The organism is Synechococcus sp. CB0101, from assembly GCF_000179235.2.
In the GTDB taxonomy this organism is placed as follows: domain Bacteria; phylum Cyanobacteriota; class Cyanobacteriia; order PCC-6307; family Cyanobiaceae; genus Vulcanococcus.
The window spans coordinates 2,690,822-2,744,084 of the sequence record NZ_CP039373.1 but is presented as its reverse complement, the minus strand read 5'-3'; the positions used below and the strand labels follow the sequence as shown (position 1 = coordinate 2,744,084).

At 66.3% G+C, this 53,263-nt stretch carries 61 protein-coding genes and 1 tRNA gene (2 of these 62 cut by a window edge); 33 read left to right on the top strand and 29 right to left on the bottom strand.

What is annotated here, in order from left to right; genetic code table 11:
- Together rsmH and CB0101_RS14900 are read left to right on the top strand one after the other, a co-directional pair.
- Positions 1–96, top strand: partial view of a 16S rRNA (cytosine(1402)-N(4))-methyltransferase RsmH gene (rsmH, locus tag CB0101_RS14905; RefSeq protein ID WP_010305192.1) — the 3' end only. Its footprint begins 834 nt before the window's first position; only the last 96 of its 930 coding nucleotides appear in the window; its start codon lies beyond the left edge, outside the window; the stop codon is at positions 94–96.
- Positions 93–1,430: a hypothetical protein gene (locus CB0101_RS14900; protein WP_010305189.1), complete on the top strand. Its 1,338-nt coding sequence runs from the start codon at positions 93–95 to the stop codon at positions 1,428–1,430. The genes rsmH and CB0101_RS14900 overlap by 4 nt, the downstream gene beginning before the upstream one ends.
- Here CB0101_RS14900 and CB0101_RS14895 read toward each other — a convergent pair.
- Together CB0101_RS14895 and CB0101_RS14890 are read right to left on the bottom strand one after the other, a co-directional pair.
- Positions 1,417–2,187 carry a hypothetical protein gene (locus CB0101_RS14895; protein ID WP_029552797.1) on the bottom strand — a complete coding sequence of 257 codons (771 nt, stop codon included), beginning with the start codon at positions 2,185–2,187 and terminating at the stop codon, positions 1,417–1,419. The two genes, CB0101_RS14900 and CB0101_RS14895, sit on opposite strands and share 14 nt — an antisense overlap.
- A gap of 98 nt (positions 2,188–2,285) precedes the next feature.
- Entirely contained in the window at positions 2,286–3,434 is a 1,149-nt protein-coding gene (locus CB0101_RS14890; RefSeq protein WP_010305183.1) for a cysteine desulfurase family protein, read from the bottom strand.
- On the opposite strand from CB0101_RS14890, the gene CB0101_RS14885 reads away from it, so the two are divergent.
- From CB0101_RS14885 to CB0101_RS14870, 4 genes are all read left to right on the top strand, one after another.
- Positions 3,418–4,023, top strand: a complete 606-nt coding sequence (locus CB0101_RS14885) for a hypothetical protein (protein WP_210409959.1) — start codon at positions 3,418–3,420, stop codon at positions 4,021–4,023. The two genes, CB0101_RS14890 and CB0101_RS14885, sit on opposite strands and share 17 nt — an antisense overlap.
- A gap of 9 nt (positions 4,024–4,032) precedes the next feature.
- A complete protein-coding gene (locus CB0101_RS14880) occupies positions 4,033–4,779 on the top strand; it encodes a response regulator transcription factor (RefSeq protein WP_010305175.1) in 747 nt (248 codons plus the stop codon).
- A complete protein-coding gene (locus CB0101_RS14875) occupies positions 4,772–5,821 on the top strand; it encodes an RluA family pseudouridine synthase (protein ID WP_010305171.1) in 1,050 nt (349 codons plus the stop codon). The genes CB0101_RS14880 and CB0101_RS14875 overlap by 8 nt, the downstream gene beginning before the upstream one ends.
- Before the next feature lie 146 nt (positions 5,822–5,967).
- Positions 5,968–6,441 carry a dockerin gene (locus tag CB0101_RS14870; protein WP_136644192.1) on the top strand — a complete coding sequence of 158 codons (474 nt, stop codon included), beginning with the start codon at positions 5,968–5,970 and terminating at the stop codon, positions 6,439–6,441.
- A 68-nt stretch (positions 6,442–6,509) separates the two neighbouring features.
- Here the strand turns inward: CB0101_RS14870 and bchM are convergent, their stop codons facing one another.
- Both bchM and CB0101_RS14860 read right to left on the bottom strand, forming a co-directional pair.
- Positions 6,510–7,235 carry a magnesium protoporphyrin IX methyltransferase gene (gene bchM, locus CB0101_RS14865; RefSeq protein ID WP_010305164.1) on the bottom strand — a complete coding sequence of 242 codons (726 nt, stop codon included), beginning with the start codon at positions 7,233–7,235 and terminating at the stop codon, positions 6,510–6,512.
- 43 nt (positions 7,236–7,278) lie between these two features.
- Positions 7,279–8,412, bottom strand: coding sequence for an N-acetylglucosamine-6-phosphate deacetylase (locus tag CB0101_RS14860; RefSeq protein WP_010305161.1), 1,134 nt, complete (start codon positions 8,410–8,412; stop codon positions 7,279–7,281).
- A gap of 44 nt (positions 8,413–8,456) precedes the next feature.
- On the opposite strand from CB0101_RS14860, the gene purE reads away from it, so the two are divergent.
- Genes purE through CB0101_RS14845 form a run of 3 tightly spaced genes read left to right on the top strand, consistent with a single transcriptional unit; the run spans position 8,457 to position 10,743 of the window.
- On the top strand, positions 8,457–8,987 hold the full coding sequence (purE, locus tag CB0101_RS14855) for a 5-(carboxyamino)imidazole ribonucleotide mutase (protein ID WP_010305158.1): 531 nt from the start codon (positions 8,457–8,459) through the stop codon (positions 8,985–8,987).
- Between the two features lie 58 nt (positions 8,988–9,045).
- Positions 9,046–9,654 carry a hypothetical protein gene (locus CB0101_RS14850; protein WP_029552796.1) on the top strand — a complete coding sequence of 203 codons (609 nt, stop codon included), beginning with the start codon at positions 9,046–9,048 and terminating at the stop codon, positions 9,652–9,654.
- A 12-nt stretch (positions 9,655–9,666) separates the two neighbouring features.
- Positions 9,667–10,743: an AI-2E family transporter gene (locus CB0101_RS14845; protein ID WP_010305152.1), complete on the top strand. Its 1,077-nt coding sequence runs from the start codon at positions 9,667–9,669 to the stop codon at positions 10,741–10,743.
- Here CB0101_RS14845 and cysC read toward each other — a convergent pair.
- Genes cysC through CB0101_RS14830 form a run of 3 tightly spaced genes read right to left on the bottom strand, consistent with a single transcriptional unit; the run spans position 10,724 to position 12,842 of the window.
- A complete protein-coding gene (cysC, locus tag CB0101_RS14840; protein WP_010305150.1) occupies positions 10,724–11,371 on the bottom strand; it encodes an adenylyl-sulfate kinase in 648 nt (215 codons plus the stop codon). The genes CB0101_RS14845 and cysC overlap by 20 nt on opposite strands.
- A gap of 6 nt (positions 11,372–11,377) precedes the next feature.
- The gene (locus tag CB0101_RS14835) at positions 11,378–12,511 is read right to left on the bottom strand and encodes a ChaN family lipoprotein (RefSeq protein WP_010305146.1); all 1,134 of its coding nucleotides are present in this window, start codon (positions 12,509–12,511) and stop codon (positions 11,378–11,380) included.
- A gap of 7 nt (positions 12,512–12,518) precedes the next feature.
- Positions 12,519–12,842, bottom strand: coding sequence for a translation initiation factor (locus CB0101_RS14830; RefSeq protein WP_010305142.1), 324 nt, complete (start codon positions 12,840–12,842; stop codon positions 12,519–12,521).
- Positions 12,843–12,901: 59 nt separating this feature from the next.
- Here CB0101_RS14830 and CB0101_RS14825 point away from each other — a divergent pair, with 59 nt between their 5' ends.
- Positions 12,902–13,123, top strand: a complete 222-nt coding sequence (locus CB0101_RS14825; RefSeq protein ID WP_136644191.1) for a hypothetical protein — start codon at positions 12,902–12,904, stop codon at positions 13,121–13,123.
- 16 nt (positions 13,124–13,139) lie between these two features.
- Complete coding sequence (gene trpB, locus CB0101_RS14820; protein WP_010305139.1) at positions 13,140–14,393, top strand: tryptophan synthase subunit beta; 1,254 nt, start codon at positions 13,140–13,142, stop codon at positions 14,391–14,393.
- 6 nt (positions 14,394–14,399) lie between these two features.
- Here trpB and CB0101_RS14815 read toward each other — a convergent pair whose 3' ends face one another.
- Both CB0101_RS14815 and CB0101_RS14810 read right to left on the bottom strand, forming a co-directional pair.
- The gene (locus tag CB0101_RS14815) at positions 14,400–15,449 is read right to left on the bottom strand and encodes an HrcA family transcriptional regulator (protein WP_050778742.1); all 1,050 of its coding nucleotides are present in this window, start codon (positions 15,447–15,449) and stop codon (positions 14,400–14,402) included.
- A 5-nt stretch (positions 15,450–15,454) separates the two neighbouring features.
- A complete protein-coding gene (locus CB0101_RS14810; protein ID WP_010305129.1) occupies positions 15,455–15,799 on the bottom strand; it encodes a rhodanese-like domain-containing protein in 345 nt (114 codons plus the stop codon).
- A 77-nt stretch (positions 15,800–15,876) separates the two neighbouring features.
- On the opposite strand from CB0101_RS14810, the gene CB0101_RS14805 reads away from it, so the two are divergent.
- From CB0101_RS14805 to CB0101_RS15520, 10 genes are all read left to right on the top strand, one after another.
- Positions 15,877–17,475 (top strand): DUF3352 domain-containing protein, encoded by a 1,599-nt coding sequence (locus CB0101_RS14805; RefSeq protein WP_010305126.1) that lies wholly within the window; start codon positions 15,877–15,879, stop codon positions 17,473–17,475.
- A 3-nt stretch (positions 17,476–17,478) separates the two neighbouring features.
- Entirely contained in the window at positions 17,479–18,036 is a 558-nt protein-coding gene (sixA, locus tag CB0101_RS14800) for a phosphohistidine phosphatase SixA (protein ID WP_010305123.1), read from the top strand.
- Between the two features lie 62 nt (positions 18,037–18,098).
- The gene (locus tag CB0101_RS14795; RefSeq protein WP_050778737.1) at positions 18,099–19,271 is read left to right on the top strand and encodes a citrate synthase; all 1,173 of its coding nucleotides are present in this window, start codon (positions 18,099–18,101) and stop codon (positions 19,269–19,271) included.
- Positions 19,272–19,344: 73 nt separating this feature from the next.
- A complete protein-coding gene (nuoH, locus tag CB0101_RS14790) occupies positions 19,345–20,463 on the top strand; it encodes an NADH-quinone oxidoreductase subunit NuoH (protein ID WP_010305115.1) in 1,119 nt (372 codons plus the stop codon).
- Between the two features lie 64 nt (positions 20,464–20,527).
- The gene (ndhI, locus tag CB0101_RS14785; protein WP_010305110.1) at positions 20,528–21,130 is read left to right on the top strand and encodes an NAD(P)H-quinone oxidoreductase subunit I; all 603 of its coding nucleotides are present in this window, start codon (positions 20,528–20,530) and stop codon (positions 21,128–21,130) included.
- A complete protein-coding gene (locus tag CB0101_RS14780; RefSeq protein WP_010305106.1) occupies positions 21,130–21,729 on the top strand; it encodes an NADH-quinone oxidoreductase subunit J in 600 nt (199 codons plus the stop codon). Before ndhI ends, CB0101_RS14780 begins: the two co-directional genes overlap by 1 nt.
- The gene (gene nuoK / locus CB0101_RS14775; protein ID WP_010305104.1) at positions 21,729–22,058 is read left to right on the top strand and encodes an NADH-quinone oxidoreductase subunit NuoK; all 330 of its coding nucleotides are present in this window, start codon (positions 21,729–21,731) and stop codon (positions 22,056–22,058) included. The genes CB0101_RS14780 and nuoK overlap by 1 nt, the downstream gene beginning before the upstream one ends.
- A gap of 27 nt (positions 22,059–22,085) precedes the next feature.
- A complete protein-coding gene (locus CB0101_RS14770) occupies positions 22,086–22,997 on the top strand; it encodes an NAD(+) kinase (protein WP_010305102.1) in 912 nt (303 codons plus the stop codon).
- Between the two features lie 8 nt (positions 22,998–23,005).
- Positions 23,006–23,524 carry a CYTH domain-containing protein gene (locus tag CB0101_RS14765; protein WP_010305100.1) on the top strand — a complete coding sequence of 173 codons (519 nt, stop codon included), beginning with the start codon at positions 23,006–23,008 and terminating at the stop codon, positions 23,522–23,524.
- 28 nt (positions 23,525–23,552) lie between these two features.
- On the top strand, positions 23,553–23,723 hold the full coding sequence (locus CB0101_RS15520) for a hypothetical protein (protein ID WP_010305098.1): 171 nt from the start codon (positions 23,553–23,555) through the stop codon (positions 23,721–23,723).
- On the opposite strand, the gene CB0101_RS14760 is transcribed toward CB0101_RS15520, so the two are convergent.
- Positions 23,705–23,944: a response regulator transcription factor gene (locus tag CB0101_RS14760; RefSeq protein ID WP_010305096.1), complete on the bottom strand. Its 240-nt coding sequence runs from the start codon at positions 23,942–23,944 to the stop codon at positions 23,705–23,707. The genes CB0101_RS15520 and CB0101_RS14760 overlap by 19 nt on opposite strands.
- Before the next feature lie 63 nt (positions 23,945–24,007).
- Between CB0101_RS14760 and CB0101_RS14755 the strand changes: the two genes are divergently transcribed.
- Entirely contained in the window at positions 24,008–24,922 is a 915-nt protein-coding gene (locus CB0101_RS14755) for a methylenetetrahydrofolate reductase (RefSeq protein WP_010305094.1), read from the top strand.
- Here the strand turns inward: CB0101_RS14755 and CB0101_RS14750 are convergent.
- The 6 genes from CB0101_RS14750 to CB0101_RS14720 all read right to left on the bottom strand — a co-directional run bounded on the left by CB0101_RS14750 (position 24,906) and on the right by CB0101_RS14720 (position 32,240).
- On the bottom strand, positions 24,906–26,087 hold the full coding sequence (locus CB0101_RS14750; protein ID WP_010305091.1) for an NDP-sugar synthase: 1,182 nt from the start codon (positions 26,085–26,087) through the stop codon (positions 24,906–24,908). The two genes, CB0101_RS14755 and CB0101_RS14750, sit on opposite strands and share 17 nt — an antisense overlap.
- Positions 26,088–26,133: 46 nt before the next feature.
- Complete coding sequence (locus CB0101_RS14745) at positions 26,134–27,015, bottom strand: segregation/condensation protein A (protein WP_010305088.1); 882 nt, start codon at positions 27,013–27,015, stop codon at positions 26,134–26,136.
- Positions 27,016–27,079: 64 nt separating this feature from the next.
- Complete coding sequence (locus CB0101_RS14740) at positions 27,080–27,439, bottom strand: lipopolysaccharide assembly protein LapA domain-containing protein (RefSeq protein ID WP_010305085.1); 360 nt, start codon at positions 27,437–27,439, stop codon at positions 27,080–27,082.
- An 89-nt stretch (positions 27,440–27,528) separates the two neighbouring features.
- Positions 27,529–29,160 (bottom strand): NAD(P)H-quinone oxidoreductase subunit 4, encoded by a 1,632-nt coding sequence (locus CB0101_RS14735; RefSeq protein WP_010305082.1) that lies wholly within the window; start codon positions 29,158–29,160, stop codon positions 27,529–27,531.
- A 319-nt stretch (positions 29,161–29,479) separates the two neighbouring features.
- On the bottom strand, positions 29,480–31,492 hold the full coding sequence (locus CB0101_RS14725; protein ID WP_010305080.1) for an NAD(P)H-quinone oxidoreductase subunit 5: 2,013 nt from the start codon (positions 31,490–31,492) through the stop codon (positions 29,480–29,482).
- A gap of 46 nt (positions 31,493–31,538) precedes the next feature.
- Entirely contained in the window at positions 31,539–32,240 is a 702-nt protein-coding gene (locus tag CB0101_RS14720; protein ID WP_043717125.1) for an NnrU family protein, read from the bottom strand.
- Between the two features lie 141 nt (positions 32,241–32,381).
- Between CB0101_RS14720 and CB0101_RS14715 the strand changes: the two genes are divergently transcribed.
- A complete protein-coding gene (locus tag CB0101_RS14715) occupies positions 32,382–33,377 on the top strand; it encodes a LysR family transcriptional regulator (protein ID WP_010305074.1) in 996 nt (331 codons plus the stop codon).
- Here the strand turns inward: CB0101_RS14715 and CB0101_RS14710 are convergent.
- Positions 33,368–34,012: a DUF3172 domain-containing protein gene (locus CB0101_RS14710; protein ID WP_010305071.1), complete on the bottom strand. Its 645-nt coding sequence runs from the start codon at positions 34,010–34,012 to the stop codon at positions 33,368–33,370. The genes CB0101_RS14715 and CB0101_RS14710 overlap by 10 nt on opposite strands.
- Positions 34,009–34,356, bottom strand: a complete 348-nt coding sequence (ndhM, locus tag CB0101_RS14705; protein WP_010305067.1) for an NAD(P)H-quinone oxidoreductase subunit M — start codon at positions 34,354–34,356, stop codon at positions 34,009–34,011. The genes CB0101_RS14710 and ndhM overlap by 4 nt, the downstream gene beginning before the upstream one ends.
- 128 nt (positions 34,357–34,484) lie before the next feature.
- On the opposite strand from ndhM, the gene pds reads away from it, so the two are divergent.
- Both pds and CB0101_RS14695 read left to right on the top strand, forming a co-directional pair.
- On the top strand, positions 34,485–35,873 hold the full coding sequence (gene pds / locus CB0101_RS14700; RefSeq protein WP_010305063.1) for a 15-cis-phytoene desaturase: 1,389 nt from the start codon (positions 34,485–34,487) through the stop codon (positions 35,871–35,873).
- A 4-nt stretch (positions 35,874–35,877) separates the two neighbouring features.
- Positions 35,878–36,801 (top strand): phytoene synthase, encoded by a 924-nt coding sequence (locus CB0101_RS14695; protein WP_010305060.1) that lies wholly within the window; start codon positions 35,878–35,880, stop codon positions 36,799–36,801.
- Here CB0101_RS14695 and CB0101_RS14690 read toward each other — a convergent pair.
- The 3 genes from CB0101_RS14690 to CB0101_RS14680 form a co-directional block, all read right to left on the bottom strand.
- Complete coding sequence (locus CB0101_RS14690) at positions 36,798–37,733, bottom strand: alpha/beta fold hydrolase (RefSeq protein WP_010305056.1); 936 nt, start codon at positions 37,731–37,733, stop codon at positions 36,798–36,800. The genes CB0101_RS14695 and CB0101_RS14690 overlap by 4 nt on opposite strands.
- An 8-nt stretch (positions 37,734–37,741) precedes the next feature.
- Complete coding sequence (locus tag CB0101_RS14685) at positions 37,742–38,170, bottom strand: RNA-binding protein (protein WP_029552791.1); 429 nt, start codon at positions 38,168–38,170, stop codon at positions 37,742–37,744.
- A gap of 204 nt (positions 38,171–38,374) precedes the next feature.
- Positions 38,375–39,658 carry a CCA tRNA nucleotidyltransferase gene (locus tag CB0101_RS14680; RefSeq protein ID WP_010305049.1) on the bottom strand — a complete coding sequence of 428 codons (1,284 nt, stop codon included), beginning with the start codon at positions 39,656–39,658 and terminating at the stop codon, positions 38,375–38,377.
- Between CB0101_RS14680 and CB0101_RS14675 the strand changes: the two genes are divergently transcribed.
- From CB0101_RS14675 to CB0101_RS14665, 3 genes are all read left to right on the top strand, one after another.
- Positions 39,657–39,908 carry a Ycf34 family protein gene (locus tag CB0101_RS14675; RefSeq protein WP_010305045.1) on the top strand — a complete coding sequence of 84 codons (252 nt, stop codon included), beginning with the start codon at positions 39,657–39,659 and terminating at the stop codon, positions 39,906–39,908. The genes CB0101_RS14680 and CB0101_RS14675 overlap by 2 nt on opposite strands.
- Positions 39,905–40,546, top strand: coding sequence for a tRNA (adenosine(37)-N6)-threonylcarbamoyltransferase complex dimerization subunit type 1 TsaB (tsaB, locus tag CB0101_RS14670; protein ID WP_010305043.1), 642 nt, complete (start codon positions 39,905–39,907; stop codon positions 40,544–40,546). Before CB0101_RS14675 ends, tsaB begins: the two co-directional genes overlap by 4 nt.
- A gap of 118 nt (positions 40,547–40,664) precedes the next feature.
- The gene (locus CB0101_RS14665; RefSeq protein ID WP_010305039.1) at positions 40,665–41,195 is read left to right on the top strand and encodes a YdcF family protein; all 531 of its coding nucleotides are present in this window, start codon (positions 40,665–40,667) and stop codon (positions 41,193–41,195) included.
- Here the strand turns inward: CB0101_RS14665 and CB0101_RS14660 are convergent.
- The 5 genes from CB0101_RS14660 to rpaB are packed head-to-tail and all read right to left on the bottom strand — an operon-like array spanning position 41,137 to position 45,994.
- Positions 41,137–41,880, bottom strand: a complete 744-nt coding sequence (locus CB0101_RS14660; RefSeq protein ID WP_210409983.1) for a 1-acyl-sn-glycerol-3-phosphate acyltransferase — start codon at positions 41,878–41,880, stop codon at positions 41,137–41,139. The genes CB0101_RS14665 and CB0101_RS14660 overlap by 59 nt on opposite strands.
- 32 nt (positions 41,881–41,912) lie before the next feature.
- A complete protein-coding gene (gene fabD / locus CB0101_RS14655) occupies positions 41,913–42,803 on the bottom strand; it encodes an ACP S-malonyltransferase (protein WP_010305032.1) in 891 nt (296 codons plus the stop codon).
- Positions 42,804–42,863: 60 nt separating this feature from the next.
- On the bottom strand, positions 42,864–43,856 hold the full coding sequence (locus CB0101_RS14650; RefSeq protein WP_043717121.1) for a beta-ketoacyl-ACP synthase III: 993 nt from the start codon (positions 43,854–43,856) through the stop codon (positions 42,864–42,866).
- A gap of 55 nt (positions 43,857–43,911) precedes the next feature.
- Positions 43,912–45,252: a phosphate acyltransferase PlsX gene (plsX, locus tag CB0101_RS14645; RefSeq protein WP_010305025.1), complete on the bottom strand. Its 1,341-nt coding sequence runs from the start codon at positions 45,250–45,252 to the stop codon at positions 43,912–43,914.
- The gene (gene rpaB / locus CB0101_RS14640; RefSeq protein WP_010305022.1) at positions 45,233–45,994 is read right to left on the bottom strand and encodes a response regulator transcription factor RpaB; all 762 of its coding nucleotides are present in this window, start codon (positions 45,992–45,994) and stop codon (positions 45,233–45,235) included. The genes plsX and rpaB overlap by 20 nt, the downstream gene beginning before the upstream one ends.
- A gap of 98 nt (positions 45,995–46,092) precedes the next feature.
- On the opposite strand from rpaB, the gene radA reads away from it, so the two are divergent.
- Entirely contained in the window at positions 46,093–47,532 is a 1,440-nt protein-coding gene (radA, locus tag CB0101_RS14635; protein ID WP_010305017.1) for a DNA repair protein RadA, read from the top strand.
- Between the two features lie 10 nt (positions 47,533–47,542).
- Here the strand turns inward: radA and CB0101_RS14630 are convergent, their stop codons facing one another.
- Positions 47,543–48,064 carry a photosystem I assembly protein Ycf3 gene (locus CB0101_RS14630; protein ID WP_010305014.1) on the bottom strand — a complete coding sequence of 174 codons (522 nt, stop codon included), beginning with the start codon at positions 48,062–48,064 and terminating at the stop codon, positions 47,543–47,545.
- Positions 48,065–48,165: 101 nt separating this feature from the next.
- On the opposite strand from CB0101_RS14630, the gene CB0101_RS14625 reads away from it, so the two are divergent.
- Genes CB0101_RS14625 through CB0101_RS14615 form a run of 3 tightly spaced genes read left to right on the top strand, consistent with a single transcriptional unit; the run spans position 48,166 to position 52,145 of the window.
- On the top strand, positions 48,166–50,517 hold the full coding sequence (locus tag CB0101_RS14625) for a heavy metal translocating P-type ATPase (protein ID WP_371413602.1): 2,352 nt from the start codon (positions 48,166–48,168) through the stop codon (positions 50,515–50,517).
- Entirely contained in the window at positions 50,510–51,169 is a 660-nt protein-coding gene (tmk, locus tag CB0101_RS14620; RefSeq protein WP_010305006.1) for a dTMP kinase, read from the top strand. The genes CB0101_RS14625 and tmk overlap by 8 nt, the downstream gene beginning before the upstream one ends.
- Positions 51,162–52,145 (top strand): DNA polymerase III subunit delta', encoded by a 984-nt coding sequence (locus tag CB0101_RS14615; protein WP_010305002.1) that lies wholly within the window; start codon positions 51,162–51,164, stop codon positions 52,143–52,145. The genes tmk and CB0101_RS14615 overlap by 8 nt, the downstream gene beginning before the upstream one ends.
- A 10-nt stretch (positions 52,146–52,155) precedes the next feature.
- Here CB0101_RS14615 and CB0101_RS14610 read toward each other — a convergent pair whose 3' ends face one another.
- Positions 52,156–52,926: a response regulator transcription factor gene (locus CB0101_RS14610; RefSeq protein WP_010304997.1), complete on the bottom strand. Its 771-nt coding sequence runs from the start codon at positions 52,924–52,926 to the stop codon at positions 52,156–52,158.
- Positions 52,927–53,095: 169 nt separating this feature from the next.
- Here CB0101_RS14610 and CB0101_RS15780 point away from each other — a divergent pair, with 169 nt between their 5' ends.
- A complete protein-coding gene (locus CB0101_RS15780; protein WP_256360104.1) occupies positions 53,096–53,227 on the top strand; it encodes a hypothetical protein in 132 nt (43 codons plus the stop codon).
- 16 nt (positions 53,228–53,243) lie between these two features.
- Here the strand turns inward: CB0101_RS15780 and CB0101_RS14605 are convergent.
- Positions 53,244–53,263, bottom strand: a tRNA-Asn gene (locus CB0101_RS14605); it runs 52 nt beyond the window's last position.

The following is a 53,263-nucleotide window of genomic DNA, read 5'->3' as shown; positions in this document are numbered from 1 at the left end:
GCGGTGATGGCCACGACTGAGGAGGAGGAACGCAACCCCCGCAGCCGGAGTGCGCGCTTGCGCCTGGCCCACCGCCGCTGCACGATCGAGGGGTGACCCAGGCTCTCCTGCTGTCGCCGGATTTTCTTGAACCCCTGTCCTCCGAACAGCGGAAGCAGGCGGAGGCCGTGGCTGCCGCCTGGATGGGATATCTGCCGGGGATGGAGCTGGCCACTGCTGCCGCCTCTGCGGCGCCCGAGTGGCCGCAGCTCAGATTGCTGGCTGCTCTTGTGGCGCTCACAGGGCAGACGCCCGAAGCCAGGGCAGAGGCCGCCTCACAGCTACAGGCCGCCGGCGACGGGCTGCAGCAGCTGGATCGCTGGGGGCAGGGTCTGCTGGAGGCTGCTCAGCTTTGGTACCGCGGGGAGCTGGGTTGGGCGCTGCGTCGGTTGGAGCTGCTGCTGCTGGAGGCTCCGCAGGCCGTGTTTCCGCTCAAGGTTGCCGAGTGGGTCTGTTACTTGCGCGGGCAGGAGAGCCATGGCCCACGGCTTCTCGAATTGGCGAGTTGGTGTCGTGAGCACCATCCGGAACAGCCTGATGTTTTGGCGATTGAGGCCTTTGCTCTGGAGCTTTGTGGGTGCTTGCCTCAGGCGGAGCGGTGTGCTCATGAAGCGGTTGAGCAGCGTTCTCTTAATCCCTGGGCTGATCACGCTTTGATGCATAGCCTCCAGCGTCGGGGAGCGCTGGATCAGGCGTTGCAATGGGCTGAGCAGCGCCATGGCAGTTGGCAGGCTGCGGCGTGGCCCATGGCCCTGCATAACCACTGGCACCGTTCACTTCTATGGCTGGAAGCCGCGGAGGATCGCTTGGCTTGGCGTCAGTGGCTGGCCGTGGCAGGCCATGTCACCCCGACGCTGGGCACCGGCGAAGCGCTCGATTGGATCGCGTTGGCATGCCGACTCGAGCTCGCCGGCCCAGAGCGCTGGCCGGTGGTGCTGAATCCAATCTGGCGGCAGTTGGCTGATGGCATCGCCGATCGATGCCATCAGCCGGAGGCACCGTTGATCGCTGTGCAGTACGCCTGGTGTCTAGCCCGCGCCGAGCCAAGGGCCAACCAGGCAGAAGCCCTAGCTGCCCTGCGCCGCGGGGTGGCGATGCAGGCTCAGTCCGTTGGCTGGTGCTGGCGGCCAGCCGCTGTTGATTTGGTGGAGGCTGCGATCGCCCTGGCCCGAGGCCAGCATCAACAGGCTTTGGATCGATTGGAGCCCCTGCAGGGTTGGTTCGCGCTGGCAGGGGGAAGCGACGCTCAGGCCCTGCTTCTCCACCAGATGCTGTTGGTGGCCGCTCGGCGCAGCGGCCGAGATGCGCTCGCGGACCAGATCGCGGCGCGGCTGCGGGCAGATCGCCCCTCGCTCACGCCGCTGGATCGCGTCTGGATCAGCCGTTGCTGAGGATGCCGGTGTGGTCTTGGCTGCCGAATAGCTGGCGGTAGGCCGCGGTGCTGATGCAGATCACCACCGGGAAGATCACGAACAGTCCGCCGTAGCTGAACAGGGCGGCCACGGCGTGGATCACGCTTTCCACGATCCCCAGCCACAGCACCACCCACCAGCTGGGGTTCACACCGCTCACGCCGGCTTGCAGGGTTTCCACAGGACGCTTCACACCGAACAGCGACAGCTGCAGCAGGAACTTCTGAGAGATCAGGAACCAGATGTAGAAGATGCCGAACACGATCACCGGAATCACGGTGAGGGTGGTGTTGAGCGCATTCAGGCCGGTGCCGATCAGCGCGGCCACCAAGCCCACCACGCCCAGCACGATCGCCAGCAGGATGGCTGAACCGAGCAGGCGGCCGCTGGCGGCCCCATCCCAGCGGGTGAAGTTGCGGAAGGAAGGGCGCTGGCCATCGAGGCTCATCCAGGCGCAGCGGGTGATGCCCACCACGCCCCAGAGGCCCACGATCACGTAGCCGATGGCGCCCACCACCACGGCGATGCCGGCGGCCACCGGGTGCAGGAAGGTCAGTTCACCACTGTTGAGGCGCAGCAGGCCCCCCAGCAGCAGCGCACCGAAGGGCACCAGGATCAAGGTGACGAGCACCTGGAACAGCAAAAAAGGCCAGGGGGCACGGCAAAAGGCCTGCCAGCCGTCTTCGACAGCACGCAGCACCTGCAGCTTGTTGGTGCCGGGGGTCGGCAGGCTCATCAGCACAAGGCAATTGCCTGGAAGGTAGCGATCGCTGCAGCGCCCGCCCAGCTTTTGTTGCACTAAGCGTTCAGTGTGAACGGTTTGAGGCGGGGCTCTCAGCGCTGGCGTAAGTCCGTCACGGCGGCCCGCACCAGGGCAGCAGCGTTGTCGATGTCGGTCGGGCTGGTGTGGCGGCCCAGGCCGAAGCGCAGCGCCGCCGCTGCCTGCTGGCGGCTGAGCCCCAGGGCCTGCAGCACGTGGGACGGTTCGCCGCTGCTGCAAGCGGAGCCGCTGCTGATCGCCAGGTGAGGCCGCAGCCGCCGTTGCAGGGCACTGCCCTCCACCCCCTCGATCCAGACATTCAGGTTGTGGGCCAGCCGCGGTGCCGGGGCGCCATTGCGCTGGATGCCGCCCAGCTCCTGCAGCTGTTGCCAGAGGCGCTCCCGCAGCGCTTCAAGCCTCTCGGCCCGTGCCGCTTGGTCGGTTAGGGCGAGCTCGAGCGCTGTCGCCAGCCCCACGATCAGCGGCACCGGCAAACTGCCGGCCCGCAGGCCCTGCTCCTGGCTGCCGCCATGCAGTTGTGGCGCCAGGGTCACCCCCGGGGCCACCACCAGGGCACCGATGCCCTTGGGGCCATAGAGCTTGTGAGCGCTCAGGCTGAGCAGATCGATCCCAAGCTCCGCCGGCCGCACCGGGATGTGGCCCACGGCTTGGGCGCCGTCGCAATGGAAGCGGATTCCCTGGGATCGACAGAGCTCGGCGATGGCCGCGATCGGTTGCAGCACCCCGATTTCGTTGTTGGCCGCCATCACGCTCACCAGCAGGGTGCTGGGCCGCAGCGCTTGGCGGAGCTGCTCGAGATCCACCAGCCCCGAGGCGGGCACCGCCAGTTCGGTGAGTTCAAAACCGTGGCGGCTCAGGTAGCGCAGCGGATCGAGCACGGCGCGGTGCTCGGTGCTGAGGCAGAGCAGGTGGCGCCGCGCGCCGCCAGCCTGCAGCTCCGCTTCGGCCAGGCCCTTCAGGGCCAGGTTGTTGGCCTCGGTGGCGCCGCTGGTGAACACCACCGCTGCGGGCTCCACCCCCAGGGCACCGGCGATTTGACCTCGGGCCTGCTCCACCGCCGCTGCCGCCAGCAGACCGGGCCGGTGGCTGCGGCTGGCGGGATTCGCGAACTGCGCAGTCCACCAAGGCGCCATCGCCTCCACCACCGCCGGCTCGCACGGGGTGGTGGCCTGGTGATCCAGGTAGATGACGGGATCGGCCATGGCCCCCCATGCTGGCAAGCAGCGTGCTGTGGTCGCCCTGATGGCTGATGCGTTCCCGCGGATCTGGCGCCGTTTCGCCGTGGGCGGCGGGCTGCTGCTCGGCCTTGCCGCCGCTCCCGCCGTCGCGCAGACCTCCCTCGGGGCTCCAGACCCCAGCAACCCGCACCGCAGTGCCACCGATCAGCGACCCGCCGATTTGGTGTTGCTGCGCGAATGGACCACGATGCAAGGGGCGTTTGCCATCGGTGTGCACAACGCCAAGCCCGATCCGCGGGATGCTTCGGCCCGCACGATTGTGGTGTGGGTGGAAGCTCCCGGTGATGTGAAGTTGGCGGTGGATACGTTGCGTTGCAGCCCGGAGGCGCCGATGCGGCTCACCCGCAGGGGCCGCGATCTGCTGATCAAGGAGCTCAATCCCGGCGGCACCATCACCGAGGCCAATCGGCTCGATCACCAGATCTGGTGGGCGGCCTGCTTCCCGGAACAGGCCGGCAAGGATCCCGCCACGCTCCAGGCCACAGCCCGTCAGCTCGGTTACTCGGGTCAGTTGCGTGAGCAGCAGCAGGTGCTCCCTGGCAACCCTCGATAGATTGCGGCCATGAGCCTCGAACCCGAATCCCAGGCCCCCGAGCAGGCCGAAGCCGCCGCTCCCCAGCCCCCGGCCCGGCTGCTGCTGGTGGACGATGAACCCGGGCTACGCACCGCCGTGCAGGCCTATCTGGAGGATGAGGGCTTCCAGGTGACCACCGCCGTGGATGGGGAAGACGGCTGGGCCAAGGCCCAGGAGCTGCTGCCAGACCTGGTGATCAGCGACGTGATGATGCCCCGCCTCGATGGCTATGGGCTGCTGCGCAAGCTGCGCGATGACGAGCGCCTCGGCGGCACGCCGGTGATCTTCCTCACCGCCAAGGGCATGACGGCCGATCGCATCGAGGGCTTCCAGGCCGGCTGCGACGACTACATCCCCAAGCCGTTCGACCCTGATGAGCTGGTGGCCCGCGTGCGCAACGTGGTGCGTCGTCAGGAGCGCTTGCTGCAGGAAGCGGCTCGCTTCGCTGATGCCGACATCGGTCAGATGGCCAAGCAGATCACCGAGATCCGCTCCCTGTTGGCCACGGGCGGCAGCAAGAAGCAAAGCGCTGCGGTGAAGCACGAGTTCACCCCGCGGGAAGCCTCGGTGCTGCAGCTCGTGGCGGAGGGAATGATGAACAAGGAGATCGCCAGGCGCCTGGAAACCTCCATCCGCAATGTGGAGAAATACGTGAGCCGCCTGTTCACCAAAACCGGCACCGCCAGCCGCACCGAGTTGGTGCGCTACGCCCTCGAACACGGCCTGGTTGAGTAGCGCCGAGCTTCCGCGCGAAGACTGGCTACCGGCTGCCTTCAATGGCGGCCACGCCTACCGCGATCGCATCAGCGCGGCATCCCCGAGCGTTGTTGCTTTCTACGCCGGGCGCTACACCCATTCAGATCGGGCGCTGTGGAGCGAGCGCCTTGCCGCCGGTGAGGTGTGGCGTAACGGCCAGCCGCTCCTGGCCGATGCGCCCCTCTCAGCCGGGGATCGGTTGGTGTGGCATCGGCCGCCCTGGCTGGAGCCTGCCGTGCCGGTGCTGAACGAGGCCTCGGTCGTGTTCGACGACGGCGATCTACTGGTGCTCAACAAACCCAGCGGCTTGCCGGTGCTGCCCGCCGGAGGCTTCCTGGAGCACACGCTGCTGGCGCAGTTGCAGGGCTGGGCACCGGAAGCTCGCCCGGTGCACCGGCTGGGGCGCTTCACCTCAGGGCTGTTGGTGTGCGCGCGTCGTGCCGAGAGCCGCGCTTGGCTGAGCGCCCAGTTGCGCGAGAGCACCGCGGCGGCTCAGCCGCATGGCGATCAGGAATACTTCGGCGCCGAGGAGCATCCCCACTCCGGGTGCCTCAAGATCTACCGCGCCCTCACGCAGCCGTTGCCAGCGGACTGGCAAGTCGGTGAATCCCGCGACGTGACCACCGCGATCGGCCGGCGTCCCCATCCGCTGTTGGGGGAGATCTGGTGCGCCGCAGATGTCTCCCCCAGAGCTGCGTTGCCCTCCCGCAGTTGCTTCACCCTGCTGGAGCGCCGGCCGGAGAGCTGTCTGGTTGAGGTGGCGATTGCCACGGGCCGCCCGCATCAGATCCGCATTCATGCCGCTGCGATCGGGGCACCGTTGGAGGGCGACCCGTTGTATCGCGCCGGTGGTCGTGCGGATCCGCAGGTGCTGCCTGGTGACGGCGGATATCTTCTGCATGCCTGTCGCTTCGTGTTGCGACCTCCGGCGCGTGCACCGCTGCACCTGGAGGCGCCGCCGCCGCTGCCTCTGCGGATCACACCCGGCACCACGACGATCCTGGGATTTACCGAGGCTTAATCCCTCGTGGTTAGACCTGTGTGAGCCGTCCGATCCCCATGCGCCGTTGTCTTGCCCCGCTGGTGGCTTGCTCGTTGTTCACCGTCACGGCCTGTTCCACGTCGCAGGGCTTGCGGAGTGGTCTGGAGCAAGACCAGCCCACAGCCATGACCCTCACGCTCTGCAAGGTTCAGCGGGCCTCGTTCGATGACAGTGCCAGTGATGACGGCCGGCCCACGGTGGGTGACAGCTGGACTTACACGGTCAATGTTTCGACGGCTACGGGGCCTAAGGCCTGTGATGAGGCAACCGGCCAATTCTTTGGGGTTGAGGAAATTGTGCAGGAGCAATCGGTTGATGCCGGCGTGTCGAAATTCCTGACGAATTTTCAGGGCACGTTTGTGCTGCCTGATGGCAATTTGCAGCTGCGCTCTATGGGTTTTGTGACCATCAAGGCTGAGGAAATGGCGGAAATGAATCGCACTGGTCCGGTGGCGCTGGGGCTAGGCGATTTGTTCCCGAAACAGCATGAAGCTTCTGTAATCGGTCAGGGAGGGGCTTACACCGGGCAGATCGGGAGTGCTGTCGTGGAGCCAGGCAATCCCCCGGTCGTTCAGCTCAAGCTGTTCCAGCGCTTCTAACTCAAAGCGCGGCCGCCAGTGCGATCACAGCACCGGCGGCCAGCACCGTTGCTTGAAGCTCCATGAGCTCAGGCCTTCTCGAAGGCCAGCAGGCGGGAGAAATAGAAGGGGGCTTGGTTGAGGCTGCGCTGCTTCAGCACGAAGCCCGCTTCCTCAGCGGCTTTCACGATGCCGGCTTCTTTGAGGGTGTAGGCGCGAGTGGTTTTGCTGGGTCCGGGGAACAGTTGGCCAATGCCTTTGAGCAGGGCCAGCAGCGGCGTGTACGGGGCAAAGCTCACGATCAGGTGCTGCTCGGCCATGGAGGCCAGGTGGCGCACCATCTCCTCGGCCGGCTCCTGCGGGTAGTGGATGAACACATCCAGGCACACCACGGTGTTGTAGCGGCCGCTCAGGCTTTCGAGGTCGGAGGCCAGGAAGCTGATCTGCCCCTTTTGCACGCCCGCTTCGTTGGCGCGCCGCTCGGCTTCCTTCACCATCGCTTCCGAGAGGTCCGAAGCGGCGATGGAGCCGGCTCCCAGCTCAGCCAGCGGCAGGGTGAGGCTGCCCACGCCGCAGCCGGCATCACAGAAGCTGCGGCCCGCCAGGTTGCCCTGCTCCTTGAGCCAGGCCAGCACGTTGTCCACCGTTTTCTGGTGGCCGATACGGATGTTGCGCTGCACCTTGTTCACGTCGTCCGACTCGCTGTAGATGCGGTTCCAGCGATCGAAACCAGTCGTTTCGAAGTAGCCCTTCACCTCCTGCTTCTCGGCGGCCTTCTGGGCCTCAGTGGTGTTGAGAAGCTGCTCGGTGGGCATTGGAGCGGGCCTGCGGCGAACGGTGCGATGGCGCGGATCCTATTCAGGCCGCCCGGCTCCAGCGCAGATCTCCGGCGTCGCCGCTCCAGCGCAGCAGCTCCGCCAGGGGACGGCCGATCAGCTGCTGCGGCAATGGCCCTGTGCCGCCCAGGAGGCGCCGGGGCAGCACGGTGGCCGCAGCGATGGCTTGCTCGGCATCGCCGCTCCAGCTGGCCAGGCGCCGCACCGCTTCCAGCAGAGGCAGGGTTACCCCGGCGAGGGTGCCGTCCTCCAGACGGCAGCTGCCGTTCTCCACGATCAGGGCCCGCTCATCCCAGCGGTGCACCCCATCGGCCAGGCCGTAGGGGGCCAGGGCATCGCTCACCAGCAGCACCTGCTCGGGCAGCAGCCGCTGCAGCAAGACCGCCATCGAGGGCGCCACGTGCACCCCATCGGCGATCAGGCCCAGGGCCACGTCTCCCCGCAGGGCGGCCGCGGCGATCGGCCCCGGGGCGCGGTGGTGCAGGCCCGGCATGGCGTTAAAGGCGTGGGTGATCATCCCCACTCCCTGATGGAAGGCTTCGGCGGCCTGGGCTTCCGTGGCCTCGCTGTGGCCGAGGCTCACGAGGATGCCCAGCTCCTGGAGGGCCCCAATCACCTCGCCGGCGCCGGCAAGTTCTGGTGCCAGCGTGACCAGGGCGATCTCCTGTTCATGGCCGGCGATCCGTGCGTTGAGAGCTTCCAGGCTGGGAGCCGCCAGGTGCTGGCGGGGATGGGCACCGCGCCGGGCCTCCGCCAGGAAGGGCCCCTCCAGATGCGCCCCCAGCAAGCGGCAACGGCCCGGCTGATGCGCTGCCCTGGCTTCGCGCAGCACCGCCAGGGCTTGGCGCAGCTCGGGGATGCCGCAGGTCACCAGCGTGGGCGCGATCGCTTCCACCCCATCGCGCCAGAGCCGCTCCAGGAGCTCGAGCAGCCGCGGCAGATCGCCGGGTGTGAGTTCCGGAAAGGCCAGTCCCAGGCCGCCGTTGATTTGCAGGTCGATGCCCATTGGGCTCAGCCAGTCGCCACGCCAGCTCTCGCCGCGGGCGGCGCTGCTGGCAGGCAAGGGCTGCACCTGTTGGATCACGCCCTGGCGATCCAGGCCGATCCGCCACTGGCCAGGCTCAGTCGGCAGGCGCACACAGCTGAGCCAGCGCATTGGGATGCGGAGCGGGACAATGCCATCCTCGCTGGACCTCCCCGATGTCTGAACAGTCAGCCCCCCTGGTGGCCGTGGTGATGGGCAGCGACTCCGACCTGCCCACCATGCAGCCGGCAGTGGCCATGCTCGAGCGCTTCGGGGTGGCAGCGGAGGTGCGGGTGCTGTCAGCCCACCGCACGCCCTTGGAGATGGTGGCCTTCGCTGAGGCCGCCGCCGGCCGCGGTTTCAAAGTGATCATCGCCGGAGCAGGCGGCGCCGCGCACCTGCCGGGCATGGTGGCCTCGCTCACCACGCTTCCGGTGATTGGAGTGCCGGTGCAGACGCGCGCACTCTCCGGCGTGGATTCGCTGCATTCGATCGTGCAGATGCCAGCGGGTATTCCCGTGGCCACGGTGGCCATCGGCAACGGCGCCAATGCCGGGCTGCTGGCGGCCCAGATCCTGGCCACAGCGGATGCTGCTCTGGCGGAGCGGGTGGCGGCCTACCGGCAGGAGCTCCACGATCAGGTGGTGGCGAAGGATGCCCGCTTGCTGGAGCTCGGCAGCGCCGCTTATCTCAATCAGATGGGCTGACGGGCCAGTGACTTAACCCCGGCTTAACGTCCTCACGACGCCGGGAGCCCCTGTTGTGATGCCCCAACGACCCTTGGTACGGGTGGGTCTGATCGCGCTTTTGCCGGCCTTGCTCGTGTATGTGCTGGCGCTCTGGTTGAGCGCTGCAGCAGGGATCCGCACGCAGCTGGTGATCCGCGATCTGGCGCAGACCTGCGACACCGCTCTGGGGGTGGGCCTGCTCTCCAACATCGGCTACCTGCTCTGGATCTCAGCCGCCGCCATCGCTCTGTTCGCGGGCTTATCCGGCGTGCTGGCGATCCGCGGGCGTGTGCGGCAGTTGCTGGTCAGCGGTGGCCTGTTTTCGCTGCTGCTCTGCATCGACGACATGTTCCTGCTGCATGACCGCTACATCGGCAGCACATTTCTGTACAGTCTGTACGCAATCTTCGCGCTCCTCATCCTCTTCCGGTTTCGTCCGCAGGTGCGGGCCCTGGGGGGTGGATCGTTTTTGCTGGCGGTGGTGTTGCTCGGTGCGTCGGTGGTGATCGATCAGCTGCAGGAAGTGATTCCTGTGCCGTACACCACGCTGCAGTTGTTCGAGGAAGGAGCCAAGTTCCTGGGGATCGCCACCTGGCTGGCCTTCTGGTGGCAGGCCGCTGCCGGCGCCGCCAAGCTGAAGGCCTGAGCTTCCCGATCCATGCTCGAGCGCCTGGTGCTGCCGCTCTGGTTGCGCCTCAGCCTGGCTCTGCCCCTGCTCACCCTCAATCTCTGGGTGTTGCGTCAGTTGCTGCTGCCTTTGGCGCCTTTCCCGGCGCTGTTTGTGGCGGCAGCTTTGATCGCTTTTCTGTTGGATCTGCCCACCCGCTGGCTGGCGGATCGTGGCCTACCTCGCTGGCTGGCGGTGTTGCTGGTGGTGGGTCTGGGCCTCGGCTTGTTGGTGTTGTCGGCGCTGTGGCTGGTGCCGCGGTTGGTGGAGCAGCTCGGTGAGCTGATCAATGCCCTTCCGTCGTGGTTGGCGGAAGGCGAAATCTGGCTCGATCGTTTGGAGGAATGGGCGTCGGGACGCGGACTGCCCACCGATTTCACCGACCTCAGCAGCACCCTGTTTGCCCGCGCCAGTCAGTTGGCCAGCCAGCTCAGCCAGCGGGTGCTTGGGATTCTTGGGGCCACGGTGGGCATCACCGTGAACACCGTGATCGTGGTGGTGCTGGCGGTGTTTCTACTGCTGGGCGGCGAGCGGATCGTGGCCGGCCTGGCCCGCTGGCTGCCGGAGAGCGTGCGCGAGCTGGTCACCACCACCTTGAACCGCACCTTTCGCGGGTATTTCGCCGGCCAGGTGCTGCTGGCGTTGATCCTGAGCGTGCTGCAGATCGTGGTGTTCACGCTGTTGGGGATCCCCTACGGCGTGCTGTTCGCTGTTGCTATCGGCTTCACCACCCTGGTGCCCTACGCCAGTGCCCTCACGATCGTGCTGGTGAGCGTGCTGTTGGCGCTCGATAACCCCCGCACCGGCCTGGAGGTGCTGGCCGCGGCCATCAGCGTGGGCCAGGTGGTGGATCAAGTGATCCAGCCGCGCCTGATGGGCAGCATCGTGGGCCTGCAGCCCGCTTGGCTGCTGGTGTCGCTGCCGGTGGGTGCGCGCATCGGCAGCTTGATGGGCTTCGGCGATCTCCTGGGGCTGCTGCTGGCGGTGCCCGTGGCGAGCTGCATCAAAACCTTCTTCGATGCCTGGCGGCCGCAGCAGCCCGAGCCGCTCAGCCCTTCTGGGGAATAACGCCCTGGGCGCTCAAGTAGGCCAGCACCTGCTCCACGCTCTGCTCGAGGCTCTGGCTGCCGGTATCCACCTTGAGTTCTGGGGCTTCTGGGGCTTCATAGGGGCTTGAGATCCCGGTGAATTCCTTGATCTCCCCGGCGCGGGCCTTGGCGTAGAGGCCTTTGGTGTCGCGCTGCTCGCAGACGCTCAGATCAGCGGCGCAGTGGATTTCCACGAAGTCGCCGGCCTGCACCAGGGCGCGGGCGCGATCGCGGTCGGCCTTGAAGGGCGACACAAACGCGGTGAGCACCACCACGCCGGCATCGAGGAACAGCTTGCTCACTTCACCGATGCGGCGGATGTTCTCCTCGCGGTCGGCGTCGGAGAAGCCGAGGTCTTTGCAGAGACCATGGCGAATGTTGTCGCCATCGAGCACGTAGCAGGCCAGGCCGCGCTCGAATAGCGCCTGGTTCACGGCGTTGGCCAGGGTGCTCTTGCCCGAACCGCTCAGGCCTGTGAACCAGAGGATGGCGCTGCGGTGGCCGCGCTGCTCAGCCCGTGCCGCCCGATCCACCGAGGCGTGGTGCCAGGCGATGTTGGTGGAAGCCCCCTGGTTGGTGAGCTCGCCGTAGGTGGTGGTTGCGGTCATGGTGCGTCAGGCGTTGGCGCCATTATCCCTGGCCGCGAGGCGGGGGTCGCTGGAGGGAGGTAGCTGCAGCTCCAGCTGCCGTTGCCGTCCAGCCCGCTCGATCGTGAGCTGCAGCGGCCGGCCGTCGGGCTGCAGCCGCACGCCGCGGATCACCTGGCCGGCTCGCTGCACCGGCTGGCCGTTCAGTTTCAGGATCCGATCGCCGGGTTCCAGGCCAGCGGCTGCGGCGGCCGATCCCGGTGCCACCTGGCGCACCCACACGCCGTTCGCGTCGCTTTCCAGGTAGGCCCCGAGCCGTGCCCCCCGTGGTGCCGGTGTGCAGCCCGCCGGCAAGGCCGGGCGACGCAGGCTGAGCTGCGCGTTGATCCCCAAGTCGCGTAATTGCTGGGGTACCCCATCACCCCCTTCCAGATGCCCCACCCCGATCAGGGCCACCGCCAGGCGATCGGGGTTCTCGCGGTGGGCGGCCGCCAGCCGCTCCGCCATGGCGCGATCGCGCAGCAGCTGGCTGTCGATAAACAGCTGCAGATCGTCCTTGCTCTCGGAAGCAGCCGCCAGGCTGCGGTGCCCCCGCCAGCTGGCCTCCAGGCGCTGGCGATAGGCAGCTCTTGGTGGTGCGGGTGTGCCGATGCCGTCGCGCTCGGTCTTAGGGATGGTCGCCAGATCCTGCCGCCGCACCCGCCGCACCAATTCCGGCTCCGCATTGATCGCCAGCAGGGGAACGCCCCGCAGCCGGGCCCAGCGCAGCAGCGGCAGGTACAGCTCAGGGTCGTGCCCCCACACGGCTGGCCAGTCCACCTCCTGCAGCAGGGCGGCCTCATCCAGCTCGCCGCGGTTGAAGCGATCGAGGATCGGCTGGCGCGCCGCGGGGATCATCTCGAGTGCCAGCGTCAGCCTTCGCTGGGCGCTCAGGCTCTCCAGGGTGCCCAGCTGCCAGGCGTGGTCGTCAACGCTGGTGTGGATTTCGCCCAGCATCAGCACTGCAAGATCCGCTGTGCGGCGTTGCAGATCCAGGCGCTGCCGTTCGGCCGTCGCCAGGGCTGCCTGGCATTCGGCCGGCAGCAGCTCGCCCACGGCCGGCAGGCCGCCCATCAGCACGCTCAGCAGCAGGCCGATCGCACCGCAATCCCAGCGCCTCATCAGCACCTCAGCCCCCGGCTTGCTTCGGGCGATAACCAGCCTTCTCCAGAGCCGCCAGGGCCGGAGCCACCTGATCGCCTTGGAGTTCGATCACGCCATCCTTCACGGTGCCGCCGGTGCCTGCGGCCGCCTTGAGCTGCTTGAGCAGGGCCTTGAGCTCGCTCTCCGCTGCTTCGAGCCCGGTGATGGCGGTCACCATCTTTCCGCCCTTGCCAGATTTGGTGCGCTGCACCCGCACCCGCTGCTGCGTTTTTGGGGTGGGCTCCGACGCTGCGGCACCGCGCTGCAAGCTCTCCGGTCTGCTGAATTCCTGCCAGCCGCCCTTGGCCATTGCGCTGCCGTTCGCTACACCCAGTTCAGCGCACCGCTCAAAGCGATCCCGCCTCTCCCATGGACCTTCCGCCCCTGCAGCTGGAAATGGTGCGCTTGGGGTTTCAGGGTCAGCCGGCCGCGGCGGAGTGCAGGCCTTCTGAAACGCGGGTGAAGGCCAGTCTCTCGGGGGTGTGGGGTGGCCCGGCGGAGCCCTGTCGCCGCGAGGCGGGTCGCATCCGCATTGATGAGCCAGCCGGCTGGCCGGCGCTGCCGCCGCCGCCAGTTCCTACGCTGCAGTGATTCCGCGCAGGCGTCGGTGACCAGCAGCATCCCCCAGGTTGATCCCGCGGCCCTGGAGCTTGCTGCTCGGCCCAACAGCCTCGGCCGCTATGGCCAGTTCGGCGGGCAATACGTGCCCGAAACCCTGATCCCTGCCCTGGCGGAACTGGAGCAGGCGGCGGCCGAAGCCTGGAAGGACCCCGCTTTCACCGATCGGCTCAACCACCTGCTCCGCAACTACGTGGGGCGGCCGAATCCGCTCTATGAAGCTGAGCGGCTCACCGAGCACTACCGCCGTGCCGACGGTGGCCCGCGCATCTGGCTGAAGCGCGAAGACCTCAATCACACCGGTGCCCACAAGATCAACAACGCGCTTGGGCAGGCGCTGCTGGCCCTGCGCATGGGCAAGAAGCGGATCATTGCGGAGACCGGCGCGGGGCAGCACGGCGTGGCCACCGCCACCGTGTGTGCCCGTTTCGGCCTGGAGTGCGTCGTGTACATGGGCGCTGAAGACATGCGCCGCCAGGCCCTCAACGTGTTCCGCATGCGTCTGTTGGGCGCCACGGTGCAGCCCGTGACCGCCGGCACCGCCACCCTCAAGGACGCCACCAGTGAAGCGATCCGCGACTGGGTGACCAACGTGGAAACCACCCACTACATCCTCGGATCGGTGGCTGGGCCCCACCCCTTCCCGATGCTGGTGCGCGATTTCCACGCCGTGATCGGCGAGGAAACCAAGCGTCAGTGTCACGAAGCCTTTGGCCGCAATCCCGACGTGCTGTTGGCCTGCGTGGGCGGGGGCTCCAACGCCATGGGTCTGTTCCATCCGTTTGTGGAGGACACCAATGTGCGCCTGGTGGGCGTGGAAGCAGCCGGTGATGGCGTCGCCACCGGACGCCATGCCGCCACGATCACTGAGGGCCGCGTGGGTGTGCTGCACGGCGCCATGAGCCTGCTCCTGCAGGACGGCGAAGGTCAGGTGAAGGAAGCCCACTCGATCAGTGCCGGTCTCGACTACCCCGGCGTGGGCCCGGAACACAGCTATCTCAAAACGATCGGCCGTGCGGAATACGGCGCGGTGACCGATGCCGAGGCCCTCGATGCGCTGCAGCTGCTGTGCCAGCTGGAGGGCATCATTCCTGCCTTGGAAACGGCTCACGCCTTTGCCTGGCTCGACAAGCTCTGCCCCACCCTCGCGCCAGGCACCGAGGTGGTGATCAACCTCTCCGGCCGCGGCGACAAGGACGTGAACACCGTGGCCGACCGTCTCGGTAGCGCCCTCGGCGATTGATTGCGTTTAGCTGAGCAGCCGCTCCAGGGTGCTGGCCACGGCCTGCACGGCTGCCCGTGCTGTGGCATAAGCCATCCGCATCGGCCCGATTAGGGCCACTTGCCCAGCAGAACCACCGGCTGCGGCATAGCTGGCCTGCACCACAGCGCAGGCGTGCAGGGCCGTATCCGGGTGCTCGGCGCCGATCCACACGCCACCCAGTGGCGTGGCACGAGCGGGTTCCAGCACCCGCTGCGGTTCACTTTCCACGAGCTGGAGCAGGGGCCTGAGGGAGGCACTGCGTTGGAATTCCGGTTGCCCGAGCAATCCGCCCAGTCCCAGGGACACTGCACTGGCCTGTTGGCTGGTGTCAGCCTGCTGATGGCTGAGTAGCCCCTGGCGCAACAGGTCGCCGCAGCTCTGCAGTTGGGGAGGCAGGCTCTGCCAGTTGATCGGACCCTCGGCCAGCTGTTCGCTCACCCAGCGCTCCAGGGCCGGCAGGGTGTGGGTGCTGCCGTGGGGCAGCCGCAGGTTGAGGCTGGTGGCCGAGGCCCCGCCATCCACCAGAAACACCAGCAGGCGATCGCCGCTGGGCACCAGGCGCAGGGCCTGCAGGGCGGGGCTGGGTCGCTGTGGCCGGGTGATCAGGCTCAGGAGCCCCGTGAGATCGGCCAGGCGGCGGGCCAGATGGAGCAGGAGGTCGTCGAAGGCAGCCCACTGCAGGCTCAGCCCCATCAGCTCCCGCTGCAACTGGATGGCGGCGGCACCGGGAGCGGGCAGCAGGCAATCCACGTAGTGGCGGTAGCCCAGGGGGCTGGGCACTCGCCCGGCGGAGGTGTGGGGCTGGGTGAGCAGACCGCGCTGCTCCAGGGCTCCCATGGCGGAGCGGATGGTGGCGGGGCTGGCCTCCAACCCGAAGCGTTGCACCAGCGTTTTGCTGCCCACCGGTTCGGTGGTGTCCACGTAGTGACGCACGGTGGCCTGCAGCACTTGCTCTTGCCGGCGGGGCAATGGCTGCACGGGAGCGGCGTCTGTGTCGTGGGTGCCGGGATCGTAGGGGCGCTGTTGGCTCAGCAGGGCATTCAGTAGCGGGGCACGCTCGAATCCACCTCCACGCTCCAGGCGTCGATGCCGCCCTGCAGGTTCCACACCTTGGGGAATCCCTGCGCTTCCATCAGCCAGCAGCCGAATTGCCAGCTGCGCACGCCGGCATGGCACAGCACCACCACATCGCGCTCAGGGTCGAGGTGCTCGTGGAGGGATCCGATCCACTGCTCGGAGCTGCTGAGGGGCAGGTGAATCACCGGCTGTTGCAGCTTGGCCAGCTCCAGCTCCATGGGTTCGCGCACATCCACCAACTGGAGGTTCTCGCCGGCCTCCAGGCGTTGCTGCAGCTCCTGGGCGCGAATCGGGGTGGGGGTGCTCATCGCCAGAAGCTAGGGCCTGTTGGGGTGCCAAACACAGCCGCCATGCATAAAGATGAGGCCAGTCCTGCAAGCAACCGATGAAGGCCCGCCCCTTCCTGGCGGCAGTGTTGGCGGCAGCCATCGCGTTGCTGAGTCTGGGGGCAACGGGCTGGTGGTTGCTGTGGCAGCGCAGTCCCCTTGGGTTGCAGTCCCAACGGCTGGAATTGCCGCTGGCAGCTCGGTTTGTGCCCCGCACGGCACCGCTCAGCCTGCACTGGTTGCTCACACCTGATCAGCCAGCCGCCTATGCCAGGGCGGTGGCGGCACCGCGGCAGCGGCGCCAGGCGGCAGCTGCGGCGGATCGTTTGCGTGATGGGGCCTTCGCCGCCGCTGGCCTGGATTACGCCACGGAGCTGGCCCCCTGGCTGGGGCGCGAAAGCAGCTTTGCCCTCCTCACCCCGCCGGGGGCATCGGAGCAGCCCGGTTGGGTGCTGGCCCTGCGCAGCCGCGATGGCGAGGGCGCCCGCCGCTTCCTGCAGCGGTTCTGGCAGAGCCGCAGCCTGGCCGGCACCGACCTGCAGATCAGCAGCTACCGCGGCATGGGCTTGATCAGTGGCCGCGGCGCCCTGCTGGGCCAGGACCCGCAGCCTCTGGCCACGGCCCTGATCAACGACGAACTGGTGCTGATCGCCTCCGGCCGCGGCGTGCTGGAGCAGGCCCTGGATGTGTCGCAGATTGATGAACTGAATCAGGCTGCTAGTGCGCCGCTCCAGCAGGCCGTGGCACGCCTGGGTCATGGCGTGGCCTTGCTCACCGCCCGGCCGCAGGCGATGGAGCAGTGGCTGGGGCTACCCGGCCAATTGGGAGATGAGCCTGGGGCTGCTGTGGAGCTGGTGGCCGCCCTCAGCCCCGCCAGCCGAGGTCTCCAGCTGGATGCCCTCACCCAGTTGCGTGAGCCTTTGGCGGCTCTGCCGGCTGTGCCGATCGCTCTGCCGCAGCAATTGCAGCTGCCAGCCACCAGCCTGGCCCTGCTGAGCGAACCGGCCCGCCTGCTGGAGACCAGCGATCCCGATCCTTGGGCCCAGCTGCTGGGTCCGGTGCTGCGCGGTGCCCTCGAGCGCCTGCCTGCGTCTCTGCCGGCATTGGTAGCGGCTGAAGATCATGGACCTTTGCTCTGGGCCCAGTCCGGCGATGGCTGGCTGTTGGGGACCCAGGCGCAGCAACCGCCGCTTGAGGTGTTGGATGCGGCCCTGGCGAGCGAGGGCTACAGCAACTCGCCGCTGCAAAGCCATGGCCTCACGCTGCAGGCCTGGACCAAACTCCAGTCGAAGCCGGTGAAGGGCAATCCCGACCAGCTGCAGGCTCAGCTGGCGGGCGCTCGCTCCCTCCAGGGCGGTTGGGCTTGGTGGGGTCAAGGCCTCAGCGTGCTGAATCAGCAGGATGAAGGTCGCCATGCCCCGGCGGAACGCCTCGAGCAGCTGGAGAGCCTTGGCACCCCGAAGGCACCCGTGCAGTGGGCCATGGATGGCCCCACGGCACAGCAACTGCTGGCTGTCTGGCAGCCCTGGCGGCTGGTGAGCGCCCTCTCCAGCAGTGAGCTCACGCCGTTGGTGGATGGGGCTGCCCTCAGCCTCGAGGGCGATGGGCCTTCCGCTCGGGCCTTGCGGCTGCGCGGCCTGCTGCAGTTCAAGGGTTGAGCAATGGCACCGCGTAAACGGGAGCTGCTGCTACTGCGCCATGGCATCGCTGAGGAGCGGGTCGAAGGGGCCGACGACGCCCAACGCGCCCTGACCCCGGAAGGTCGTGAGCGCACCATCGCCCAGCTGCGCCAATTGGTGGATCTCGATCTCGGTTGTGATCTGGTGCTGAGCAGCCCTCTGGTGCGGGCCCGCCAAACGGCTGAGTTGGCTGTGCAGGCCGGCTTGGCTCCTGAGTTGGAGCTGGCCGCAGCCCTGGCCCCCCTGGCTGATCCGCTGCCTCTGCTGGAGCGCTGGCTGGGCGCAGTGTCGCCCCGGCCGGCCTGGCGGCGCCTGGCGCTCGTGGGCCATGAGCCCGACCTCAGCACCTTGGCAGCGCTGTTGATTGGTGTGCCCATGGCCCTGGCCCCCGAGGCCCTGCAGCTGAAGAAGGCCGGTGTGGTGCTGTTGCAATGGCCCAAGCCGCCCCAGGCTGGCCTGCTGGGCAGTGCGCGGCTGGAGCTGCTGCTGCCGCCTCGGGTGTTGCTGGGCCGGCGCCAGATGCCCCCATCCGGTGGCTGATGGCACCGAAGCGTGTCGCCCAGCGGCCTTAGGTTGCCGAAACGGATTGGGTTGATGCCGCCATGGTGAGTACAGCACCTGCAGAGGCAGGGTTGAAGCCAGCCACCCCTGAGTACCGCCCCGGCCTTGAGGGCGTGCCGGCCACCCAATCGTCGGTGTGCGACATCGATGGCCAGCGGGGGCGGCTTACCTACCGCGGCTACAGCGTGGAGGAGCTGGCGCAGCACAGCACCTTCCTGGAAACCACCTACCTACTGATCTGGGGGGAACTGCCCACCGCGTCACAGCTGCGGGAGTTTGAGCACGAGGTGCAGATGCACCGGCGGGTGAGCTTCCGCATCCGCGACATGATGAAGTGCTTCCCCTCCCAGGGGCACCCGATGGACGCGCTGCAGAGCAGTGCAGCCTCCCTCGGGCTCTTCTATTCGCGGCGAGCCCTCGACAACCCCGAGTACATCGTCTCGGCGGTGGTGCGGCTGATCGCCAAGATCCCCACGATGGTGGCGGCCTTTCAGCTGATTCGCAAAGGCCAGGATCCGATCCAGCCCCGCGACGACCTGCCCTACGCGGCCAACTTCCTCTACATGCTCACCGAGCGGGAGCCCGACCCGCTGGCGGCGCGGATCTTTGATGCCTGCCTGATCCTGCATGCCGAGCACAGCCTCAACGCCAGCACCTTCAGTGCGCGGGTGACCGCCAGCACCCTCACCGATCCCTATGCGGTGGTGGCCTCAGCGGTGGGCACCCTGGCCGGTCCGCTCCATGGCGGCGCCAATGAGGATGTGCTCGAGATGCTCGACAGCATTGGCAGCGCCGATCAGGTGGCGCCCTGGCTCGATCAGGCGATTGCGGAGAAGCGAAAGATCATGGGCTTCGGCCACCGGGAATACAAGGTGAAGGATCCCCGGGCCGTGATCCTGCAGAAGCTGGCGGAGCAACTGTTTGATCAGTTCGGCCACGACCCCCTCTACGACCTGGCTCGCAAGCTCGAGGAGGTGGCTGCGGAGCGCCTCGGCCCCAAGGGCATCTATCCCAACGTGGATTTCTATTCCGGCCTGGTGTATCGGAAGCTCGGGATCCCGGTGGATCTGTTCACGCCGATCTTTGCCATCGCTCGCACCGCCGGCTGGCTGGCCCACTGGAAGGAGCAGCTCGGTGCTAACCGCATCTACCGCCCCACGCAGATCTACACCGGTTCGGCCGGGCGTGCCTGGGCACCGCTGGAAGCCCGCTGACCCGAGTGCGGCTGCGGCCGCTTAAGTTGCCCCCATCCACAGGCCACCCATGGTGTTTGCCAATCCCGCCGTCGTGAGCGCCGGCCTCGACCTGGAGGCCAGCTTCACCGACCTGTTGCAGGGTCTGGGCTTATCGCCGGGAGCAGCCCACCTGCTCTGGCTGCCCCTGCCGATGCTGCTGGTGCTGGTGGCGGCCGTGGTGGGCGTGCTCGTGAATGTGTGGCTGGAGCGCAAGATCTCCGCTGCTGTGCAGCAGCGCATCGGCCCTGAATACGCCGGTGCCCTGGGCATCCTTCAGCCCCTGGCTGACGGCCTGAAATTGCTGTTCAAGGAAGACATCATTCCGGCCCGGGCCGACGGCCTGCTGTTCACCCTGGGCCCGGTGCTGGTGCTGGTGCCGGTGATCCTGAGCTGGCTGGTGGTTCCATTTGGCCAGAACCTGCTGATCAGCAATGTGGGCGTGGGGATCTTCCTCTGGATTTCCCTCAGCAGCATTCAGCCGATCGGCCTGCTGATGGCGGGTTATGCCTCCAACAACAAGTATTCGCTGCTGGGTGGCCTGCGGGCCGCTGCGCAGTCGATCTCCTATGAGATCCCCCTGGCACTGGCGGTGCTGGCGGTCGTGATGATGAGCAACTCGCTCAGCACCGTCGACATCGTCGATCAGCAGACCGGTGCCGGCATCCTCAGCTGGAACATCTGGCGCCAGCCCGTGGGCTTCGCCATCTTCTGGATCTGCGCTCTGGCGGAGTGCGAACGCCTGCCGTTCGACCTCCCCGAGGCTGAAGAGGAGTTGGTCGCGGGCTACCAGACCGAGTACTCCGGCATGAAGTTCGCCCTCTTCTATCTGGGCAGCTACATCAACCTGGTGCTCTCGGCGCTGCTGGTGTCGGTGCTCTACCTGGGTGGCTGGGGCTTCCCCCTGCCGGTGGAGTGGATCGTGAACCTCACCGGTCAGCCGATTGATGCGCCGCTGGTGCAGGTGATCACGGCCACCACCGGCATTGTGATGACCGTGCTGAAGGCCTACCTGCTGGTGTTCTTCGCGATCCTGCTGCGCTGGACCGTGCCTCGGGTGCGCATCGATCAGCTGCTTGATCTGGGCTGGAAGTTCCTGCTGCCGATCGCCCTGGTGAACCTGCTGGTCACCGCGGGCCTCAAGCTGGCGTTCCCCGCCTTCTTCGGCGGCTGATCACCCTCCCACCGCCTGGCCGGGCCATCATGGTGCCGGCGTTTCCGCCCCTGCTCGCCTGTTCATGTTCGGGTTTCTCAAGAAAGTCGGTGACTACACCCGCGATGCGGTGGGTGCGGCCAACTACCTGACCCAGGGCCTGTCGGTCACGTTCGACCATCTGCGCCGGCGGCCGATCACGGTGCAGTACCCCTACGAGAAGCTGATCCCTTCAGAGCGCTACAGGGGCCGGATCCACTACGAATTCGACAAGTGCATCGCCTGTGAGGTGTGTGTGCGTGTCTGCCCGATCAACCTGCCGGTGGTGGATTGGGTGATGAACAAAGCCACCAAGAAGAAGGAGCTGCGCAACTACTCGATCGATTTCGGGGTTTGCATCTTCTGCGGCAATTGCGTGGAGTACTGCCCCACCAACTGCCTCTCGATGACCGAGGAGTACGAGCTGGCCGCCTTCGATCGCCACAGTCTCAACTACGACAACGTCGCCCTGGGTCGTCTGCCCACCAGCGTGACCAGTGATCCGGCGGTGATCCCCCTGCGGGAGCTGGCCTATCTGCCCAAGGGTGAGATGGATCCCCATGGTGTGGATCCCAGCCGCCCCCGCTCCGGTCAGCTGCCCTCTCAGGTGCAGACTGCCCCTGCCGCTTCGAGTGAGGAGAACGCCTGATGACCATCGCCTCCTCCACTCAGCTGATCTGCTTTACGGTGCTCTCGGCTGTGGTGGCCATCGGCGCCCTAGGCGTGGTGCTGCTGCCCAACATTGTGTATTCGGCCTTCCTGCTGGGCGGCGTGTTCCTGTCGGTGGCAGGCCTCTACCTGTTGCTCAACGCCAGCTTTGTGGCGGCCGCTCAGGTGCTCGTGTACGTGGGCGCTGTGAACGTGCTGATCCTGTTCGCGATCATGCTCGTGAACAAGAAGGAAGACCTGGCGGCGATCCCCGGTTTGGCCGTGCGCCGGCTTCTGTCCGGTGCCGTGTGCGCGGGCTTGTTCGCGCTGCTGCTGCGGGTGGCTTTCACCACTCCCTGGGCAACCCCTGGTCCGGAGCCCGTTGGTGAAGAAGCCACGATCCGCATCGGTGAGCACCTGTTCAGCGACTACCTGCTGCCGTTCGAGCTGGCCTCGGTGCTGCTGCTGATGGCGATGATCGGTGCCATCGTGCTGGCTCGCCGTGATGTGCTCAGCGCCGACATCAGCACCGGTGAGCCCGCCGATCAGGGTCTGATTGAGAAGTCCCGCACCCCTCTGCTGCTGGAGAAAACCAACTGATGAACCTCGAGCTGCCCACCACCGTGCCCCTGCAGGCCTATCTGGCCCTGGCGGCCATCCTCTTCTGCACCGGCGTTTGGGGTCTGATCAACAGCCGCAACGCCGTGCGTGTGTTGATGAGCATTGAGCTGATGCTCAACGCCGTGAATATCAACCTGATGGCGTTCTCCAGCTACCTCGATGGTCAGCTGATCCGCGGCCAGGTGTTCACCATTTTTGTGATCACCGTGGCCGCTGCTGAAGCTGCGGTTGGCCTGGCGATCCTGCTGTCGCTCTACCGCAACCGTGAGACGGTCGACATGGAGCGTTTCAACCTGCTGCGTTGGTAGCCAGGCTGGGGGCACTGCTCAGCTGCCATGCGCCTTGACACCGTCTGGTTGATTCACCGGGCCGCCAGTCAGGCGGCTCTGCGGCAAGCTCGGCGCAGCGCTGAAACCCTGCGCGAGCAGGGGGTGAAGGTGGCGGTGGCGATGAGTGGGGCCACGGCCAATCCGTTCCCGGGCCTCTTGGCCGATGAGGGAGGTCCGCCGGATCTGGCGGTGGTGCTCGGCGGCGACGGCACGGTGCTGGGGGCGGCGCGCCACCTGGCGCCTCTGGGCATTCCGATCCTCTGCTTCAACGTGGGCGGGCACTTCGGCTTTCTCACCCACGAGCGCAAGCTCCTCAGCCAGGGGCTGGGCCCCGATGGGGAGCGTGATCTGTGGGATCGCCTGCGCGACGATCGCTTTGCCCTTGAGCGGCGGATGATGCTGGAGGCCCGCACCGACCGCAGCGATGCGGTGTATGGCGCCCTCAACGATTTCTATTTCCGGCCGGGCCTCGATGAGGTGTCGCCCACCTGTGTGTTGGAGCTCGAGATCGATGGTGAGGTGGTGGATCAATACCGCGGCGATGGCCTGATCATCTCCACGGCCACGGGGTCTACGGGCTATTCGATGGCGGCCGGCGGCCCGATCCTGCATCCCGGGGTAGAGGCGATTGTGGTGAACCCGATCTGCCCGATGAGCCTGTCCAGCCGGCCGGTGGTGGTCCCGCCGCGGGCGCAGCTGGCGGTATGGCCCCTGGGGGAGGCGAGCCGTCGTGTGCGCCTTTGGAACGATGGCGCCCATGCCACGGTGCTCGAGCCCGGTGATCGCTGCGATGTGCGTCGCTCGCCCCACCATGCGCTGATGGTGCTGCTGGAGCAGAACCCCTCTTACTACCGCACCTTGAGCCGCAAACTCCATTGGGCCGGCAGCCTCACCGCTGCCGAACCCTCCCCCAACTGAGCTGAGCCATGGCCCTGGAGATTGAGCGGCGCTTTCTGGTGGCCGGCGAGCAGTGGCGGGAGCATGTGCAGTGGAGCCGCCATCTGATGCAGGGCTATCTCGCCGGTTCCGCCGACGGCCTCACCCTGCGGGTGCGCAGCGATGGCCAGGGGGCGGCCTGGCTCACCCTGAAAGTTCCCGCTGCGGGCATCGCCCGCTATGAATTCGAATACGGCATTCCCGCTCCCGATGCGGAGGCCCTGCTGGAGCTCAGTGAGGCACGGGTGCTGAAGGAGCGCTTTGGCCTCGATCTCCCCGGCGGGGAGTGGGTGCTGGATGTGTTCAGCGCGGAGAACATCCCGCTGGTGATCGCGGAGGTGGAGCTCAGCAGCGAAGAGGCGGCGGTGACCATCCCGCCTTGGTGCTGCTGTGAGATCACCGGAATCGGTGCGTTCAGCAATGCCGCCTTGGCCCGACGCCCTTTTCAGCACTGGGATCAAGCCGAACAGGAGCCGTGGCTCTTGAACATCAACCTGCAGCAGGCTTAGGATTCTCTTAAGGATTTGGAGAGGGCTGGTGCTCGGTCTCTACGACCAGCAAGGGTTGTTGCGCTTCAGCGGCCGCGATCTGGCTGATTGCCTGGCCTATGCCGAGCTGTTCGCGCTGGCCGATGGCAGCTTCAGCCTGGAATCGTTGGTGCATGAGCCGAACGCTGAGGATCGCTGGGGTCAGTCAGCGTCGTCCTGAGGCAGGTTGCAGCAATTGAAGCCATCGCGGCAGATCTTGCCGTGATCCATCGCCCAATTCAGCAGGGCCACGCGGTTTTTCGCACCGGTTTTGGTGAACACATTGCTCACGTGGTTATCCACGGTGCGCTTGCTGATCATCAGCCGTTCGCCGATCTCCTGGTTGGTCAGCCCCTGGGCCACCAGATCGATGATCTCCAGTTCGCGCTCCGAGAGATCCATCCACGCCCGCTGGCCGAGGCCCCACTCTAGGGAGCCCGCCGCGGGGCGGACAGGGCTTGGTTGATGATGGCCTGGCATTGGATCCAGGGCGTTTTGGGGCTGCAGCAGGCACTGGAGGTGGGATCCCTCGCCATCACGGCGGAGGTGATGCCGCCCCGCGGTGGTGACGCCAGCAGCACCCTGGCCCATGCCCGGGCCCTCAAGGGGCGTGTGCATGCAGTGAATGTGACGGATGGCAGCCGTGCGGTGATGCGTATGAGCAGCCTGGCGGTGTGCCGCCTGCTGCTGGATCAGGGCATTGAGCCGGTGTGGCAGGTCGCCTGCCGGGATCGCAACCGCATTGCCTTGCAGGCGGATTTGCTGGGGGCCCATGCCCTCGGTATCCGCAACGTGCTCTGCCTCACCGGAGATCCGGTGCGGGCCGGGGATCAGCCCGGCGCACGGCCCGTGAATGAATTGGAATCGGTGCGGTTGCTGCAGCAACTGCAGGCCCTCAACCAGGGCCTCGATCCAGTGCAGGGCGCCTTGGCCGATGGCCCCACCGCCCTGTTTGCCGGCGCCGCGGCTGATCCCCAGAGCCCCAGCTGGAGTGGTCTCAAGAGCCGCATCGCCCGCAAACACGCGGCCGGTGCCCGCTTCCTGCAAACCCAGATGGTGATGGATGGCGAGAGCCTGAAGCGCTTCGTGGGAGAGATCACCGGGCCCCTGGGCCTGCCGGTGCTGGCGGGGGTGTTTCTGCTGAAGTCGGCGAAGAACGCGGCTTTCATCAACCGGGTGGTGCCCGGCGCCAACATTCCTCAATCGATCATTGATCGCCTCGCCGCCGCCTCCAATCCAGCGGATGAGGGCATCAGCATTGCCGCCGAGCAGGTGGCTGCCTATGCCGGCATCGCCCAGGGGGTGCATCTGATGGCCGTGAAGGCCGAAGAGCGCATCCCGCTGATCTTGGAGCGTGCGGGTCTCAGCTCGCGTTGCTGATCGCCAGGTCTGTCCCCAGCAGTTCGGCCATGGCCTTCTGCTGCGGTGAGGGGCTGACGTGGTCCTGGCGGCGCACATCCGTGATCAGCCAGTCGAGGGCGGCCTCCTGCAGGTCGAAGTGATCGCCGTTGCGGTCGACGCAGTAGCGGCCGAATACCAGCTTCTCCACCAGCCGCACACCCGGGCCGATGCGGGAGTAATCAAAAATGATCGAGTTGTCGATCGTGGCGCCTTCGCAGATGTGGCAACTCGGGCCAATCATCGCCGGGCCAATCATCGTGGCGCCGTCTTCAATGCGGCTCATGCCACCCACATAGATCGGGCCTTCCACCTTGATCTTGTCCCAGTTGGCCGCAACGTTCAGGCCGGCGTAGACGCCGGGACGCACTTCCTTGCCTGGGATCTGCACTTGCCGCACCTGACCCTGCAGCACACTGCGAATCGCCTGCCAGTAGTCGGGCACTTTGCCGATGTCGACCCACTCGAATTCCATCGGCAGGGCGTAGAAGGCGGCGTCATCAGCCACCAGCCTGGGGAACAGATCGGAGCCGATGTCAAACGGCACACCATCCGGCACGTAGTCGAGCACTTCGGGCTCGAAGATGTAGATGCCGGTGTTGATCATGTCGCTGGCGGCTTCGTCCACCGACGGCTTCTCCTGGAAGGAGAGCACCCGGCCGTCGTCGTCGGTCACCACCACGCCGTAGCTGCTCACCTGATCGCGCGGCACCCGCTTGGTGATCAGGCTGGCCATGGCTCCTTTGGCCTTGTGTCGGCGCACGGCCTCGCTGAGGTCCAGGTCGATCAGGGCATCGCCGCAGAGCACCACAAAGGTGTCGTCGAAGAAGCGCTGGAAGGTCTGGATCTTCTTCAGGCCGCCGGCTGAGCCCAGGGCATCGCCGATCAGTTCGCCGTCTTCGATCCGGCCCTCGAAGCTGTAGGCGATCTCCACGCCGAAGCGCTGGCCATCGCGGAAATAGTTCTCGATCTCCTCGGCCAGGTGGGAGACGTTCACCATGATTTCGGTGAAGCCGTGTTCCCGCAGCAGCTCGAGCAGAAACTCCATCACGGGTTTCTGCAGGATCGGAATCATCGGCTTGGGGACGATGTGGGTGATCGGTCGCACCCGGGTCCCCTTACCGGCCGCCAGTATCATCGCCTTCATCGGCGCTGTCTGCTTTCGGTGAGTCCGCCCACCCTACGCACAGCCTCTAGGCGGCCAGTGGCTCTCGAGCCGGCCCCCGAGCTGACCCCAACTCCGCGGGCAGTGGCAATTGCACGCTCTCACGTTCGTCCAGCAGCCGTTTGAGCTGCAGTGGGCCAAACAGACCTCCTTGCTGCTCCAACTCCACCTTCCCTTGGGAGCAGAGGAAGAGCAGCGCCCAGAACACGCCCACCCGGTCGCTGTCGAGATCCTCCGGTGCCACGGCTGCCCAGGCCTCCACGAGTCCCTCAAAGCAGGTCCACTCCAAGGATTGCGGCCACTGCAAGAGGAACTGGCTCAGGGCCGCGGTGGTTTCCGGCAGCTTTTCGCGGTGAGCCAGGGCCGCCACCTGCTCGATCACCGCCCGGTCGCTGTAACGCTTGCTGCGCTGGCGTTTGATCCGTTGCCCCTCTTCCTGCTCCAGCCGCTCGGCGATGTCTTCGAGCTGGCGGATCAGTTCACCGAGGGTCACCGGCCGCTGCAGCGGCGGGGGAGCCACGGGCCGGCGCAGCAGATGCCGCTCCGGTCGCCTGGGGAGCTCCACACCCGGGCTGAGCAGCCAGCCCTGGCCCTCGGCGTCGAAGTCGAAGCTGAAGTCGTCGTCCAGCAGCGGCTCGGGCGGAAAGGTTTGCGCTTCCAGCACCTCGGCCTTCAGGCTCACGAGCATCGAGGCAGCGAGGAAGGCCTCACTGGTTTCGGCCAGGTCCTGTTCGTAACTGCCGCCGCGCCCCATGGCGGCCACCAGCCGCGGAACTTCAATGCGCTGGCGTAACTGATCCAGAAAGCCGTCCACGACGGCAATCACATCCACATCCCAGGGATCCAGGTCGCCCCGTTCGGCGGCGTCTTGCAACAGGCGGATCGCCAGCCTGGCGCCATCTGTGGCCACGGATCCGCTTGCACTCACCCGACCCTATCGGCTCAGAGCCTGAAAAGCCAGGCCAGATCTGCCTTCAGGCCGCTTCGCTTTGGGCGGTGCTCTCGCCGGCGGCCGGCAGCAGGCCCAGTTGGGCATCGACCGCTGCGCGGTAGCGCTGCACGTCTTCCTCCAGTTCGCGGATGCGCACCTGTTGGGCTTCCACCTCACCGGGGTTGACCTGGCTCTCCACCCGCTTCACCACACCGGTCCACACGGCGAACACCCAAGCGGCCGTTGCACCGATGCCGCCCACCAGCAGCAACAGGGCCGCGAGCGGGAGGGTGGCGCTGAGCCCAGGTAGGAATTGCACCGTGGTGGGGGCGGTGTTCTCCAGCGTGAACATCACCATGGCCAGGCCGAAGCTGAAGATCAGCAGGAAGTTCAGCTGCTTCATCGGTCGGGATGCACCGAAGGGTTTGGATTGTGGAGATTAGGTAGATCCCGTCGCGCTGAACCAAGGGATCGCGCAGCCTGAATGGTTTGTTATCCGGCTAGTGCTGGCGCCCGCAGGGGGGCCTGACGGATCAAGCCGGTGCCGGCGGGGGCGTTGAGGGCCTTCATCGCGCGTTCATCCCTGGCCACCAGCACCTCCATGGAGGCCTTGTAGCTGTCGGTCATCAGCCGTGGATAGAGGCCGATGCCGATGATCGGCACCAACAGACAGCCAATGATGTAAATCTCACGCGGTTCGGCATCCACCAGGTTGGTGTGCCCCACCAGTTCGGCTTTCTCCTGCCCGTAGAAGATTTCGCGCAGCATCGAGAGCAGGTAAATGGGCGTGAGGATCACGCCGATCGCCGCCAGGCCGTCGATCACCACCCGGAAGGGCAGGGTGTAGGCGTCGTCGGTGGCGAAGCCCACAAACACCATCAATTCGCTCACGAAGCCGCTCATCCCCGGGAGCGCCAGGGACGCGAGCGAGCACACGGTCCAGAGGGCAAACATCTTGCGCATCTTCTGGCCCACCCCGCCCATCTCATCGAGCTGCAGGGTGTGGGTGCGGTCGTAGGTGGCACCCACCAGGAAGAACAGCGAGGCGCCGATCAGGCCATGGCTGATCATCTGGAGCATCGCGCCGCTGGAGCCCAGGGCGCTGAAGCTGCCGATGCCGATCAGTACAAAGCCCATATGGCTGATCGAGCTGTAGGCGATTTTTCGTTTGAGGTTCCGCTGCGCAAACGAAGTGAGGGCTGCGTAAATGATGTTCACCACCCCCAGCACCACCAGCAGTGGTGCAAACACGGCGTGGCCATCCGGCAGGATCTGGCAGTTGAAGCGCAGCAGGGCGTAGCCGCCCATCTTCAGCAGGATGCCGGCTAGCAACATGTGCACCGGGGCCGTGGCTTCTCCGTGGGCATCCGGCAGCCAGGTGTGCAGGGGCACGATTGGCAGCTTCACCCCGAAGGCGATCAGCAGGCCGGCGTAGGCGAGCAGCTGGAACTTCACCGAGAAGCCCTTGGCCATCAGATCGGTGTAGTTGAAGCTGATGTCTCCGCCGTAGAAGGCCATCGCCAGGCCCGCCAATAGGATGAACAGGGAGCTTCCGGCGGTGTAGAGGATGAATTTGGTGGCGGCATATTGCCGCTTTTTGCCGCCCCAGATCGCCAGCAGCAGATACACCGGGATCAGTTCCAGCTCCCAGGCCAGGAAGAACAGCAGCATGTCCTGCACCGCAAACACGGCGATCTGGCCGCCATCCATGGCCAGCAGCAGGAAATAGAAGAGCTTCGGCTTGAAGCTCACCGGCCAGGCGGCCAGCACGGCTAGGGCGGTGATGAAGCTGGTGAGCAGGATCAGCGGCATTGAGATGCCATCAGCTCCCACCGACCACTCCAGACCGAGATCCGGTAGCCAGCTCACCTTCTCCACCAGCTGGAGATCCGGGTTGCTGGGGTCGTAGCCGTTGAGATAAGCCCCCACCGTGATCAGGAAGGTGATCAGGGCGATCCCCAGCGCAAACCAGCGCACCTGCTTGCCATCGCCGTTGTCGGGCACAAACGGAATGCACAGCGCCGCGCCGATCGGAAACAGGATCGAGGCACTTAACCAGGGAAAGGCTGTGCTGCTGCCCTGGCCTGCGGCAGCAGCCAGGAGCGTGGCGACATCCAGATGCACAGACGGGGCAACAGCTCTGGGCGGAGTGTAGAAATCACCGCCGCTGCTGCATCGGTGGCGTGGCGGATGTCACACAGAGCGTTGTGGCCTGGGGTTTGGCCTCGGGGCGCTCACCGCTGGGGGCGGACAGCGCCCCGAGGCCAAACCCCAGGCCCCCGCAGGCGGGAGCTGGGCGAGGGCTTGATGCGTGCAGGGCTTGGGTCTCCGGGCAAGCTTTGCCCCCCATGCCCCTCCTGCTGGGTGTCTGAGGCGCGGCCCTGGAGCCGGCATCCGCGTCACGCAGTGCGCGGCAGCCGGCGGAAGGGCCGCGCCTCAGACATCACCCAAGGACGCCAAACAGCACCACCAGTGCGATGACGCCGCCGAAGACGATCAGGGCATAGAACTGGGCGCGGCCGGTTTCGAAGTATTTGAGGCCTTCGCCGCTGCCGAGGGTGACCAGGCCGGTGAGGTTCACCACGCCGTCGACCACTTTGGAATCCACTTCCAGCACGGAGCGGGCCAGCTTGCGGCTGCCCTGCACGAACAGCTTGTCGTTGATGGCATCGAGGTACCACTTGTTCGCCAGGAAGGCGTTGATCGTGGGGAAGCGGCCGGCGACGGCGGTGCCCAGATCGATCTTGCGCAGCGCGTAGGCCAGCACGGCCACGGTGATGCCCACCAGGGAAATGGCTACAGAAGCGCCGGCCAAGGGCAGGAATTCACCCCAGCTGAAGTGCTCGGCGACCTCGGCGGCTTCATGGGGATCGAGGAGGTAACCGAAGCGGCTGTTCCAGGGCACCCCCAGCAGACCCACCAGCACGGAAGGAACAGCCAGCACCACCAGGGGCATCGCCATCTGCCAGCCGGATTCGTGGGGATGCTCGGCATGGGCGTGGCCGTGGTCATCGCCGTGCTCGTCGCTGCTCTTGCCTGCGGCGGCCATCAGCTGTGCCTGCATGGCCTTGTCGTTGCCGCGGAAGCTGCCCTCAAACGTGAGGAAGTACAAGCGGAACATGTAGAAGGCGGTCATGCCGGCGGTGATGAAACCAGCGGCCCACAGCACCGGGAAGCTGCCGAAGGCCTGACCGAGGATTTCGTCTTTGCTCCAGAAGCCGGCCAGGGGCGGGATGCCACTGATCGCCAGGCAGCCGATGAAGAAGGTGCTGCTGGTGATCGGCATGTGTTTGCGCAGGCCGCCCATCAGGCGCATGTCCTGCGCGAGAACCGCCTCATGGCCCACCACCTCTTCCATGGCGTGGATCACCGAGCCGGAGCCCAGGAAGAGCATCGCCTTGAAAAAGGCGTGGGTTACCAGGTGGAACATGCCTGCCACCGGTGCGCCGCAGCCCATCGCCAGCATCATGTAACCCAGTTGGCTCACGGTGCTGTAAGCCAGGCCCTTCTTCAGGTCCATCTGAGTGAGGGCGATCGAGGCCCCCAGAAACAGGGTGATCGTGCCGATCACGGCAATCACCACCTGCACCTCAGGGAACGGCACGTACACCGGCTGCAGGCGAGCCACCAGGAACACGCCCGCGGCCACCATCGTGGCGGCGTGAATCAGCGCTGAAATCGGAGTGGGGCCCTCCATCGCATCGGGCAGCCACACATGCAGCGGGAACTGGGCCGATTTGGCCATGGGCCCCATGAACACCAGCAGGCAGAGCAGCACGGCGATGCCGTTCGACACGCTGCCGTTGGCGATCGCGGCTTGCAGACCAGTGCCCACCTGCTCAAAGCCGAAGCTGCCGGTGGCCCAAAACAGGCCGAGGATGCCCAGCAAGAGGCCGAAGTCGCCCACCCGGTTCACCACGAAGGCTTTCTGGGCGGCATTGGCGGCGCCATCGCGGTCGTACCAGAAGCCCACCAGCAGGTAGGAGCACATGCCCACCAGCTCCCAGAACACATAGATCTGCAGGAGGTTGGGGCTGATCACCAGGCCCAGCATCGAGCTGCTGAACAGGGCCAGATAGGTGAAAAAGCGCACATAGCCCTTGTCGTGGGCCATGTAGCCATCGGAATAGACCATCACCAGCACGGCGATGGTGGTGACCAGGGCGAGCATCACCGCACCCAGGGCATCGACGCGGAAGCCCATCTCCAGGGTGAAGGCGCCGGCGCTGGCCCAGTTGAACAGCACTTCGGTGGGCCCGGCCCCCGCCAGTTGCTCGGCCAGCACGGCGTAGCTGAGCACTGCAGCGGCTCCCACGCTCGTGATCAGCAGTAGCGCCACCGGTTTGCGCAACCGGTTCACCGTGCGGTTGAAGCTGATCAGCCCAAGACCCACCAACGCTGCCCCGATCAAGGGCAACACCGGAATCAGCCAGGCGAGTTCGGCAGGCGAGGGCATCCGGCGCTGGAGCAATCAGGGCGAGTGTAGGCAGCGCGAGAGGCGCTTATCCCAGCCAATGGGCCAGCCCGGTGCGGCTGAAGGCTGTGGCACCGCTGCCGATGAAGCGATGGGCCCACCAGAACACACCAACGGCGATGGCAATTCCCAGCTGGGCGGGCCGCAGGAATTCAGCCAGCTGCAGCTGTTGGCGGCCATCGAGCACGGCGCGAAACGGGATCACGGAGGTGCTGGCACGCAGCTCTTCGAAGGCCGCTCCGAAGCGGTTGGCCAGGCGGCGATCTCCGTTCCAAATCGCGAACAGGTGATGGGCAATCAGGCCTGCGCAGGTGGCCACCATGAAGCTGCTGCCGATCCAGAGCAGATGGGTGCAGCACCAGAGGATCTGCCCGATTGCCTGGGGATGGCGGCTGATGCGGATGATGCCGGTGGCATACATCCGCACCTGGGGCTTGAGCACCGCTGGGATCTCCAGCAGGTTGTAGGTGGCTGGGTAGAGAAACAGGAAGCTGATGGCGGTGCCGATCCACACCAGCGGAATGATCCAGGGCTGGTCCTGCAGATTCCAGAGCCGGATGCCGTCGTAGCGGTGGGCCAGGAAGTAGCCGATCACCACAACGGCCGAGGGGATGCTCACCCCAGCAAACAGCAGGCGCCAGGCCCGTTCACCGATGCGCTCCACCCCCCAGTAGCGCAGGGAGGCGCCGCCGCTGTGGATCACGGCAAAGCCCAGCAATAACGCCAGCATCACCCAGCTGCTGTGGTGGAGATCGCTGCTGGGAGTCACAGGCCGGCCGGCGCAAGGAGTGTGCTGATTCTCCTCAGTCGCCTGAGCGACCCGAGAGGGCACCTAGAGTTCTGCTTCCCGCAGCATCCCTGCGCCCCCTGCATGGCTGATCTGCCCTTCACCCTTGATCAGCTGCGCATCCTGCGGGCGATTGCTAGCGAGGGCAGCTTCAAGAAGGCGGCCGACAGCCTCTATGTCACGCAGCCTGCGGTCAGCCTCCAGATCCAGAACCTGGAGAAGCAGCTCAACGTGTCGCTGTTTGACCGGGGCGGGCGCAAGGCGCAGCTCACTGAGGCCGGCCATCTGCTGCTCAGCTACTGCGACCGGATCCTGAGCCAGTGTCAGGAGGCCTGCCGGGCCCTCGACGATCTCCACAACCTCAAGGGCGGCTCGCTGATCGTGGGCGCCAGCCAGACCACCGGCACTTATTTGATGCCGCGGATGATCGGGCTGTTTCGCCAGAAATACCCCGAGGTGGCGGTGCAGCTGCAGGTGCACAGCACCCGCCGCACCGGTTGGAGCGTGGCCAATGGCCAGATCGACCTGGCGATCATCGGTGGGGAGCTCCCCACCGAATTGAACGAGTTGCTGCAGGTGGTGCCCTATGCCAGTGATGAGCTGGCGCTGGTGCTGCCCACCAAGCATCCCCTGGCCCGCTTAGCCGAGCTCAGCAAAGACGATCTCTACCGGCTGGGTTTTGTCTGCCTGGACGCCCAATCCACGACCCGCAAGATGGTGGACCAGCTGCTGGCCCGTTCCGGTCTGGATGTGTCGCGGCTGAAGATTGAGATGGAACTCAATTCCTTTGAGGCCATCAAAAACGCTGTTCAGAGTGGTTTGGGTGCAGCGTTCCTGCCCGTGGTGTCGATCGAGCGGGAGCTGGCGGCTGGAAGCCTGCATCGACCAGCCCTGGCGGATCTCTCGGTGCGGCGGCAGCTGAAGCTGATCAGCCATCCCTCGCGTTACTGCTCAAGGGCTGCGGATGCCTTCCGCAAAGAGGTGCTGCCGGTGTTCGCGAGCCCCGATAGCCCCCTGCGCCGGCCCCTGATGCAGAACCAGGCGGCCGGCTCAGAGCCCGGCGGCGACGATCAGAACTGATCCGCCTCGGGGGTAATGCCCACGGTGTCGTCGGCCACGCCCTTGGTGAGGAACTTGTTCTCGCTGATGTCGGTCTGATAGACGCAGCGCACCACGGGCTTGTCTTTCACCGAGCCGATGTAGGCAAAGGTGTTCATGCGCTGCTTGCACTGGCGCATCTGCTCGGCGGTGACCGCACCTTCCTTCTGCAGCACGCTCCAGTTCTCCCGTCGAATCACGCAGCCGGGCTTGAGCGAAGGCTGGGTCACGAAGCTGGTGCTGGGGTTCATCGTGGTGTACAGCTCGATGTCCATCACGAAGGCGCTCGCCCCCCACTGGCGGCAGAACTCAGGGTCAGGCACCGCCATATCGAGCTGCTGGGAGCTGGCGATGTTGCCCTGATCGCCCTGGGTGGTGCTGGAGATGCCGGTGCCGATGCCGATCCCCACCACCAACACGCCCGCGAGAATCGCGCCGCTGGCTACGTTGAACTGGAAACCGCCGCCCCCGGAACCACCGCCTGGGCCGCCCGAAGATCCCCCTCCGCGTCGGGGCATGTCGTAGGGATCGCGTCCGCGGCTGGGGCGCTCGCGTCGATCCTCCGGGTAGCCGTAACGGTCGTCGTCGTAGCCGCGGCTGCTGCGGGATCGGGTCATGCGCTCTGGGGAGCCTGAGGCAGGCCCATGGAGTAATTCAGCACCCGACAGTCAGGGTTGTAGCGGAGGGCGCCGGCCTGAAGCAGTTCGCGGAGCTGGCCTTCCAGTTCCGAGCCGATCCGGCGCAGGTTGTAGTCGTTCAGGTCGTGGCCGGCATGGGCTTCCACCAGCTCGCGGAAGCGCTGCTGCACGGCGTCCTGGCTGGCGCTGTCCCAGATGAATTCGTTGTCGGGGTCCAGATCGAGGGTGAGCTGGTTGGGGTCATACACCAGCTGGCCGTTCTCCACGCGGGCCGTGAAGATCCGCACATGGCGGGTGGTGGATTTCAGCAGTGTGTCGGCCATGGGGCGGGGCAGCGCAGGCCGGCAGACCCAAGGACCGGCTCAGTCGACTTTAGAAAGCCCCCCCGCCAGGCGGTCAAGCGGCGCAGCATCAGCCCCCCTTAAGGTTGTCTGCTGATTCAGGGGTTTTCATGCGCGTCGCCATCGCTGGTGCTGGTCTGGCCGGTCTGGCCTGTGCCAAGTACCTCTGCGACGCCGGTCACACCCCGGTGGTGGTCGAAGCCCGCGACGTGCTTGGCGGCAAGGTGGCGGCCTGGCAAGACGAAGACGGCGACTGGTACGAAACCGGTTTGCATATTTTCTTCGGCGCCTACCGCAACATGCGGCAGCTCTTCAAGGAGCTGAACATCGAAGACCGGCTCCAGTGGAAGAGCCATTCGATGATCTTTAACCAGAAGGAAACGCCGGGCACCTACAGCCGATTCGACTTCCCCGATATCCCGGCACCGTTCAACGGTGTGGCAGCGATTCTGGGGAATAACGACATGCTCACCTGGCCGGAGAAAATCTCCTTCGGCCTGGGCCTGGTGCCGGCAATGCTGCGCGGCCAGCAATACGTGGAAGAGTGCGATCAATACTCCTGGACGGAGTGGTTGAAGCTGCACAACATCCCCGAGCGCGTGAACGATGAGGTGTTCATCGCCATGGCCAAGGCGTTGAACTTCATCGATCCCGATGAGATCTCCAGCACCGTGGTGCTCACCGCCCTGAACCGCTTCTTGCAGGAGGGCGACGGCTCCAAAATGGCGTTCCTTGATGGCAACCCGCCTCAGCGCCTGTGCCAGCCGATCGTGGATTACGTCACCGAGCGTGGCGGCGAAGTGCATCTCGATTCACCCCTGCGGGAGATCGAGCTCAATGCCGATGGCAGCGTTAGCGGCTTCCGAATCGGTGGCATCAAGGGCAAAGAGGGTTACACCCTGCAGGCCGATGCTTACGTGAGCGCCCTGCCGGTGGATCCGTTCAAGCTGCTGCTGCCGGAGCCCTGGAAGGAGATGCCCTACTTCAAGAAGCTCGACGGCCTCAACGGTGTGCCCGTGATCAACATTCACCTTTGGTTTGATCGCAAGCTCACCGAGATCGATCACCTGCTGTTCAGCCGTAGCCCCCTGCTCAGCGTGTATGCCGACATGAGCAACACCTGCAAGGAATACGAAGATCCCGAGCGCTCCATGCTTGAGCTGGTGTTCGCGCCCGCCAAAGACTGGATTGGCCGCAGCGATGAAGACATCGTGGCCGCCACGATGGAAGAGCTGAAGCGCTTGTTCCCGATGCACTTCACTGGCGATAACCAAGCGCAGCTCCGGAAGTCGATCGTGGTGAAAACGCCCTTGTCGGTGTACAAAACCGTGCCCGGTTGCCAGCAGCTGCGCCCGGATCAAACATCCCCGATTCCCAACTTCTTCCTCGCTGGCGACTACACCATGCAGCGCTATCTCGCTTCCATGGAAGGTGCTGTGCTCAGCGGCAAGCTGTGTGCCCAGGCCGTCGCGACTGCGCCCGTGGCGGTCGCGGCCTGAATCTGTGTCCTTGGTTGCTGCGCCAACGCTGATCCCTTCTCTTGAGGAGGCCTATGAGGCCTGCCGCCAGGAAACTGCTGAGTGGGCCAAAACCTTCTATCTCGGCACATTGCTGATGCCTCCGGCCAAGCGCCGGGCGATCTGGGCGATCTACGTGTGGTGTCGCCGCACCGATGAGCTGATGGACAGCCCCGAGGCGATGACCCGCCCGGAGGCTGAGCTGGCTCTACGGCTGGATGCTTGGGAACGGCGCACGCGTGAGTTGTTCGCTGGCACCGTGCGCGATGGTCTGGATCGGGTCATGGCCGACACGATTGAGCGCTACCCCCAGCCGATCCAGCCCTATCTCGACATGATCGAGGGCATGCGCATGGATCTCACCACCCATCGCTATGCCACGTTTGAGCAGTTGAAGCTGTACTGCTACCGCGTGGCCGGCACGGTGGGCCTCATGACCCAGGAAGTGATGGGGATTGATCCGGCTTACACCTCGGCCCCCTGGAGCCATCCGCCGGATACCAGTGAAGCCGCTGTGGCCCTTGGCATTGCCAATCAGCTCACCAACATCTTGCGCGATGTGGGTGAAGACCGCGGCCGCGGTCGCATCTATTTGCCTCAGGAAGATCTGGAGCGTTTCGGTTACAGCGAAGAGGAGCTGATGGCAGGCACCCTCAACGACAGCTGGCGGGAGCTGATGCGTTTCCAGCTTCAGCGCGCGCGTGATTGGTTCGCGCGATCCGAAGCCGGTGTGCGTTGGTTGGCGCCTGATGCCCGTTGGCCGGTGTGGGCTTCCTTGCGTCTTTATCGCGGCATTCTCGATGTGATTGAGGAGCTCGATTACGACGTGTTCAATCACCGTGCCTACGTGCCCACATCCGGCAAGTTTCTGGATTTGCCCCGTTCGTTTGTGATCGCTCAGGCGCGTTAACGCCAGCTCTTTTCAAGCCAGTTCAGCAGGATCGGATTCACCTGCTCAGGTGCTTCGTCATGGGGGCAGTGGCCGAGGCCTTCGAGAATGGCGAGTTCCTCAACGCAGGCATAGGTCTGTTGCCAGCGCCGGGCTTCCTCCACCGGTTCCCAGGGATCCTGGGCACCCCACAACAAACGCACCGGGCCATTCAGTTGTTCCAGCAGCTGAGGCGCTAGCCAGTCATCGAACAGATTCACAAAGCCGCGAAAGCTTTCTGTTGCGCCCGGTTGTTGGCTGGGGCGCAGCAGGAGATCCACCAGCTCCTGATCCACATGGCGGCCGCTTGGATAGGCCTGGCGCAGGACACCCCGCACAAAGCCTGGGCGGGCCAGCACTTGAAACAGGCTGTTGATCAGCCAACGCTGCCGCACCACCGCCATCAACAGTGGGCGGGTGAGGCGTGCCGGCCAGGGCTGCGTGTCGAGCCGTTTGAGATCCAGCTCCCGCTGGGCGCAGTCGATCAGGATCACCTGCTGCGGTGCCTTGTGAATCTCCTGCAGTAGGCGTGCAGCATTGAGGGCCACCACACCACCGATCGAGTTGCCCACCAACTGCAGCTGAACATCCCGATCGATTCCGATCACCTCCAGGCAGAAGTCACGCAGTTGCTCGGCCCAGAGATCAAAGCCGTAGCGAACGCCTCCTGGGATCAGCGCTTCACCGCTGAGGCAGGAGATCGGTTTGCTGCTGTTTCCAAAGCCCAGGAGGTCGATGGCATACACCGTGGCCCCAGTGCTTAAAGGCTGCAGGTTGTGGCGCCAGTGACCTTTAGAGGCGCCAAAGCCATGCACACAAAGAATGGCTCTACCAGAGGACGAGCCGTTCGCTTGATCTTCAAGGCAGGTGTAGCTGATGGAGAAGCCGCGCCAGTTCCAGCACTGCTCCTCCATGGTTCTGCTCAGACCGCAGCTTTCTGGTTGTCGAGCAGGTTCTTGAGCTTGGCCAGCTCACCGGCCCAGCGGGGATCGGGAGCACCCTCCTCCACGGAATCGCGGTGCACCACTTTGTTCACCGCTTTGCGCGCCACGGCGGGGGTGCCGGGGGCACCACCGGGGCGACGATCGTTGCCACGGCGCTCATCGCGGCGCTCGGAGCGCTCGATGCGCAGGGCGTTGCCGGCGAATTCACGGCCGTTCAGCTGCTCGATCACCGCATCTGCCACTTTCTCGTCGTCGACGTTGGCGAAGCCGAAGCCACGGCCGGCGCCGGTTTCACGATCTTGAACGGCCTTGAAGCGAATTCCTTCACCCACGCTGGCGAACAGAGCGTCGAGCTCCTTGGCATCAAAGCTTTGGGGCAGGTTGCCGACGTACAGACGAACGCTCATGGGGAGGAAGGGGGGAAAGAGAAGGAAAAACGTGTTCTGGCCCTGCGGGCTGACACCACGCGGTTGGGAAGTGCCCGCTGATTGATGCAGCGCTGGCAATGCAGCTGCACAAATCGGCGTTTCAAGGCTGTTAACCGAACTGGCGAGATCTCAGCGTCCGAATTGGCGCGAATCAGGTCGTCTTAAACGCCTTTGCGTAGGAAGTTAATCACGGCGAGGTGCCCTTTCGCCAGCACGTTGTGCGCAAGTGAGCCAGCGCTGGGCCAGCTCCAATGCCTCCTCGCGGTTGTGCAGGCGCCCAAAGGCTTGTTCTTGCATCAGATACAGCAACAGCTCTCCCAACGCCGGCGATGGCGGGATCTTCAGCTCCCGCTGCAGGCTCAGCCCGTCGATGGGGGGCCTGGGATGAAACAGCCGATCGCTCTCATCGCGCCACCGCCCCAACCAGGTGCGGGCCACATCGGTGGGCCAGTCCAGCAGCAGCGCCGGCAGGATCTCCTCGAGATCGCGATGGAGCTGCAGCCGTTCGGGTTGCGGTTGTGTGGTTACCCGGATCGCTGGTTCGGCTCCCCCCAGCTGCTCTTGCCAGCGGCGCAGGATCTGCACCTGCTTTTGCAGCTTGCGGCTGCTGCGCAGTCGCTCTAACGCCTCGGCATCCACCACGTTGGCCAGTCGTGCCAGTGGCAGGAAGCTGCTGAGCTCCGCCTCGCTCCAGCCCAACTGCTGTGCGGCATGTGTGCTGCAACGCATCAGCCGCTGGACTTCATCACCGCTCCAGGCGCTGTGCCGCCAGGGGGCCAACAGGCCCAGCTCCAGGCAGCGCGCCAGCCACGGTTCGCCGCCAGGTGCGGCCGCGAGTTTCTCCAGCTCAGCCAGCACCCGTTCGCCCGCCACTGGGGCTATCGCGTTGGCGTGCTGGCCGATCCACCCTGCTGTGGTCGGCTCCAGCTCAAAGCCCAACTGGCCTGCTAGCCGTAGTCCCCGCAACAGGCGGAGGGGGTCGTCGAGCAGGTTGGCCTCCGCCACGGCCACCAGCTGCATCGTCTGCAGGTGGGTGAGGCCATCCAGGGGATCCACCAGTTGCCGGCGATCCGCCAGGGGCAGCGCCATGGCATTGATCGTGTAGTCGCGCCGATGCAGATCGGCCTCCAGGCTCGGGCCATCGCGGCGGGCGAGATCGATGCTCCAGCCGCCGATGACCAGCCGCGCCATCGAGCGCTCGGCATCCAGCACCACACTGCTGCCCCCATGGCGCCGCCCCAGCTGCCGGCAGAGCGCCAGCGGATCGCCCTCCACCACCAGATCCAGATCCGGTGCCTCGCCCAGGCGATCCAGCAGGGCATCGCGCACGGCACCGCCCACCAGGGCAGCCTCGTGGGGGAAGGCTGCCAGGGGGATTGGCCAGCGCTCCGGTTGCAGCCGACTCCAGGCCTGCTCAGCCGCCCCGGCAGGGTTCACAATGGCACCATCCGCTGCGGCGCCGGGCATGTGCATCTGCGTGGATTGCCGCTGGGTCGATCAATGCCAGGCCTACCACGCGGTTGAGCGTCAACACGGTGTGGCTCATCTCACGGCCAATCCTCTGTTCGCTCCGCAGGAACCCAGAATTCACGTGCAGGTGCTCGACCTGGCGGATGGTCAGGTTGGCGTGGAGTGGGATGTGCGCGGTTGCAGCAGTTTTGAGCTCGATCGCGGCCGCTGGCAGCGGTTGCGCCCGGATCAGGTGGTGCCCACATGAATGGCTCGCCGTTGCTGCTGGCCCTGCACAGCTCGAGCGAAACCCTCGGGGTGGCGCTGCAGCCCCTGGGGCAGGGGGATGCTGACGCGCAGGTGGAGAGTTTTCACTTGGGCCGGCGCTTGTCGAATGCCTTGCTCCCTTGCGTGGAGCAGGTGTTGCCGGCTGATCAGTGGCCCCGCATCGGCCGCTTGGCTGTAGCGACTGGGCCAGGCGGCTTCACCGGCACCCGGCTCACGGTGGTGCTGGCGCGCACCCTGGCGCAGCAGCTGCAGATCCCGCTCCATGGCTTCAGCAGCTTTTTGTTGATCGCGCGTCGCTTGCTGGCGGCTGAAGCGAATGCCTCGGCTGGCGAGAAGCTGTGGCTGGAGCAGGTGCTGCCGCGTCGCGGCAGCGTGGTGGGTTGTTATGGCCTCGATCCACAAGCCCTTGGTGGGGTGGCGGAGCTGGAGATCCCTCGGCTGGTGCGCCCTGAGGAGCCCTGGAGTGGTGATTCCCCCTGTGCTCCCGCCGCGGTGGATGCAGCGGCCGACGCCCGTCAACTGCTGGAGCTGGCCCAGCTTGCTCACGCCGCTGCTCTGCCCGGCCCCTGGGCGCCAGTGCTGCCGCTCTATCCCACCAGCCCGGTGGAGGGGCTGTGACGCGTCCCCGTCCGCGCCCGAGTTCACGTCAGCGACCGCCCGCCCCCCGGGTCCGGCGACGGCGGCGGCGCCCCGCCGGGGACGCTGGCTGTTGGCAGGTCTTGCGGCCGCAGGGCTGTTGGTGTTCTCCCGTGGCTTGTGGCAGCCGCCGCTGCCTCCGCCCCAGATGATCCTGGTGCTCGGTGGCGACGTGGAACGGGAGCGCGTGGCCGCTGAACTGGCGGAGCGGGATGGTCTGCCGGTGCTGGTGAGTGGCGGCAGCAATCCGGAATATGCCCATTGGCTGTTCGGGCGGCGGGGCCTCGATCAGGGGCGCGTGCAGCTGGATTACCGCGCCACCGACACCCTCACCAACTTCACCTCGATCGTGGAGGACCTGCGCCGCGCCAAGGTGCGCCATGTGCTCTTGGTGACCAGCAGCGATCACATGCAGCGAGCCATGCTCGTGGGCCGTCTGGTGGCCGGTAGCCGTGGCATCGGCCTCACGCCCGTGGAAGTGCCCTGCGGAGAGCGCTGCACGCCGGAGGGCTGGCGCAAGGTATGGGGCGATGGGGCCCGTGCGGCCCTGTGGGTGTTGACGGGCCGCGATCTCAGGCGCTGGGCGGCAGCGCGGTTCGGTCCGCTGCTGGAGGGAGCGCGGGGCCGCTGATCAGGCCCTGATCGAGCAGGGCGTTGATCTGGGCCTGGCAGGCGGCGGTGGCGGCATCGAGATCAGCCCGTTTGCGCGACGCCGGCGGCGGAATCGGCGTGCCGATGCGGATATGCACCGGCAGCAGCCGCGGGTGCTTGGAGCCGGTGCCAAGGGCGCGGTGGCTGTTGATGATCGCCACCGGCAGCAGCGGCACGCCGGCGCGGGCGGCCAGAAGCGCCGCGCCGGGCTGGGGGTTATTCACGCGGCCGTCCGCTTGGCGGGTGCCATCGATGAACACACCGGTGGCCCAGCCCTGCTCGAGGCGATCGGTGGCGGTGCGGATCGCTTCACGGTCGCTGGCACCGCGGGCCACGGGGTAGGCGCCGCAGGCGCGGATGATCGGCCCCAGCAGAGGGATCCGAAACAGCTCGGCCTTGGCCATGAAGGCCACCGGGCGCCCGAGGGCATGGCCCAGCAGGGGCGGGTCGAGATGGGAGCCATGGTTGGCCACCACCACCAGTGCCCCTTCATGGGGAACATTGGCGTTGCCGGCGGTGCGGCCGCGGAACAGCAGCCGGTAGATCGGGAACACCAGCAGGTAGCTCACCAGCCGGTAGGTGAGGCTTGGCTTCGGCGTGCGCAGCAATGCCGGCGGCTCCGCGGGCTTGCGCCGGCGGCGCAGCACCCGTTTCACCGCATTCACCGGCCGGCTGCCCGGCCGCGGGGTGATGTCGCTCACAGCGCCAGGTCGGCAGCGCCGCTGATCTGGGCGGTGGTGATCCCTTCGCAGCTGCGCTTGATCAGGCCGCTCAGCACGTTGCCGGGGCCGATCTCCACGGCGGTGTCGATCCCGCTGCTGCTGAAGGCCTCCATCGTTTCGCGCCAGCGCACGCCGGTGGTCATCTGGCTGCGCAGCCGCTGCTTGAGGGCCGCACCGCTGGTTTCAGGGGTGGGATCGGTGTTGCTCAGCACCGGAATCGCCGCATCGTTGAAGGGCACAGCCTCCAGTGCCGTCGCAAAGGCATCGGCTGCGCTTTGCATGAAGGGCGAGTGGAAGGCGCCGCTCACGGCCAGAGGGATGGCGCGCTTGCACTTCAGTTGGCCGCTCACGGCTGCCACTGCTTCGGGGCTGCCGGAGAGCACCACCTGGGCGCTGCTGTTGTCGTTGGCGATCACCACCCCTTCGGTGGCGCCCACCAACTGATCGAGTTCGGCGCGATCGAAGCCCATCACGGCGGTCATGGCGCCGCCCCCGGCGGCGGCCATCAGCTCGCTGCGGGTTTTCATCAGCTGCAGCCCCGTGTTCACGTCAAACACGCCCGCGGCATAGAGGGCCACCAGTTCACCCAGGCTGTGCCCTGCCACCCGATCGGCGCTGCGGCCCTGGGCCTTGAGGCCATCCACCAGCAGGCTCTCGATCACGAACAGCGCTGGCTGGGTGTTGCGAGTGTCGTTGAGATCGCTCAGTTCGCCCTCGGCCTCACCGGCGCAGATGGCGAGCAGATCACGCCCCAGCAGCTCCGAAGCGGCGGCGAAGCGCTCGCGGCCGCCTGGCAGCTCGAGCACCCCGGCGGCCATGCCCAGCTTCTGTGAGCCCTGTCCGGGAAACACCCAGGCGATACCCATGGCCGCTCGCGTTGCACTGTCGGGGGGAGATTACGCGGCGGGGCTGAAATCCCTGTCGCCTCAGCCCTGAGGGCCAGCCCAGCGCAACAGGGCGCCGCCCCAGCTCAAGCCAGCGCCAAAGCCGCTGCTGGCGATCAGGTCTCCGGGTTTGACCCGACCATCCTTCACCGCCTCATCGAGCATCAACGGAATCGTGGCGGCGGAGGTATTGCCGTAGCTGGCCAGATTGCTGAGCACCCGCTCGTGGGGGATGGCGAAGCGATCGGCCACGGCATCGAGGATGCGCTGGTTGGCTTGATGCAACAGCAGCCAGTTCAGATCGGAGGCCGGGGTGCCGGTGCTCTCCAGCAGTTCCTTGAGCACTGCCGGCACTTCCCGCACCGCGAACTTGTACACCTCCTGGCCGTTCATGCGCAGCGGTGCAAAGCCGCCCACCTGGGCGCGCACGCCACCGAGCACGTCGGTGTGGGTATCAGTCTGGGCGAGGGTGAGGCAGCCGTTGCGGCTGCCATCGGAGTGCATGCGGAAGCCCAGCAGGCCGTCCTGCTCTGCCGGGCAGGCTTCCACGGCCACAGCGGCAGCACCATCGCCGAACAGCACGCAGGTGGTGCGGTCATCCCAGTCCACCCAGCGGCTCAGTTGATCGGCGCCGATCACCAGAGCCCGGCGCATGACGCCGCCGCGCAGGTACTGACCGGCGGTGATCAGGGCAAACAGAAAGCCGCTGCAGGCGGCGGTGAGATCAAAGGCCACGGCGTTGCGGGCACCGATGGCGCCCTGCACCCGCGGAGCCGTACCGAATAGATCATCCGGGCTGGAGGTGGCCATCAGGATCAGATCCAGATCCTCGGGGGCCCAGCCCGCGTGCTCCAGGGCCGCTTGGGCGGCGCGACTGGCGAGCACGGTGAGCGGCTCATCAGCCGCGCAGATATGACGAGCCCCGATGCCGGTGCGGGTGCGGATCCATTCGTCGCTCGTGTCGACCCGCTCGCTCAGCTGCTGATTGCTGACGCTGATGGCGGGAACGGCGCTGCCGCAGCCCACCAGGGCCATGCCGCAGCTGTTGATTTGGCCCAGCCCCACCGGTTCAGCCCAACGGTGCGGTCAGTCAACCACAGGCCACGGCAGGGCTCTCGCTCTCGCTGAGGCGCTGCAGATCCTCCATCACGCCGTGGTTGGCGGCCGAGTGGGCGATGCGCAAGGCGCTCACCACCGATAGGGCCTTGCTGCTGCCATGGCCGATCACACAAACGCCATTCACGCCGAGCAACAGCGCACCGCCGTGCTCAGCGTGATCCAGGCGCTTTTTGATGCGGCGCAGGTTGCTCATCAAGAAGGCGGATCCCACCTTGCCGCGGCGGCCCCGGGGCAGTTCCGCCTTGAGCACATCCAGCAGCACGCTGCCCACGCTCTCGAGGAACTTGAGCAACACGTTGCCGGTGAAGCCGTCGCACACCACCACGTCGAAGTCGCCGGAGAGCACGTCGCGGCCTTCGCAGTTGCCGGCGAACTGAAAGCGGGTTTCCGCCGCCATCAGCGCATAGGTGCGCAGGGCTAGGTCGTTGCCCTTGCACTCCTCTTCGCCGATGTTGAGCAGGCCGATGCGCGGCTGGCTCACCTGCAGCACATCGCGGCTGTAGATGTTGCCGAGCAGGGCCCACTGGTGCAGGTAGGCCGGCTTGGCATCCATGTTGGCGCCCACATCCAGCACCAGCACCTGCTGCTCAGGATCTTTGGTGGGAAACAGGGCACCGATGGCGGGGCGATCGATCCCCTTGAGCCGCCCGAGCCGGAAGATCGCCGAGGCCATCACAGCTCCGGAGTTGCCAGCGGAGTACACGGCCGTGGCTTCGCCAGCCTTCACCAGATCCATCGCCACGTTGATGCTGGCGTCGCGCTTCTTGCGCACCACGGTGGCCTCTTCATCCATGCCCACCGACACACCGCTGGGCACCAGCTCCAGCAGGCCCTCTTGCTGGGCGCTCCGCAGCTCGTCGGCTAAATCAAGTTCGGCCACGGCGGCGGCCACGGCTTCCGCTTCCGCCACGAATTTCACCCGCAGCGGCAGCAGCCGCACGGCCCGCAGGCAGCCTTCCAGGATCGGCCCGGGGGCGTAGTCACCGCCCATGCCGTCCACGGCAACCCAGAGGCGGTCGGCATCGTTGATCGGGGTGCCTTCGCTGCCGCCCACGCCCCGCTGCAGCCGCCGCAGGGGATCGAACACCAGCGGTTGCAGCACTGTGTTCGCCGCACCAGCGGCGGCGCCGGCAGCGCTACCAGCCACAGAACCTGCCATCGAACCGGCGGCATTGGCCGTGGCCGTCGCGGTGCCAACGAGGCTTGTCACCGCTGCATTGCGGCGATACCAGATCACCAGCCGACGGATAGCGCGGGGTTGGCCGCGGCGGTTGGAGCCGTGGCCTGGGGCGTCAGAGGGCTTCGGAGGCAACGGCGTCAACGATGCGTTGGAACAGATAACCGGTGCCGCGGGCCGTGAGGATCAGCTCGGGGTTGGCCGGATCGTCTTCCAGTTTGGAGCGCAAGCGGGAGATATGAACATCCACCACGCGGGTATCCACGTGACGCTCCGGCGTGTAGCCCCACACCTCCTTGAGGATTTCGCCGCGGCTGAAGGGTTCACCGCTGCGGCCCACCAGCAGCTCCAGCAGGCTGAACTCCATGCCGGTGAGGCGAATACGCTCCTCGCCGCGGTATACCTGCCGCTTATTGGTGTCGATGCGCAGGTCGCCCACTTGGATCACTCCGGAGTTGGGGATGCCGGCCACGCTGTCTTTTTCAACCCGGCGCAGCACGCAGCGAATGCGGGCTTCCAGCTCTTTGGGGCTGAACGGCTTCACCACGTAGTCGTCGGCGCCGAGTTCGAGGCCGGTGATGCGGTCAGCGACGTCGCCCAAGGCGGTGAGCATCACGATCGGCACGTCCGATTCCTTGCGCAGCTCCTGGCAGACGCCGTAGCCATCGAGCTTCGGCATCATCACGTCGAGCACCACCAGATCGGGATCGGTGCGACGGAACGCCTCGAGCGCTTCCTGGCCGTCGCAGGCGGTCACCACCTGATAGCCGATCATCGAAAGCCGCGTTTCCAGGATCCGGCGGATGCTGGCTTCGTCGTCCACCACCAGGATCGTTTCCTTGGCGGCGGAGGCAGTTGTGCCGGTTGAGGCCGTCATTGCGCCACTCGTTGTGGACGGGGTTAAGTAGTTCGACCTACTGAAAAGGTCGGCAGGCCTCCGGGTTCTGCGGCAGCCACCTTTCTTCATACACCGTTTTGGCCCGCGCCACCAGCCTTTACGTCTGCCAGAGCTGCGGAGCCCAGACCCGCCAGTTCTTTGGCCGCTGCAGCAGCTGCGGCAGTTGGAACACCCTGGTGGAGCAGACGGCCACCCCCACCGACAACCGCCGCCGCCGGCCTGTTGCTGCTCCGGCCGAAGCCGCCATCCCCGCTGCGCCGCGCCGTTCTGAGCCGATTGCTGCCGTGGGCGATCGGCCCCTGCAGCGCCTGGGCAGCGGCTACGGCGAGCTGGATCGCGTGCTCGGTGGCGGCCTCGTGCCCGGTTCGCTGGTGCTCTTGGGCGGTGACCCCGGTATCGGCAAAAGCACCTTGCTGCTGCAGAGCGCTCAGGCCATGGCAGCGCGCCATTCGGTGCTTTACGTGAGTGCTGAGGAATCGGCCCAGCAGGTGAAGCTGCGCTGGCGGCGGCTGGCAGAGGAGCAAGAAGAGCTCCCTGCGCCAGAAGCGGGTGGCTCTGGCCTGCAGCTGTTGGCCGAAACCGATTTGGAGTTGGTGCTGCAGGAGTTGGAAGCCCTGCGACCGGCGGTAGCGGTGATCGACAGCATTCAGGCCCTTCACGACGGTGAGCTCGGTAGCGCCCCTGGCTCGGTCGCCCAGGTGCGTGAGTGCGCTGCGGCCCTGGCCCGTATTGCGAAGCGGCAGGACACGGCCCTGTTGCTTGTGGGCCATGTGACCAAGGAAGGCATGCTCGCTGGCCCGAAGGTGTTGGAGCACCTGGTGGATGCGGTGCTCACCTTTGAAGGTGATCGCTTCGCCAGTCACCGGCTCCTGCGGGCGGTGAAGAACCGCTTCGGTGCCACCCATGAGCTGGGGGTGTTTGAGATGCGCGGCCAGGGCCTGGCCCAGGTGCTCAATCCCAGTGAGCTGTTTCTGGGCAGCGATGAACCCAGCGCCGGCACCGCCACGATCGTGGCCTGCGAAGGCACCCGGCCCCTGGTGGTGGAGCTGCAGGCCCTGGTGAGCACCACCAGTTATTCCAGCCCGCGCCGCACCGCCACCGGCATCGGCACCAATCGCCTCCACCAGATCCTGGCGGTGCTTGAGAAACACCTGGGCCTGCCGCTGTCGCGTTTCGACTGCTACCTGGCAGTGGCTGGCGGCCTCGAGGTGGAAGAGCCGGCAGCCGATCTCGGCGTGGCTGCTGCGGTGGTGGCCAGCTACCGCGATCTCACCCTCCCGCCGGGCACGGTGTTGATCGGTGAGCTGGGCTTGGGCGGGCAGCTGCGGCCTGTGGCACAGCTGGAGCAGCGCCTGCAGGAATCAGCGCGATTGGGCTTCCGCCGGGCCGTGGTGCCCAAGGGCAGTGGTCTGGGGCGCCTGGCGGCGGGCCTGGATCTGCAGCTGCTGGAAGCCGGCGGGGTGGCGGAGGCGTTGGTGGCGGCCCTTGGCGTGAACCCCGCCGATGACCGGGCCTGAGGCGGTTGCCTCAGAAGTACACGTCGACGTTGCCGCGGCCGCTGGTTTTGAGCCAGTTCTGGGCTTCGATGTAGTTGTTCGGGGCCAGGCGGATCGCTTTGGTCCACAGATCAGCGGCCTGATCGAAATGGCGATCGGCGAGGTCACCGTCGCCGTTTTCTTCCGCCAGGGAGCCCAGGTGGTGGTGGATCACCGCCATGTTGTTGAGGGCCTGGGGCATCTTGCTGTTGAGATCGAGGGCCTGGCCGTACTGCTCCAGGGCCTTCTCGTGCTCACCGTTGCTGGCGTACACCAGCGCCATGTTGTAAAGGATGAAGGCGCGGTCGTTGGGGTCTTCCTCCAGCTTCAGCGCTTCGGCGTAGTTGTCGAGTGCTTCGGCGTATTCGCCATCGGCCTGAGCGCTCATGCCATCGCGGTAGTAAGCGAAGGCCTCCTTGGCGCGCTGGTTGGTGGGCAGCACCTTGAGGATCAGGTCGGCCATCACCGTGAAGCTCTTGTCGATGAAGTTGTCGTTGCGCTGAGAGCGGGGCACGGGGGTGGTGGAGCTGCGTGGGGCCATCCTCACCTGCCTGGGGCGAGGGATGCCTTGGCTGTTCGCACTCCCTAGCCTTGGAGTCGCCCACCCCCAGCCCCGTGAGCAGCGGCCCTGAATCCGCATCCCAGCCTGTGGCTGCCCTGCTGCTCGAGGTGGAGGGCATGAAATGTGGAGGCTGCGTGCGCGCTGTGGAGCAGCGCCTGTTGGCCCAGCCCGGTGTCCGCCAGGCCAGCGTCAGCCTGCTCAACCGCACGGCTTGGGTGGGGTTGGATCCAGCCCTGCTCGCCCAGAACGACCACGACCCCAGCGAAGCGCTGATCGAGGCCCTGTTGGGTATGGGCTATCAGGCCCATCGCCGTGAAGACCAGGCCAGTACCCCGGCGGAGCGCCGGCAGCAACAGAGCTGGTGGCAGCGCTGGCAGCAGTTGGTGGTGGCTCTGGTGTTGCTGCTGGTGTCGGCGGCGGGCCACCTGGCCGAGATGGGCCAGCTGCCGCTCCCCTGGCTCGCAGACATGCGGGTGCACGCCCTGGTGGCCACCGTGGCCCTGGCTGTGCCGGGGCGATCAATCTTGGTGCGCGGAGCCCGCTCGGCCTTCGCCGGTGCCCCGGGCATGGACACGCTCGTGGGCCTGGGGATGGCGAGCGCCTATCTGGCCAGCCTCGTGGCCCTGATTTGGCCGGCCGTGGGTTGGCAGTGCTTCTTCAACGAGCCCGTGATGCTGCTGGGCTTTGTGCTGTTGGGCCGCTTTCTGGAGGAGCGGGCTCGCTTCCGCACCGGCCGCGCCCTGCAGGAATTGGCGCGGCTGCAACCCGATGAGGCGTTGCTGGTGGTGGGCACGGGGGATGAGGCGATCACCCGCCCCGTTCGCGTGGGTGCTCTGCGCCCCGGTGATCGCCTGCGCTTGTTGCCCGGTGATCGGGTTCCCGTGGATAGCCGCGTGCTCGAGGGGCTCTCCAACCTCGACGTGTCCAGCCTCACCGGCGAACCCTTGCCCCAGGAGGTGAGTGCCGGCTCTGAGCTGGCGGCCGGCAGCCTCAACCTGCAGGCACCGCTGCTGCTGGAGGTGGTGCGCCCTGGCAGCGACAGCGCTGTGGCCCGGATCATTGCCCTGGTGGAGCAGGCCCAATCGCGCAAAGGCCCGATTCAGGGCTTAACCGATCGGGTGGCAGGCCGCTTCAGCGTGGCGGTGATGCTGCTGGCGCTGGCCACTCTGTTGTTTTGGTGGCTCGTGGGTGCGCAGCTGTGGCCTCAAGTGCTGTCGGCAGCCCCGGCGATGCATGCCCATGGCGGCCACCAAAGCCTGGGGTTGTCGGCTGAAACGCCTTTCGTGCTGGGCTTGCAGCTCAGCATTGCCGTGCTGGTGGTGGCCTGCCCCTGCGCCCTGGGCTTGGCCACCCCCGCGGCGATCACCGTGGGCACGGGCCGAGCCGCCAAGGCCGGCATCCTGTTTCGTGGCGGCGATGTGATCGAAACGGCCGCGGCCCTGAAGACTGTCTTCTTCGACAAGACCGGCACCCTGAGCATCGGCCGCCCCAGCCTCAGCGGCCTGCAGCCGGCGCAGGCTGGCCTCGAGGAGGCGGCTTTGGTGCAGCTGGCCGCCAGCCTTGAAGCCGATACCCGTCATCCCCTGGCCCATGCCCTGTTGCAGCGGGCCCAGGAGCTGGAGCTGCCCCTGCTCAGCGTGGAGCAGCCCCGCACCATCGCGGGCGATGGCCTGGAGGGAACCGTGGCGGGCTACGGCCGCTGCCGCCTTGGCCGCCCCGGCTGGATTGCCGCTGACGGTGTGGTGGTCTCCGCCGAGCTGCAGCGGTGGCTGCAGGAGCAGGAAGGCCGTGGCGCCACGGTGGTGGCGCTGAGCGCTGAGCATCAGCTGCTGGCGCTGCTGGCGATCGAAGATCTCGTGCGCCCGGATGCCTCAGAAGCGCTGGCGGCCTTGCAGGCCATGGGGCTGCGGCTGGGCGTCCTCAGCGGCGACCGGCAGGGTCCTGTGCAGCGCCTCGGCGAGGCCCTGGGTCTGCACACCGATCAATTGGCCTGGGAGCTGCTGCCCCAGCAGAAGCTGGAGCGGCTGCAGCAGGGCGCTGGCCGCGGCCCGGTGGCGATGGTGGGCGATGGCATCAACGACGCTCCGGCGCTGGCGGCCGCGGATCTGGGGATCGCCGTGGGCACTGGCACGCAGATCGCGATGGATACCGCCGATTTGGTGGTGCTCGGCGATCGCCTCACCGCGATCCCCCAGGCCCTGCAGTTGGCCCGCCGCACCATGGCCAAGGTGCGCCAAAACCTGGCTTGGGCCTTCGGCTACAACCTGCTGGTGTTGCCCCTGGCCGCCGGCGCCCTGCTGCCGGGTTTCGGCGTGGTGCTCTCCCCTCCTCTGGCAGCGTTGCTGATGGCCCTCAGTTCGATCACCGTGGTGGTGAATGCCCTGCTGCTCGGTGGACATGACTGAGCGCGGTCGGTTCCTGGTGCTCGAAGGCATCGATGGTTGCGGCAAGACCACACAGATCGAGCACCTGCGCCACTGGCTCCCCCGTAGCGGCCTGATGCCGGAGGGCGCCCAGTTGATGGTGACCCGGGAACCCGGTGGCACGGAGCTGGGGCGCGCCCTGCGCCAGTTGCTGCTGCATCCGCCGGGGGCGGCGGCACCCTGCAGCACTGCAGAGCTGCTGCTCTATGCGGCGGATCGGGCTCAGCACGTGCAGCAGCAGATCCTTCCGGCCCTGGAGGCAGGGCATTGGGTGCTCAGCGACCGCTTCAGCGGCTCCACCGCCGCTTACCAGGGTTATGGCCGCGGCCTCTCCCTCGCGCTGATTGACCAGCTCAGCCTGATTGCCTGCCGGGGGCTGCAGCCCGATCTCACCCTGCTGCTGGATGTGCCGCTGGAGGAATCGCTGCGGCGGCGCGGCCACCGGGCCGCCGATCGCATCGAGGCCAGCGGCGAAGCCTTCCTGGCCCGTGTCTGTGCTGGTTTTGTGGCCCTGGCAGCCCAGCCCGGTTGGCAGCGGTTGGATGGTTCCCAGCCCCCTGAGGCTGTGAGCGCGGCCCTGGAGGCGGCCATCACCCACCGCTGCAAGCTGGCCGAAGACCCAGTCGATGGCTGAGCTGTTTGACGGTTTGGTGGGCCAGCATCAGGCCACCACCCTGCTGCTGGCTGCACTCGAGCGCCAGCGCTTGGCACCGGCTTATTTGTTTTGCGGCCCCGATGGGGTGGGGCGCTCGATCGCTGCTCGGCGTTTTCTGGAGGGGGTGATCGCAGGGCCTGCGGGATCGGCCTCCGTGCGCCGCCGCTTGCAGGAGGGCAACCACCCGGATCTGCTCTGGGTCGAGCCCACCTACAGCGAGAAGGGCCAGCTGGTGCCGGCCTCCAAGGCCGCTGAGGCCGGCGTGAGCCGCAAGGCCCCGCCGCAGTTGCGGCTGGAGCAGGTGCGTGCTGTGTCGCAGTTTCTGGGGCGCCGGCCGGTGGAAGCCAACCGCTGCCTGGTGGTGATTGAAGCGGTGGAGGCCATGGCGGAGGGCGCCGCTAATGCGTTGCTCAAAACCCTGGAGGAGCCTGGTGATGGGCTGCTGATCCTGCTGACGGCGGCTCCTGATCGCCTGCTCAGCACGATCCGCTCCCGCTGCCAGGCCATTCCCTTTGCCCGGTTGGCGCCGGAGCAGCTGCAGCAGGTGTTGGCGGCCCAGGCGGCGCAGCCCACCAGCTCGGATCCACCGGAGCTGGTGGAGCTGGCTGCGGGCTCGCCGGGGGCGCTGCTGGAGCAGCGTCAGCACTGGGAGGCGCTGCCGGAGGGGCTGGCGCAGCGTTGTGCGGCCTTGGTGGGTGGGGCATCCGCTGGTGCCTCCAAGCCCACCAGCCCGGTGGAGGCGCTCAGCCTGGCCCGTGATCTCTGCGAGGCGCTCGATGTGGAGCAGCAGCTGTGGCTGCTCGACTGGTGGCAGCTGCACCTATGGCGACTCAGCCATCAGCCCGCTCAACAGCAACGCATTGAGCTGCTGCGGCGCCAGCTGCGCTCGTTTGTGCAGCCCCGTTTGGCCTGGGAGGTGGCACTGCTGGAGCTGAGCGGATGGATGGCTGCGTAGCCGCTGCCGATCAGGCGGCTGTGCGGCGATTGGCGCGGGCGTTGTGCACCAGCTGGGCCAGTTCCTCTTCGTGGGCACCGCTTGGCAGTTCGAGGCAGTAGCCCGCTCCATACACCGTTTTGATGAAACGGGGCTTGCGGGGATCGGGCTCGAGCTTGGTGCGCAGATGGCGCACATGCACACGGATCGTTTCGATGTCGTCGTCGGGTTCGTAGCCCCACACCTCCTTGAGGATCAGCGAGGGGGCCACGGTTTGCCCATGGCGCTGCAGCAGGCAATGCAGCAGCTCGAATTCCAGATGGGTGAGCCGCACCGGTTCGTCGAACCAGATCGCTTCAAAGCGCTCGGGCACCAGGGTGAGGGCGCCGTAGCTGAGGATTTCGTTGTGCTTGGCCGAGAGGGGGGCCCGGTCGCTGCGGCGCAGCAGCGCCTTGATCCGCACCAGCAGCTCTTCGAGATCAAAGGGCTTGGCGAGGTAGTCGTCGGCCCCGGAGTTGAAGCCGCTCACCTTGTCTTTGGTGCTCCCCAGTGCAGTGAGCATCAGGATGGGGATGCCTGTGGTGCGCTCATCGCGCCGTAGGCGCTGGCAAAGGGTGAGGCCGTCCACCTTGGGCAGCATCAGATCCAGCAGGATCAGATCCGGGGTGTATTGCAGCGCCAGGGCTTGACCCTTGATGCCGTCTTCTGCCCGCTGCACATCGAAGCCGCTGTGTTCGAGGTGGCCGGCCACCAGCTCGCGCATGTCGCTGTCGTCTTCGATCAGCAGGATGCAGGGCTTCATGGTGGATCTCCGGCGGTGGAGTGCAGGCGCCGCGGGGTGAGGGCCGCTGTTCGTTGCTCACATTCTCTCCAGAACATTGAGGAGCTGCAGAACTTTTTGGTCGCTCAATGTTGGCTGCTCGAAGCTGAAATCAACTGCCCCGCAGGCTTTCTCGAGCATTGATGAGTTGATGGATCCGGCTGGATTTACAGGTTTTCTTCCGTTTGCCCTGTTGCAATTTGTCGGCCAACGATGCGATGCAGCGGCGTTGTTGCAGCAACGGGCCCTCCATCGCATCGGCATGAAAAAACCCCAGCCGTAAGGCTGGGGTTTTCAAGCTCCCCGGGCGGGATTCGAA

What these genes read in the sequence shown, in the direction of transcription:
- CB0101_RS14780 (WP_010305106.1), top strand. Translation starts at nt 21,130, where the DNA reads ATGACCATCGCCTCCTCCACTCAGCTGATCTGCTTTACGGTGCTCTCG.
- CB0101_RS14710 (WP_010305071.1), bottom strand. Translation starts at nt 34,012, where the DNA reads ATGACCCGATCCCGCAGCAGCCGCGGCTACGACGACGACCGTTACGGC.
- CB0101_RS14835 (WP_010305146.1), bottom strand. Translation starts at nt 12,511, where the DNA reads ATGAGGCGCTGGGATTGCGGTGCGATCGGCCTGCTGCTGAGCGTGCTG.
- CB0101_RS14805 (WP_010305126.1), top strand. Translation starts at nt 15,877, where the DNA reads ATGAAGGCCCGCCCCTTCCTGGCGGCAGTGTTGGCGGCAGCCATCGCG.
- CB0101_RS14650 (WP_043717121.1), bottom strand. Translation starts at nt 43,856, where the DNA reads ATGGCCCTGGTGGGCTGCGGCAGCGCCGTTCCCGCCATCAGCGTCAGC.
- CB0101_RS14810 (WP_010305129.1), bottom strand. Translation starts at nt 15,799, where the DNA reads ATGAGCACCCCCACCCCGATTCGCGCCCAGGAGCTGCAGCAACGCCTG.
- CB0101_RS14740 (WP_010305085.1), bottom strand. Translation starts at nt 27,439, where the DNA reads ATGAAGCAGCTGAACTTCCTGCTGATCTTCAGCTTCGGCCTGGCCATG.
- CB0101_RS14825 (WP_136644191.1), top strand. Translation starts at nt 12,902, where the DNA reads ATGGACCTTCCGCCCCTGCAGCTGGAAATGGTGCGCTTGGGGTTTCAG.
- CB0101_RS14615 (WP_010305002.1), top strand. Translation starts at nt 51,162, where the DNA reads ATGGCTGAGCTGTTTGACGGTTTGGTGGGCCAGCATCAGGCCACCACC.
- CB0101_RS14770 (WP_010305102.1), top strand. Translation starts at nt 22,086, where the DNA reads ATGCGCCTTGACACCGTCTGGTTGATTCACCGGGCCGCCAGTCAGGCG.
- CB0101_RS14725 (WP_010305080.1), bottom strand. Translation starts at nt 31,492, where the DNA reads ATGCCCTCGCCTGCCGAACTCGCCTGGCTGATTCCGGTGTTGCCCTTG.
- nuoK (WP_010305104.1), top strand. Translation starts at nt 21,729, where the DNA reads ATGAACCTCGAGCTGCCCACCACCGTGCCCCTGCAGGCCTATCTGGCC.
- CB0101_RS14760 (WP_010305096.1), bottom strand. Translation starts at nt 23,944, where the DNA reads ATGGATCTCTCGGAGCGCGAACTGGAGATCATCGATCTGGTGGCCCAG.
- cysC (WP_010305150.1), bottom strand. Translation starts at nt 11,371, where the DNA reads ATGACCGCAACCACCACCTACGGCGAGCTCACCAACCAGGGGGCTTCC.
- purE (WP_010305158.1), top strand. Translation starts at nt 8,457, where the DNA reads ATGTCTGAACAGTCAGCCCCCCTGGTGGCCGTGGTGATGGGCAGCGAC.
- CB0101_RS14750 (WP_010305091.1), bottom strand. Translation starts at nt 26,087, where the DNA reads ATGAAGGCGATGATACTGGCGGCCGGTAAGGGGACCCGGGTGCGACCG.
- CB0101_RS14845 (WP_010305152.1), top strand. Translation starts at nt 9,667, where the DNA reads ATGCTCGAGCGCCTGGTGCTGCCGCTCTGGTTGCGCCTCAGCCTGGCT.
- CB0101_RS15780 (WP_256360104.1), top strand. Translation starts at nt 53,096, where the DNA reads ATGGATCCGGCTGGATTTACAGGTTTTCTTCCGTTTGCCCTGTTGCAA.
- CB0101_RS14610 (WP_010304997.1), bottom strand. Translation starts at nt 52,926, where the DNA reads ATGAAGCCCTGCATCCTGCTGATCGAAGACGACAGCGACATGCGCGAG.
- CB0101_RS14890 (WP_010305183.1), bottom strand. Translation starts at nt 3,434, where the DNA reads ATGGCCGATCCCGTCATCTACCTGGATCACCAGGCCACCACCCCGTGC.
- CB0101_RS14765 (WP_010305100.1), top strand. Translation starts at nt 23,006, where the DNA reads ATGGCCCTGGAGATTGAGCGGCGCTTTCTGGTGGCCGGCGAGCAGTGG.
- CB0101_RS14850 (WP_029552796.1), top strand. Translation starts at nt 9,046, where the DNA reads ATGCCCCAACGACCCTTGGTACGGGTGGGTCTGATCGCGCTTTTGCCG.
- ndhI (WP_010305110.1), top strand. Translation starts at nt 20,528, where the DNA reads ATGTTCGGGTTTCTCAAGAAAGTCGGTGACTACACCCGCGATGCGGTG.
- CB0101_RS14675 (WP_010305045.1), top strand. Translation starts at nt 39,657, where the DNA reads ATGTGCATCTGCGTGGATTGCCGCTGGGTCGATCAATGCCAGGCCTAC.
- CB0101_RS14690 (WP_010305056.1), bottom strand. Translation starts at nt 37,733, where the DNA reads ATGGAGGAGCAGTGCTGGAACTGGCGCGGCTTCTCCATCAGCTACACC.
- CB0101_RS14680 (WP_010305049.1), bottom strand. Translation starts at nt 39,658, where the DNA reads ATGCCCGGCGCCGCAGCGGATGGTGCCATTGTGAACCCTGCCGGGGCG.
- pds (WP_010305063.1), top strand. Translation starts at nt 34,485, where the DNA reads ATGCGCGTCGCCATCGCTGGTGCTGGTCTGGCCGGTCTGGCCTGTGCC.
- CB0101_RS14685 (WP_029552791.1), bottom strand. Translation starts at nt 38,170, where the DNA reads ATGAGCGTTCGTCTGTACGTCGGCAACCTGCCCCAAAGCTTTGATGCC.
- CB0101_RS14885 (WP_210409959.1), top strand. Translation starts at nt 3,418, where the DNA reads ATGACGGGATCGGCCATGGCCCCCCATGCTGGCAAGCAGCGTGCTGTG.
- CB0101_RS14860 (WP_010305161.1), bottom strand. Translation starts at nt 8,412, where the DNA reads ATGCGCTGGCTCAGCTGTGTGCGCCTGCCGACTGAGCCTGGCCAGTGG.
- sixA (WP_010305123.1), top strand. Translation starts at nt 17,479, where the DNA reads ATGGCACCGCGTAAACGGGAGCTGCTGCTACTGCGCCATGGCATCGCT.
- CB0101_RS14870 (WP_136644192.1), top strand. Translation starts at nt 5,968, where the DNA reads ATGACCCTCACGCTCTGCAAGGTTCAGCGGGCCTCGTTCGATGACAGT.
- tmk (WP_010305006.1), top strand. Translation starts at nt 50,510, where the DNA reads ATGACTGAGCGCGGTCGGTTCCTGGTGCTCGAAGGCATCGATGGTTGC.
- CB0101_RS14720 (WP_043717125.1), bottom strand. Translation starts at nt 32,240, where the DNA reads ATGCTGGCGTTATTGCTGGGCTTTGCCGTGATCCACAGCGGCGGCGCC.
- CB0101_RS14795 (WP_050778737.1), top strand. Translation starts at nt 18,099, where the DNA reads ATGGTGAGTACAGCACCTGCAGAGGCAGGGTTGAAGCCAGCCACCCCT.
- bchM (WP_010305164.1), bottom strand. Translation starts at nt 7,235, where the DNA reads ATGCCCACCGAGCAGCTTCTCAACACCACTGAGGCCCAGAAGGCCGCC.
- CB0101_RS14895 (WP_029552797.1), bottom strand. Translation starts at nt 2,187, where the DNA reads ATGAGCCTGCCGACCCCCGGCACCAACAAGCTGCAGGTGCTGCGTGCT.
- CB0101_RS14880 (WP_010305175.1), top strand. Translation starts at nt 4,033, where the DNA reads ATGAGCCTCGAACCCGAATCCCAGGCCCCCGAGCAGGCCGAAGCCGCC.
- fabD (WP_010305032.1), bottom strand. Translation starts at nt 42,803, where the DNA reads ATGGGTATCGCCTGGGTGTTTCCCGGACAGGGCTCACAGAAGCTGGGC.
- CB0101_RS14755 (WP_010305094.1), top strand. Translation starts at nt 24,008, where the DNA reads ATGATGGCCTGGCATTGGATCCAGGGCGTTTTGGGGCTGCAGCAGGCA.
- rpaB (WP_010305022.1), bottom strand. Translation starts at nt 45,994, where the DNA reads ATGACGGCCTCAACCGGCACAACTGCCTCCGCCGCCAAGGAAACGATC.
- CB0101_RS14830 (WP_010305142.1), bottom strand. Translation starts at nt 12,842, where the DNA reads ATGGCCAAGGGCGGCTGGCAGGAATTCAGCAGACCGGAGAGCTTGCAG.
- tsaB (WP_010305043.1), top strand. Translation starts at nt 39,905, where the DNA reads ATGAATGGCTCGCCGTTGCTGCTGGCCCTGCACAGCTCGAGCGAAACC.
- ndhM (WP_010305067.1), bottom strand. Translation starts at nt 34,356, where the DNA reads ATGGCCGACACACTGCTGAAATCCACCACCCGCCATGTGCGGATCTTC.
- CB0101_RS14715 (WP_010305074.1), top strand. Translation starts at nt 32,382, where the DNA reads ATGGCTGATCTGCCCTTCACCCTTGATCAGCTGCGCATCCTGCGGGCG.